Source organism: Gordonia sp. OPL2, from assembly GCF_003797825.1.
In the GTDB taxonomy this organism is placed as follows: domain Bacteria; phylum Actinomycetota; class Actinomycetes; order Mycobacteriales; family Mycobacteriaceae; genus Gordonia.
Genome location: NZ_RKME01000002.1, coordinates 114844 through 171567, shown reverse-complemented (window position 1 = coordinate 171567; position 56724 = coordinate 114844). Strand labels below are relative to the sequence as shown.

The 56724-nt window shown below is 67.1% G+C and carries 56 protein-coding genes, 2 tRNA genes and 1 pseudogene (2 of these 59 cut by a window edge); 42 read left to right on the top strand and 17 right to left on the bottom strand.

Translation table 11 applies throughout. From position 1 onward, the window contains the following. The 3 genes from ilvD to EEB19_RS03860 form a co-directional block, all read right to left on the bottom strand. A protein-coding gene (gene ilvD / locus EEB19_RS03870) for a dihydroxy-acid dehydratase (RefSeq protein WP_187583369.1) crosses the window boundary here: on the bottom strand, positions 1-761 show its 5' portion. Its footprint begins 1084 nt before the window's first position; the window shows 761 of its 1845 coding nt (coding positions 1-761); its start codon is at positions 759-761; the stop codon falls past the left edge of the window. Positions 762-947: 186 nt separating this feature from the next. Next, positions 948-2288 (bottom strand): magnesium transporter, encoded by a 1341-nt coding sequence (gene mgtE / locus EEB19_RS03865; protein WP_187583367.1) that lies wholly within the window; start codon positions 2286-2288, stop codon positions 948-950. A gap of 77 nt (positions 2289-2365) precedes the next feature. Further along, positions 2366-2824, bottom strand: coding sequence for a PH domain-containing protein (locus EEB19_RS03860; protein WP_262365415.1), 459 nt, complete (start codon positions 2822-2824; stop codon positions 2366-2368). Between the two features lie 272 nt (positions 2825-3096). Here EEB19_RS03860 and EEB19_RS03855 point away from each other — a divergent pair, with 272 nt between their 5' ends. The 7 genes from EEB19_RS03855 to EEB19_RS03825 all read left to right on the top strand — a co-directional run bounded on the left by EEB19_RS03855 (position 3097) and on the right by EEB19_RS03825 (position 9660). Next, entirely contained in the window at positions 3097-5040 is a 1944-nt protein-coding gene (locus EEB19_RS03855) for an acetolactate synthase large subunit (RefSeq protein WP_187583365.1), read from the top strand. Then, positions 5037-5540 (top strand): acetolactate synthase small subunit, encoded by a 504-nt coding sequence (gene ilvN / locus EEB19_RS03850; protein WP_187583362.1) that lies wholly within the window; start codon positions 5037-5039, stop codon positions 5538-5540. The genes EEB19_RS03855 and ilvN overlap by 4 nt, the downstream gene beginning before the upstream one ends. A gap of 87 nt (positions 5541-5627) precedes the next feature. Next, positions 5628-6641 (top strand): ketol-acid reductoisomerase, encoded by a 1014-nt coding sequence (gene ilvC, locus EEB19_RS03845; protein WP_187583360.1) that lies wholly within the window; start codon positions 5628-5630, stop codon positions 6639-6641. 302 nt (positions 6642-6943) lie between these two features. Next, positions 6944-7174: a hypothetical protein gene (locus EEB19_RS03840; protein ID WP_187583358.1), complete on the top strand. Its 231-nt coding sequence runs from the start codon at positions 6944-6946 to the stop codon at positions 7172-7174. A 92-nt stretch (positions 7175-7266) separates the two neighbouring features. Further along, positions 7267-8463: a hypothetical protein gene (locus tag EEB19_RS03835; protein ID WP_187583357.1), complete on the top strand. Its 1197-nt coding sequence runs from the start codon at positions 7267-7269 to the stop codon at positions 8461-8463. After that, on the top strand, positions 8460-9278 hold the full coding sequence (locus EEB19_RS03830; protein ID WP_187583355.1) for a hypothetical protein: 819 nt from the start codon (positions 8460-8462) through the stop codon (positions 9276-9278). Before EEB19_RS03835 ends, EEB19_RS03830 begins: the two co-directional genes overlap by 4 nt. A 49-nt stretch (positions 9279-9327) precedes the next feature. Continuing rightward, positions 9328-9660 carry a hypothetical protein gene (locus EEB19_RS03825; protein ID WP_187583353.1) on the top strand — a complete coding sequence of 111 codons (333 nt, stop codon included), beginning with the start codon at positions 9328-9330 and terminating at the stop codon, positions 9658-9660. Between the two features lie 84 nt (positions 9661-9744). Here EEB19_RS03825 and EEB19_RS03820 read toward each other — a convergent pair whose 3' ends face one another. Further along, a complete protein-coding gene (locus EEB19_RS03820; RefSeq protein WP_187583351.1) occupies positions 9745-10410 on the bottom strand; it encodes a serine protease in 666 nt (221 codons plus the stop codon). A gap of 318 nt (positions 10411-10728) precedes the next feature. Here EEB19_RS03820 and serA point away from each other — a divergent pair, with 318 nt between their 5' ends. The 4 genes from serA to EEB19_RS03800 all read left to right on the top strand — a co-directional run bounded on the left by serA (position 10729) and on the right by EEB19_RS03800 (position 14810). Beyond that, entirely contained in the window at positions 10729-12324 is a 1596-nt protein-coding gene (gene serA, locus EEB19_RS03815; protein ID WP_187583349.1) for a phosphoglycerate dehydrogenase, read from the top strand. Beyond that, complete coding sequence (locus tag EEB19_RS03810) at positions 12321-13331, top strand: 3-isopropylmalate dehydrogenase (RefSeq protein ID WP_187583347.1); 1011 nt, start codon at positions 12321-12323, stop codon at positions 13329-13331. The genes serA and EEB19_RS03810 overlap by 4 nt, the downstream gene beginning before the upstream one ends. A 106-nt stretch (positions 13332-13437) precedes the next feature. Next, positions 13438-13791, top strand: a complete 354-nt coding sequence (locus EEB19_RS03805) for a GntR family transcriptional regulator (RefSeq protein ID WP_187583345.1) — start codon at positions 13438-13440, stop codon at positions 13789-13791. Then, the gene (locus EEB19_RS03800; protein ID WP_187583343.1) at positions 13788-14810 is read left to right on the top strand and encodes a hypothetical protein; all 1023 of its coding nucleotides are present in this window, start codon (positions 13788-13790) and stop codon (positions 14808-14810) included. Before EEB19_RS03805 ends, EEB19_RS03800 begins: the two co-directional genes overlap by 4 nt. Here EEB19_RS03800 and EEB19_RS03795 read toward each other — a convergent pair. Then, entirely contained in the window at positions 14767-15951 is a 1185-nt protein-coding gene (locus EEB19_RS03795) for an MFS transporter (protein ID WP_187583596.1), read from the bottom strand. The genes EEB19_RS03800 and EEB19_RS03795 overlap by 44 nt on opposite strands. Positions 15952-16120: 169 nt before the next feature. Here EEB19_RS03795 and EEB19_RS03790 point away from each other — a divergent pair, with 169 nt between their 5' ends. The 5 genes from EEB19_RS03790 (at position 16121) to EEB19_RS03770 (ending at position 19581) form a co-directional block, all read left to right on the top strand. Further along, positions 16121-16894, top strand: coding sequence for a fumarylacetoacetate hydrolase family protein (locus EEB19_RS03790; RefSeq protein WP_187583341.1), 774 nt, complete (start codon positions 16121-16123; stop codon positions 16892-16894). After that, positions 16891-17712, top strand: coding sequence for an alpha/beta fold hydrolase (locus tag EEB19_RS03785; protein ID WP_187583339.1), 822 nt, complete (start codon positions 16891-16893; stop codon positions 17710-17712). Before EEB19_RS03790 ends, EEB19_RS03785 begins: the two co-directional genes overlap by 4 nt. A 60-nt stretch (positions 17713-17772) precedes the next feature. Next, entirely contained in the window at positions 17773-19248 is a 1476-nt protein-coding gene (gltX, locus tag EEB19_RS03780; RefSeq protein WP_187583337.1) for a glutamate--tRNA ligase, read from the top strand. Positions 19249-19368: 120 nt separating this feature from the next. Then, positions 19369-19440 (top strand) — tRNA-Gln (locus EEB19_RS03775). Between the two features lie 68 nt (positions 19441-19508). Further along, positions 19509-19581 (top strand) — tRNA-Glu (locus tag EEB19_RS03770). A 73-nt stretch (positions 19582-19654) separates the two neighbouring features. On the opposite strand, the gene EEB19_RS03765 is transcribed toward EEB19_RS03770, so the two are convergent. Further along, complete coding sequence (locus EEB19_RS03765; protein ID WP_187583335.1) at positions 19655-20152, bottom strand: PPOX class F420-dependent oxidoreductase; 498 nt, start codon at positions 20150-20152, stop codon at positions 19655-19657. 75 nt (positions 20153-20227) lie between these two features. Next, on the bottom strand, positions 20228-20962 hold the full coding sequence (locus tag EEB19_RS03760) for an IclR family transcriptional regulator (RefSeq protein ID WP_187583333.1): 735 nt from the start codon (positions 20960-20962) through the stop codon (positions 20228-20230). Between the two features lie 89 nt (positions 20963-21051). On the opposite strand from EEB19_RS03760, the gene leuC reads away from it, so the two are divergent. From leuC to EEB19_RS03745, 3 genes are all read left to right on the top strand, one after another. Then, positions 21052-22488 carry a 3-isopropylmalate dehydratase large subunit gene (gene leuC, locus EEB19_RS03755; RefSeq protein WP_187583331.1) on the top strand — a complete coding sequence of 479 codons (1437 nt, stop codon included), beginning with the start codon at positions 21052-21054 and terminating at the stop codon, positions 22486-22488. A gap of 40 nt (positions 22489-22528) precedes the next feature. After that, the gene (leuD, locus tag EEB19_RS03750) at positions 22529-23122 is read left to right on the top strand and encodes a 3-isopropylmalate dehydratase small subunit (RefSeq protein WP_187583329.1); all 594 of its coding nucleotides are present in this window, start codon (positions 22529-22531) and stop codon (positions 23120-23122) included. Between the two features lie 177 nt (positions 23123-23299). Then, a complete protein-coding gene (locus EEB19_RS03745) occupies positions 23300-23905 on the top strand; it encodes an HU family DNA-binding protein (RefSeq protein WP_187583327.1) in 606 nt (201 codons plus the stop codon). Positions 23906-24011: 106 nt separating this feature from the next. Here EEB19_RS03745 and EEB19_RS03740 read toward each other — a convergent pair whose 3' ends face one another. Genes EEB19_RS03740 through cofC form a run of 3 tightly spaced genes read right to left on the bottom strand, consistent with a single transcriptional unit; the run spans position 24012 to position 27973 of the window. Then, a complete protein-coding gene (locus EEB19_RS03740) occupies positions 24012-24932 on the bottom strand; it encodes an NUDIX domain-containing protein (RefSeq protein ID WP_187583325.1) in 921 nt (306 codons plus the stop codon). 37 nt (positions 24933-24969) lie between these two features. Continuing rightward, complete coding sequence (locus EEB19_RS03735; RefSeq protein ID WP_187583323.1) at positions 24970-27156, bottom strand: RNA degradosome polyphosphate kinase; 2187 nt, start codon at positions 27154-27156, stop codon at positions 24970-24972. Between the two features lie 7 nt (positions 27157-27163). Then, on the bottom strand, positions 27164-27973 hold the full coding sequence (gene cofC, locus EEB19_RS03730) for a 2-phospho-L-lactate guanylyltransferase (protein ID WP_187583321.1): 810 nt from the start codon (positions 27971-27973) through the stop codon (positions 27164-27166). Between the two features lie 214 nt (positions 27974-28187). Here cofC and EEB19_RS03725 point away from each other — a divergent pair, with 214 nt between their 5' ends. Then, positions 28188-29192, top strand: a complete 1005-nt coding sequence (locus tag EEB19_RS03725) for an NAD(P)H-dependent glycerol-3-phosphate dehydrogenase (protein ID WP_187583594.1) — start codon at positions 28188-28190, stop codon at positions 29190-29192. A gap of 61 nt (positions 29193-29253) precedes the next feature. On the opposite strand, the gene EEB19_RS03720 is transcribed toward EEB19_RS03725, so the two are convergent. Then, positions 29254-29817 carry a DUF3515 domain-containing protein gene (locus EEB19_RS03720; RefSeq protein ID WP_187583319.1) on the bottom strand — a complete coding sequence of 188 codons (564 nt, stop codon included), beginning with the start codon at positions 29815-29817 and terminating at the stop codon, positions 29254-29256. 79 nt (positions 29818-29896) lie between these two features. Beyond that, positions 29897-30142: an Lrp/AsnC ligand binding domain-containing protein gene (locus tag EEB19_RS03715; protein WP_187583317.1), complete on the bottom strand. Its 246-nt coding sequence runs from the start codon at positions 30140-30142 to the stop codon at positions 29897-29899. Positions 30143-30239: 97 nt separating this feature from the next. On the opposite strand from EEB19_RS03715, the gene thiL reads away from it, so the two are divergent. From thiL to EEB19_RS03700, 3 genes are read left to right on the top strand one after another with little or no spacing between them, the layout of a single operon-like run. Next, positions 30240-31271, top strand: a complete 1032-nt coding sequence (gene thiL / locus EEB19_RS03710) for a thiamine-phosphate kinase (RefSeq protein WP_187583315.1) — start codon at positions 30240-30242, stop codon at positions 31269-31271. Between the two features lie 57 nt (positions 31272-31328). Continuing rightward, positions 31329-31850: a gamma carbonic anhydrase family protein gene (locus EEB19_RS03705; protein WP_187583313.1), complete on the top strand. Its 522-nt coding sequence runs from the start codon at positions 31329-31331 to the stop codon at positions 31848-31850. Then, complete coding sequence (locus EEB19_RS03700; protein ID WP_187583311.1) at positions 31847-32557, top strand: uracil-DNA glycosylase; 711 nt, start codon at positions 31847-31849, stop codon at positions 32555-32557. Before EEB19_RS03705 ends, EEB19_RS03700 begins: the two co-directional genes overlap by 4 nt. 37 nt (positions 32558-32594) lie before the next feature. Here the strand turns inward: EEB19_RS03700 and EEB19_RS03695 are convergent, their stop codons facing one another. Together EEB19_RS03695 and rpmB are read right to left on the bottom strand one after the other, a co-directional pair. Beyond that, the gene (locus EEB19_RS03695; RefSeq protein ID WP_187583309.1) at positions 32595-33410 is read right to left on the bottom strand and encodes an enoyl-CoA hydratase/isomerase family protein; all 816 of its coding nucleotides are present in this window, start codon (positions 33408-33410) and stop codon (positions 32595-32597) included. A 127-nt stretch (positions 33411-33537) separates the two neighbouring features. Continuing rightward, entirely contained in the window at positions 33538-33729 is a 192-nt protein-coding gene (gene rpmB, locus EEB19_RS03690; RefSeq protein WP_124706538.1) for a 50S ribosomal protein L28, read from the bottom strand. A 266-nt stretch (positions 33730-33995) separates the two neighbouring features. On the opposite strand from rpmB, the gene EEB19_RS03685 reads away from it, so the two are divergent. The 14 genes and pseudogenes from EEB19_RS03685 to EEB19_RS03620 form a co-directional block, all read left to right on the top strand. Beyond that, entirely contained in the window at positions 33996-35663 is a 1668-nt protein-coding gene (locus EEB19_RS03685) for a DAK2 domain-containing protein (RefSeq protein WP_262365414.1), read from the top strand. Beyond that, entirely contained in the window at positions 35663-37912 is a 2250-nt protein-coding gene (gene recG / locus EEB19_RS03680; RefSeq protein WP_187583307.1) for an ATP-dependent DNA helicase RecG, read from the top strand. The genes EEB19_RS03685 and recG overlap by 1 nt, the downstream gene beginning before the upstream one ends. A gap of 151 nt (positions 37913-38063) precedes the next feature. Then, positions 38064-38714: an HNH endonuclease family protein gene (locus EEB19_RS03675; RefSeq protein ID WP_316245456.1), complete on the top strand. Its 651-nt coding sequence runs from the start codon at positions 38064-38066 to the stop codon at positions 38712-38714. Positions 38715-38807: 93 nt separating this feature from the next. After that, positions 38808-40085 carry a glutamate-5-semialdehyde dehydrogenase gene (locus EEB19_RS03670; protein WP_187583305.1) on the top strand — a complete coding sequence of 426 codons (1278 nt, stop codon included), beginning with the start codon at positions 38808-38810 and terminating at the stop codon, positions 40083-40085. Further along, complete coding sequence (locus EEB19_RS03665; protein ID WP_187583303.1) at positions 40085-41005, top strand: MoxR family ATPase; 921 nt, start codon at positions 40085-40087, stop codon at positions 41003-41005. The genes EEB19_RS03670 and EEB19_RS03665 overlap by 1 nt, the downstream gene beginning before the upstream one ends. Beyond that, positions 41005-42444 carry a VWA domain-containing protein gene (locus EEB19_RS03660; RefSeq protein WP_187583301.1) on the top strand — a complete coding sequence of 480 codons (1440 nt, stop codon included), beginning with the start codon at positions 41005-41007 and terminating at the stop codon, positions 42442-42444. The genes EEB19_RS03665 and EEB19_RS03660 overlap by 1 nt, the downstream gene beginning before the upstream one ends. A 53-nt stretch (positions 42445-42497) precedes the next feature. Continuing rightward, positions 42498-43199: a nicotinate-nucleotide adenylyltransferase gene (gene nadD / locus EEB19_RS03655; RefSeq protein ID WP_187583299.1), complete on the top strand. Its 702-nt coding sequence runs from the start codon at positions 42498-42500 to the stop codon at positions 43197-43199. A gap of 52 nt (positions 43200-43251) precedes the next feature. After that, positions 43252-43614, top strand: coding sequence for a ribosome silencing factor (rsfS, locus tag EEB19_RS03650; protein WP_187583297.1), 363 nt, complete (start codon positions 43252-43254; stop codon positions 43612-43614). Next, positions 43611-44324, top strand: coding sequence for a histidine phosphatase family protein (locus tag EEB19_RS03645; RefSeq protein ID WP_187583295.1), 714 nt, complete (start codon positions 43611-43613; stop codon positions 44322-44324). The genes rsfS and EEB19_RS03645 overlap by 4 nt, the downstream gene beginning before the upstream one ends. Next, entirely contained in the window at positions 44321-45124 is an 804-nt protein-coding gene (gene octT, locus EEB19_RS03640) for a diglucosylglycerate octanoyltransferase (RefSeq protein WP_187583293.1), read from the top strand. The genes EEB19_RS03645 and octT overlap by 4 nt, the downstream gene beginning before the upstream one ends. 9 nt (positions 45125-45133) lie before the next feature. Further along, on the top strand, positions 45134-45982 hold the full coding sequence (locus EEB19_RS03635; protein WP_187583291.1) for a DegV family protein: 849 nt from the start codon (positions 45134-45136) through the stop codon (positions 45980-45982). 92 nt (positions 45983-46074) lie between these two features. Beyond that, on the top strand, positions 46075-47196 hold the full coding sequence (locus EEB19_RS03630; protein ID WP_262365413.1) for a ComEA family DNA-binding protein: 1122 nt from the start codon (positions 46075-46077) through the stop codon (positions 47194-47196). Next, complete coding sequence (locus EEB19_RS03625) at positions 47193-48791, top strand: ComEC/Rec2 family competence protein (protein WP_262365412.1); 1599 nt, start codon at positions 47193-47195, stop codon at positions 48789-48791. Before EEB19_RS03630 ends, EEB19_RS03625 begins: the two co-directional genes overlap by 4 nt. Beyond that, positions 48775-49026 (top strand): annotated as a pseudogene (locus EEB19_RS03620) (DNA polymerase III subunit delta); the annotation flags it as partial. The gene EEB19_RS03625 and the pseudogene EEB19_RS03620, both read left to right, overlap by 17 nt. Positions 49027-49713: 687 nt before the next feature. On the opposite strand, the gene EEB19_RS27155 reads toward EEB19_RS03620, so the two are convergent. Next, positions 49714-50445, bottom strand: a complete 732-nt coding sequence (locus EEB19_RS27155) for a bifunctional 2-polyprenyl-6-hydroxyphenol methylase/3-demethylubiquinol 3-O-methyltransferase UbiG (RefSeq protein ID WP_187583289.1) — start codon at positions 50443-50445, stop codon at positions 49714-49716. Continuing rightward, positions 50442-51074 (bottom strand): hypothetical protein, encoded by a 633-nt coding sequence (locus tag EEB19_RS03610; RefSeq protein WP_187583287.1) that lies wholly within the window; start codon positions 51072-51074, stop codon positions 50442-50444. The genes EEB19_RS27155 and EEB19_RS03610 overlap by 4 nt, the downstream gene beginning before the upstream one ends. A 153-nt stretch (positions 51075-51227) precedes the next feature. Between EEB19_RS03610 and EEB19_RS03605 the strand changes: the two genes are divergently transcribed. Both EEB19_RS03605 and holA read left to right on the top strand, forming a co-directional pair. Beyond that, positions 51228-52043, top strand: a complete 816-nt coding sequence (locus EEB19_RS03605; RefSeq protein WP_316245455.1) for a ComEC/Rec2 family competence protein — start codon at positions 51228-51230, stop codon at positions 52041-52043. Then, complete coding sequence (gene holA / locus EEB19_RS03600; RefSeq protein ID WP_187583284.1) at positions 52027-53010, top strand: DNA polymerase III subunit delta; 984 nt, start codon at positions 52027-52029, stop codon at positions 53008-53010. Before EEB19_RS03605 ends, holA begins: the two co-directional genes overlap by 17 nt. 155 nt (positions 53011-53165) lie before the next feature. Here the strand turns inward: holA and rpsT are convergent, their stop codons facing one another. Further along, on the bottom strand, positions 53166-53426 hold the full coding sequence (rpsT, locus tag EEB19_RS03595; RefSeq protein ID WP_187583282.1) for a 30S ribosomal protein S20: 261 nt from the start codon (positions 53424-53426) through the stop codon (positions 53166-53168). 244 nt (positions 53427-53670) lie between these two features. Between rpsT and EEB19_RS03590 the strand changes: the two genes are divergently transcribed. The 3 genes in view from EEB19_RS03590 to EEB19_RS03580 are tightly spaced (at most 58 nt apart) and all read left to right on the top strand, a layout consistent with a single transcriptional unit that may run on beyond the window. Next, positions 53671-54810: a sulfotransferase family protein gene (locus tag EEB19_RS03590; protein WP_187583280.1), complete on the top strand. Its 1140-nt coding sequence runs from the start codon at positions 53671-53673 to the stop codon at positions 54808-54810. A gap of 58 nt (positions 54811-54868) precedes the next feature. After that, complete coding sequence (locus EEB19_RS03585) at positions 54869-56707, top strand: circularly permuted type 2 ATP-grasp protein (protein WP_187583278.1); 1839 nt, start codon at positions 54869-54871, stop codon at positions 56705-56707. Next, positions 56704-56724: the 5' end (the start) of an alpha-E domain-containing protein gene (locus EEB19_RS03580; protein ID WP_187583276.1), read on the top strand. 963 nt of this gene lie beyond the right edge of the window; only the first 21 of its 984 coding nucleotides appear in the window; the start codon lies at positions 56704-56706; its stop codon lies beyond the right edge, outside the window. Before EEB19_RS03585 ends, EEB19_RS03580 begins: the two co-directional genes overlap by 4 nt.

The window sequence follows — 56724 nt, the reverse complement described above, 5'->3', positions numbered from 1 at the left end:
GCGTCGTCATCGCGATACCAGCGCTGCGCCGCCTCCACGACGACTGTGCCCGCCCGCTCGAACAGCGCGCGTCGCGCCTCGTGGGTGGCGAGGGTGGAGCCGTTGCCCGGCAAGGCGAGCCCGAGGGCCTCGGTGAGGCAGTTCATCGAGTTGGCGGTGAACATCCCGGAGCACGAGCCGCACGTCGGGCAGGCGGATCGCTCCACCTCGGAGAGTCCGTCGTCGTCCACCTCACTGTTGGCCGATGCGGAGATCGCGGTGATCAGATCCGAGGAGGGATGGGTGACGCCGTCGACGACGACCGCTTTGCCGGCCTCCATCGGGCCGCCGGAGACGAACACCGTCGGGACGTTGAGCCGCATCGCAGCGTTGAGCATGCCCGGGGTGATCTTGTCGCAGTTGGAAATGCAGACAAGGGCATCCGCGGTGTGCGCATTGACCATGTATTCGACCGAGTCGGCGATGATCTCGCGGCTGGGCAGCGAGTACAGCATGCCGCCGTGTCCCATCGCGATCCCGTCGTCGACGGCGATCGTGTGGAACTCGCGGGGCACACCGCCGGCCGCTCGGACCGCGTCCGCGACGATCTCACCGACATCCTTCAGGTGCACATGCCCGGGAACGAACTGGGTGTAGGAGTTGGCGATCGCCACGATCGGCTTGCCGAAGTCGTCGTCGGTCATACCGGTCGCCCGCCAGAGCGAGCGGGCTCCGGCGGCTTCGCGTCCGACGGTGGTGGTTCGGGACCTCAGGGCTGGCATCGCGATGTACCTCGATCAGATCAACGGCTCCGCGGGCGGCGGAGCGTGCGGTGGGCTGTGATGTCGGCGTCGCGCGATGCGCGGATTGTGCGCGCGTCGCGGGTCGTCGGAGGGTCGCCGACGACACCGGTCGGGCGCGTCGGCACCGCGCGATCGAGGCTACTCCGCCGACCAGCGTGAACAAACTCAGATACCCAGCACCGCCTTGGCGATCGAGAAGTAGACGATGAGGCCGGTCGCGTCGCAGAACGTCGAGATGAACGGGGTGGAGAACACCGCCGGGTCCACGCCGATGGACTTCGCGACGAGCGGCATGATGCCGCCGACGGTGGCGGCCATGGTGCAGACGGCGAGGATCGTCGTGCCGATCACGGTCCCGATGTCGGTGTCGTACACCGCCGATGCCACGGCGAATCCGGCGAGCCCGAGGACGGCGCCGAGCGTGATGCCGACGCGCATCTCCTTGGCCGCCACCCGGAAGACGTCGCGCGGTGCCACGTCGTCGACGGCGAGCGCACGGGTGACGGTCGTGGCGGCCTGCGAACCGGTGTTGCCGCCGATGCCGGTCAGCAATGGGATGAACAGGGCCAGTGCCACCATCTGGTCGAGGGTGCTCTCGAAGATCTCCAGCACGTTCACGGTCAGGATCGCGGAGACGGCGAGGACGAAGAGCCACACGATGCGCGCACGGGTGATCGCGAGGATCGACGACAGCAGATACGGCTGTTTGAGTGGTTCGCGTGCACCGGCGCGTGCCTCGTCGGTGTCTCGGGCCTGCTCGATCACCTCGACGGCGTCGTCGATCGTGAGGACACCGACCAGACGGCCCTCGCGGTCGGTGACCGGCATCGCCAGGATGCCGCGATCCACGCAGCGCTGTGCCATGGTCTCCGCCTCGTCCTCGGCGTAGGCGAAGATCGGTGTCGTGGTGACGGTCTCGACGGAGGTCGACGGGTCGGCGAGCAGCAGATCGCGGAGGCTGACCACGCCGACCAGGCCGCGGGATCGGTCGATCACGGGAACCGTGTAGATCGTCTCGGCATCGTGACCGCGGGCCTTCACCCGCTCGAGGGCCTCGGTGACGGTCTCCTCCGGATAGGCGTGGACGTACTCCGGACTCATACGGCGCCCCACGGACCGTCGTGGATAGCCGAGGACGACCCCGGTCATCTCGCGCTCGGCCGGCGACAACCGCTGCACCAGGCTCCTCGCCACCGCGGCGGGCAGTTCGTCGAGCAGTTCGGCGCGATCGTCGGGGTCCAGGTTGTCGAACGCCTCGGCCACCTCCGCGGTCCCGAGATCGGCGATGAGCTCACGCTGCGAATGGGCGGAGAGATCATCGAAGACCTCGATGGCGACCTCTTTGGCGAGGAGCCGGAACACGATGCCACGGCGCTCACGCGACAGATGATCGAGGATGTCGGCGATGTCGCCGTGCGGTTGTCCGGCCAGGGCCGACGCCACCGCGGCGAACGAGCCTGCGGCGACGTCGTCGTCGATGTCGTGGACGGATGGAGGCGCGGTCACGGACGAACCCTAGCGGCACACCGTGCCGATGGCTCCGGTCGATCTCGGCGGGCAGTGCGTTCCCGCCGAGATGTTCATCAGCCGTTCGCGTCGTCGTCGGATTCCTGGCTGCGGGCGTGGGATTCGTACGGGTCGGGGATGCGGCCCTGGCTCGCCGCAGACAGACGCGGGAGGTCGGCAAACGTGATGGCGGGCAATCGGACACGCACCCCGTTGACCAGGACGGCGCGAACGGATCCCCACCGCGGGAACTGCACGCCCTCCACCTCGTTCCAGGCGATCTCGCGCGTGGAGAAGGTGTGCACGGCGCGGAGGCCATCCTCGGTCACCACGGTCCGGATGCGGGCTATCCACCAGCCGAGCACGATCGGGAGAATCAGTGTCCATCCCAGCCAGACCAACGAGGCGCCGGCCAGGATCACGGTGACGACGAACATCATCGGCACGGCGAACCAGGCAAGGCGGCCGATGCGGAAGATCTGCGGCAGTTCGACCGCGGGCGCGGCGTCGGGGGAGGCGGGGGATGACGTGGACACGGCTCCATTCTCGCATCTCGCGGATCTCGCAGATCCACCAGGGAATTCTCACGATGTGGGACAGGCGCAGACGTGGTTTGACTCATCGCCTGCGCCGGTCCTACCGTGATGGCGTGATGAAGCACGAGAATCTCGTAGTAATCGGCCGGCGCGTCGTCGCCTGACCGGTCACTTCGTAGACCTCCAGCATCGACGCGCCACCCTCGAACAGCCCAGCTGTCGGGGGTTTTTTCTTGTCAACTGAACGAACACCAAGCATGAAGGACCGTGCAGTGAGCGCACCAACAGCACGTACCGAGAACACGCGGGACACCGCGCGTGACGCGGCGCCACGTCAGCAGTCGCCGGCGGGTGGGAACCTGCGGGCCGTAGCCCGGCACACCGTCGCACCCGAGCGCGTCAGCGGCGCGCAATCTGTCGTCCGATCGCTCGAGGAGCTCGGCGTCGAGGTGGTCTTCGGTATTCCCGGCGGCGCGGTTCTCCCGGTCTACGACCCGCTTCTCGATTCGCAGAAGGTCCGTCACGTCCTGGTCCGTCACGAGCAGGGCGCCGGGCATGCGGCCACCGGGTACGCGCAGGTGGCCGGTCGGGCGGGCGTCATGATGGCGACATCGGGCCCGGGCGCCACCAACCTCGTCACGCCTCTCGCGGATGCACAGATGGATTCGGTTCCGGTCGTTGCGATCACCGGCCAGGTCGGTCGTGCCCTGATCGGTACCGACGCATTCCAAGAGGCCGACATCTCCGGCATCACCATGCCGGTGACCAAGCACAACTTCCTGGTCAGCAATGCTCTCGACATCCCGCGTGTGATCGCCGAGGCGTTCCACATCGCCGAGAGCGGCCGTCCCGGTGCGGTTCTCGTCGACATCCCCAAGGACATCCTGCAGGCGCAGACGACCTTCTCGTGGCCGCCGCAGATCGACCTGCCCGGGTACCGACCGGTGACCAAGCCGCACGGCAAGCAGGTGCGCGAGGCCGCCCGACTCATCGAGGCCGCCAAGGCGCCCGTGCTCTATGTCGGTGGCGGGGTCATCAAGGCCAACGCCTCGGAGGAGTTGCTGGAACTGGCCGAGCTGACCGGGATCCCGGTCGTCACCACCCTGATGGCGCGCGGGGCGTTCCCGGACAGTCATCAACTGCACCTCGGCATGCCCGGCATGCACGGAACGGTCGCGGCGGTCGCGGCGCTGCAGCGCAGCGACCTGCTGATCACCCTCGGCGCCCGCTTCGACGACCGCGTGACCGGACAGCTGTCGTCGTTCGCGCCGGACGCCAAGGTCATCCACGCCGACATCGATCCTGCCGAGATCGGGAAGAACCGGCACGCGGACGTGCCGATCGTCGGCGACTGCAAGGCGGTCATCGGCGACCTGATCGAAACGATCCGCAACGAGCGGGCGACCACCTCGGCGGCACCCGACCTGTCCACCTGGTGGCGCTACCTCGACGGGATCCGCCGGACGTATCCGTTGAGCTACGACCGTCAGGCCGACGGTTCGATGTCCCCGGAGTTCGTCATCTCCGCCATCGGCAAGGCCGCCGGCCCCGACGCGGTGTATTGCGCGGGCGTCGGACAGCACCAGATGTGGGCTGCCCAGTTCATCTCCTACGAGAAGCCGCGGACCTGGCTCAACTCGGGTGGTCTGGGCACGATGGGCTACGCGGTCCCGGCCGCCATGGGGGCCAAGGCCGCTGCACCCGAGACCGAGGTGTGGGCGATCGACGGCGACGGCTGCTTCCAGATGACCAACCAGGAGCTCGCCACCTGCGCGATCGAGGGCATCCCGATCAAGGTCGCGCTCATCAACAACGGCAATCTGGGCATGGTGCGTCAGTGGCAGACACTGTTCTACGAACAGCGCTACTCCAACACCGACCTGGCGACCCACTCACGCCGGATCCCGGACTTCGTCAAGCTGGCAGAAGCCTTGGGCTGCGCGGCATTCCGGGTCGAGCAGGAGTCCGACGTCGACGAGATCATCGCCCAGGCGCGCGAGATCAACGACCGTCCCGTCGTCATCGACTTCATCGTCGGCGCCGACGCGCAGGTCTGGCCGATGGTCGCCGCCGGCACCGGCAACGACGAGATCATGGCGGCACGCGACATCCGGCCGCTGTTCGACGAGGACGAGTCGGCGTCGGACCCGGTCGAGATCCATGACACGATGGCCCGCGCGGAGTCGGCCACGACATCAGCGAAGGACGAGAAGTGAGCACGACCCATACCCTCAGTGTCCTGGTCGAGGACCGTCCGGGCGTGCTCGCCCGCGTCTCGGGCCTGTTCTCTCGCCGCGGCTTCAACATCCAGTCGCTCGCGGTCGGACCGACCGAGCTCAAGGGCATCTCGCGGATGACCATCATGGTCACCGTCGACGACTTCCCGCTCGAGCAGGTCACCAAGCAGCTCAACAAGCTCATCAATGTCATCAAGATCGTCGAGCAGGACCCCGCCAGTTCGGTGTCCCGCGAGCTGATGATGGTCAAGGTGCGGTCCGACTCGTCGGTGCGCAGTGAGGTCATCGAGGTCGTCAATCTGTTCCGCGCCAAGGTCATCGACGTCTCACCCGAGTCGCTGACCGTCGAGGCCACCGGCACGAGCGAGAAACTCGAGGCGCTGCTGCGGATGCTCGATCCGTACGGCATCCGGGAGATCGCGCAGTCGGGAGCGGTGACGCTGGGTCGGGGACCCAAGAGCATGTCGGCCAACCGCTGACACCCACGGCGGGAGCCGCGCAGTAGTACACATGCCCTCGGGTCACACAAGCCTTGAGGGACAACAGAAATCGAAGGGAAACCAACTGTGGCGATCGAACTGTTCTACGACGACGACGCCGATCTGTCGATCATCCAGGGCCGCAAGGTCGCGGTCATCGGCTACGGCAGCCAGGGGCATGCGCATTCGCTGTCGCTGCGTGACTCAGGGGTCGACGTCGCGGTCGGTCTGCGCGAGGGCAGCAAGTCGCGTGAGAAGGCTGCCGAGCAGGGCCTGAAGGTCCTCTCCGCCGCCGAGGCCGCCGAGTGGGCCGACGTCATCATGATCCTGGCGCCGGACACCTCGCAGGCCAAGATCTTCACCGAGGAGATCGAGCCGCATCTCAAGGACGGCGACGCGATCTTCTTCGGTCACGGGCTCAACATCCACTTCGACCTGATCAAGCCGGCCGACAACATCACCGTCGGCATGGTTGCCCCGAAGGGACCGGGACACCTCGTTCGTCGTCAGTTCGTCGACGGCAAGGGCGTGCCGTGCCTGATCGCGATCGACCAGGATCCGAAGGGCGAGGGCCAGGCGCTCGCGCTGAGCTACGCCAGCGCCATCGGTGGTGGCCGCGCGGGAATCATCAAGACCACCTTCAAGGAAGAGACCGAGACCGACCTGTTCGGTGAGCAGGCCGTGCTCTGCGGCGGCACCGAGGAACTGGTCAAGACCGGCTTCGAGGTCATGGTCGAGGCGGGATACGCCCCGGAGATGGCCTACTTCGAGGTGCTGCACGAGCTCAAGCTGATCGTCGACCTGATGTACGAGGGTGGCATCGCCCGCATGAACTACTCGGTCAGCGACACCGCCGAGTTCGGTGGCTACCTGTCGGGACCCCGCGTCATCGATGCCGACACCAAGGAGCGCATGCGCGGCATCCTGAAGGACATCCAGGACGGCACCTTCGTCAAGCGTCTCGTCGCGAACGTCGAGGGTGGCAACAAGGAGCTCGAGGGTCTGCGTAAGCAGAATGCCGAGCATCCCATCGAGGTCACCGGCAAGAAGCTGCGCGACCTGATGAGCTGGGTTGATCGCCCGATCACCGAGACCGCCTGAGCGATCTGATCGTCCTGTGGCCGTTGCCCCCACCAGGGGGTGACGGCCACAGTCGTTGTGCGGGTGGGACAGACGTTGCGATCCGGCCCGGAATCCGGAGCGGATCGCAACGTCTGCGGCTGGAGATGCGCCCCCGGTCATTTGCGCGAACGGCCTCGCAGCGCGATGTGTCACACGGCAGGTATTCTCTGCCGAAGCAGAGCGTTAGAAGCGTGGCAACAGGGGGTCATGTGTCGGGGGTCGAGGTGGATCCGGAGGTTCTCCGGCAGTTCTCGGGGAGTGTGGATCAGGTGTCAGTGGGGGTGTCCGAGTCTCGCGTACCGGGGGCGTTCACCGACCTGGCAGCCTGCTTGCCGGGCTCTTCGACGGCGTTCGCGTCGGTCACGGCGGTGCCGGAGTTCCGACGAGCGCTGAGCACTCTGTCGGCGTTCTATTCAGAGATCGCCGAGGCGGTCACGAACGCAGCAGGCGAGTTCGAGCGCGATGACGAAGAGATCGCGAAGGGGATTCGCGAGGCTGGTCAGCCGAGATGATTCCCAGCAGACCTGTGTTCGAGACATGGGATGTCGACGCGCTCCTTCCCTGTGGGTTGACCATCGAATCCCGGGCGGACGACCTTCACGACATGACCACCGACGTGAGCCATCGGATCTACTCGATGGGTCCCGACGGGGCCTGGCGCGGTCAGTCCCATGACGCAGCCGTCAGTGCGGTGGACCAGGGCGAAGGCTCCGCGAACACAATCAAGAACGTCGCCATCTCCAGCGTTGTCGGGATCGAGAAGTACGCGCCGGCTCTGGTGGAATCGACGAACGCGATCACCGGTCTCGTTCGGATCATCGAGTCCGGTGACCTCTACGTGACCGATGACTGGACCGTGCTGGTCCGCGAGAAGATGATGTCACCGGCGATGGCCAAGCTGATGATGCTCGCCGCCATGGGTTTTCAGGATCAGTTGAATCCGCACCTGATGGCTCTCGGGCACGCAGATCACGACCTCGGCAACTTCATCAGATCTCAGATCAAGGTCATGGCACCGGATTTGCCGGAACTGTGGGATGACCGGGCGGCGCCTCAGGATGTCACAACCGATCCCTACTCGGACGAACGGCGCGGGGAGAACCCCACCACAGGGCGCGAGGAACAGCAGAGGCGACTCGCCGAGCACATGATGGGGACCGTCGTCGACAAGAGCACCACCACCGAGAACGGCAAGACGGTGACCACGTTGCGGATGCTCGACGGCAGCCGCCAAGAATACACCGACGCCCATCGTGGAGGTGTCGGTGACGAGTTCGCGATGTACAGCGACAAGGGAATCCTCGTGTCGACAAGGGTGACCAACGCCGACGGTTCGACGACGACGACCCTGATGCGCGCGGGCAAGTCGCCGGTTGTTGTGACCGAGTACGAGAACGGACGTGCGACGGCGGTCGTGGATGGGGTCTCGGTGCAGGTCCCAGGGAGCCGTGAGGTGGCCCAGGCGCTGGCCGGGGGTGGAATGGCGGCTTTGGAACCCCATGTTGCCGAGGGTCTTCCGTACCTGACCCCAGGACAGGCCGAGACGCTCAAGCTCGGAGCGAAGGCGGCGGGTCCGGCGCTGACGATCCTGGGCACGGCCGTTGCTGTCGCGAGTGCCAAGTCCGGATACGACCAGTGCGTGGCGGGTACAACCGGGGCGGTCAGTCTCGTCGGCGACCTTGGTCTCGCAGCGATCATGCCTGAGTCGTTCGGTCCGATGCGCGCTCTTGGGGCGACCACTCTGGGGACGTTGATGTTCGGAACCATCGGGTCCGCAATCGGGCAGGCGGTCTGCAAGTGAGTGAGCCGACCACATCGGTGTCCGACCCGGACAACTGGCGAGTCGGTTACTCGCGTGGAGACAAGGGCGGATTGGCTGTATACACAGTGCTGTCCTTGCTCAGCGTCTTCTTTGCGGTTGATCGCGTCATGGACGGGGAGATGGCGGGCGGAGTGTGTGGACTGCTGCTTGCGATTGGACTCGCGACATCTGGGGTGCAGCTGGCACATACAGTGCGAAGACGCCTGCACGACAGTCGTGCCACGTACCCTCGCAACAGCGCGCGTCTGCGCAACCGTGAACTGGTGATCGATCGCGACGGGTTCACTCAGGCCGCCGATGTTTTTGCGCATCTGGGCATCGGTGTCGGGTTTCTCATCCTCGCGGGTGGTGTGTGGACAGGTCTTGTCTCGCTTCCCTTCACCGACACGGTGCGTCTGTCTGTCTACCCCTGGGTAGCTGTGATGGTTGGTGTGGGGAGCGTCGTCCACACAGTTCGGACCATGTCTGCGCGATGCGCTGTCTTCACTCTCTCTCCGCAGGGAATTCGCTTCGGCGGCCGCCGCAACAGATTTCGTTCATGGGAGAGTATTTCCGCGGTCGTGCCGGAAGACATCAAGGGTGACAGGCGCGAGGGCGCGTGGTTGTCGTTGGAGCCCAACGAGAGACGTGACCATCTCCGCGTGGACGAAACTGCCATTGGCGCAAAGGCGTCGCTGTGGCTCATCGAGCAATATCATCGCGCACCAGAACTGCGCGATGAACTGTCGTCGTCGGCGGTCTTGATTCGTCTTCGGGCCGCCATGCTCGAGACGGATGGGAGACGTCATGTCTGACGGCCCAGAGCCGAGCCTCCCCCCGGAGTACATCGCCCTCCTCCAGGACATGCCTCTCGATGTCGCTGTGCGGACGGAACTGCGGCAGGTGGCATTCGCGGCAGGGGACGATGCCCTCGCATCAGCACTGTTCCCGATGCCGACATCGTGGCGTACCGATGACTACCGGTTGTTCTGTACCGACCGTCGCGTCCGGACTTCTGAGCTCGCCCGCCGGGTGAGTGAAGCATCAAATGAATCGTTGGAGAACGGGGCATTGGATCCGCTTACGGGAGCGAGCGAAGAGATGGAGCGCGAGATCGAGGAGTGGACTCGCGAGCAGTTCTTCCGCGAGCTCAAGGCATGGAGGCAAGCGAATCCGAACGTGCATTACGAACCTTGACTCGACGAACTCCCACGCGAAGACACGGACAACAGATCGGCCCCGAGGGCGAACCCTCGGGGCCGATCTGCGTGTGGTCGACGGTCAGATGACGCGGAACCCGCCGTACTGCGGGAGCGATCCGACGCGCTTGAGGATGGGAGAGATGTTCGTGCCGGTCTCGGGGCCGATGCACGCCAAGAAGTAGTAGGCGTTCACCATGCCGACGAGACGGTCGCCGACGACGACTGGGCTGCCGGAATCACCTTCGATGACGCACATCTGACTGAAGTGCGCGTTGCCGTCGGAGAACCAGCTGATACCGCAGGTGTTGCCGGTGGTGCGACCCTGCTTGCAGGCGACCGCGGGGAAGGCGAGTGGCTTGGTGTCGATCGAGCGGATCGTCACACCGCGGACGGTGCGCAGGGGCACGACCTTGGCCGGATTGAACTCGATGACGGCGATGTCGAGGTCGCTGGCGGAGTACGTGATGGTGCCGGCCTGGCCACGGTCCTGGAAGGTCTCCGAATAGACCTTCTGGCCGGGGTCGCCGCAGTGGCCCGCGGTGATGCCGATGAGCTTGTTCGTCTTGGACTTGCCGATGGTCGTCAGGGTGCAGGCAGCAGCGGAGTTGCCGCCCTTGAGAACCAGGATCCCCGACCCGCCTCCGAGGTAGATCTTCGCCGGTGCGGCAACCGCAGAGCCAGCCCCCCAGCCGGTCAGCACCGTTGCAGCCAGAACCGCCAACAGTGCTGTCAGCTTCCTCATCATCCAAACTCCGCTCGTTCGACGCACACTCGAGATCCATGACGGCCCCGAGATCACGCGACTCGGGGCCAAGCACACCGTACCGGTAGCCGAGCGCGGCGTGCCGTACACGGAATCGTCCCGGGGTCGGTTTGCAACCTATCCGTAATGCCGCTCACAATCTACCTGCATTTCGTGACGCACCCATCTGACTGGCGCAGACCGGCTGCGAGGCGATGAAGGGGTCACGACTAAGCTGTTCGCGGAAGTCGTCGCGGTCACCCGAGCCGATCGTGGCGGTCTCCGCACTCGTTCACCCGGTCCCCGATCATGGAGAAAATTGTGACCTCAGCTGGCCGTCCGGTCGTTCTGATCGCCGACAAACTGGCACCATCGACCGTCGAAGCGCTGGGAGACGACGTCGAGGTGCGCTGGGTCGATGGGCCCGACCGTCCGAAGTTGCTGGAGGCGGCAGCCGACGCCGACGCGATCCTGGTCCGGTCGGCGACGACCGTCGACGGTGAGGTCCTCGACGCCGCACCGAAGCTGAAGATCATCGCGCGCGCCGGCGTCGGTCTCGACAACGTCGACGTCCCGGCCGCCACCCAGCGCGGTGTCATGGTCGTCAACGCCCCGACGTCGAACATCCACACCGCCGCCGAGCATGCGGTCGCCCTCCTGATGGCCGCCGCCCGCCAGATCCCGGCCGCCGATGCGACCCTGCGTGAACACACCTGGAAGCGGTCGTCGTTCAACGGTGTCGAGATCTTCGACAAGACCGTCGGCGTCGTCGGCCTCGGTCGGATCGGTCAGCTGGTCGCCGCGCGGCTGGCCGCGTTCGAGACGTCGATCATCGCCTACGACCCCTATGTGTCGCCGGCTCGCGCCGCCCAGCTGGGGATCGAGCTCGTCTCCCTCGACGAACTGCTCACCCGCGCCGACTTCATCACCGTGCACCTGCCGAAGACGCCGGAGACGCTGGGTCTGATCGGCAAGGATCAACTCGCGCTCACGAAGAAGGGCGTCGTCATCGTCAACGCCGCCCGCGGTGGACTGATCGACGAGCAGGCACTGGCCGACGCCATCACCTCCGGCCACGTCCGCGGAGCAGGTCTCGACGTCTACGCCACCGAACCGTGCACCGACTCGCCGCTGTTCGAACTCCCGCAGGTCGTCGTCACGCCGCATCTGGGCGCGTCGACCAGTGAGGCGCAGGACCGCGCGGGCACCGACGTCGCCAAGAGCGTACGACTGGCACTGGCAGGGCACTTCGTCCCCGATGCCGTCAACATCACCGGCGGAGCGGTCGACGAGGAGGTCGCACCGTGGCTCGAGGTCGCCCGCAAGCTCGGCGTCCTGGTCGGTGCGATCAGCAAGGAGCCGCCGACGTCACTCGTCGTCGATGTGCGGGGTGAGATCGCTGCCAACAATGTCGACGTCCTCGGCTTGTCGGCCCTGCGCGGGTTGTTCTCGGCCGTCCTCGACGACCCGGTGACCTTCGTCAACGCGCCGGCCGTCGCCGCCGATCGCGGCGTGACGAGCGAGGTCACGACCGCTCCGGACAGCCCCAACCACCGCAGCGTGGTGGACGTGAAGGCCGTGTTCGCCGACGGGTCGGTGCACAACGTGTCGGGCACGCTCACCGAACCGCGACTGGTCGAGAAGATCGTCAACATCAACGGTCGCAACTTCGACCTGCGTGCCGAGGGGCAGAACCTCCTCGTGAGTTACGACGATCAGCCGGGCTCGCTCGGCAAGATCGGCACGTTGCTCGGCAACGCGGGGATCGACATCAAGGCGGCCGGGTTGTCGCAGGACGCCGAGGGCGGTGGCGCCACCGTCATGCTGCGCGTGAGTTCCGCGCTCGACGACGACGTCCTGGCCTCCATCGGCGAGGCAGTGGGCGCAACCCTGATCGAGCAGGTGGACCTCTCATGAAGCTCGCTGTCATCGCCGGCGACGGCATCGGTCCCGAGGTCATCGCCGAGGCGCTGGGCGTCATCGAGGCGGTCGTACCCGACGTCTCGACCACCGAGTACGACCTGGGCGCGCGCCGTTATCACCGTAACGGGGAATTGCTGACCGACGACGACCTGGCGTCCTTGCGCGAACACGACGCGATCCTGCTCGGCGCGATCGGTGACCCGTCGGTGCCGTCGGGCGTGCTCGAGCGCGGACTGCTGCTGAACATGCGGTTCGCCCTCGACCATCACGTCAATCTGCGTCCGTCCCGCAAGCTGCCGGGCGTCACCTCGCCACTCGCCGGCGACCCCGACATCGACTTCGTCGTCGTCCGGGAGGGCACCGAGGGCCCGTACACCGGCAACGGTGGCGCGATCCGGGTGGGCACCCCGCAGGAGGTCGCCACCGAGGTGAGCGTGAACACCCGGTTCGGCATCGAGCGAGTGGTGCGTAACGCCTTCGAGCGTGCGCGTGCCCGGCGTAAGAAGCTGACCCTGGTGCACAAGACCAACGTGCTGACCTTCGCCGGCTCGATGTGGAGTCGGACTGTCGACGAGGTCGGCGCGGAGTATCCCGACGTCGCCACCGACTACTGCCATGTCGATGCCGCGACGATCTACCTGGTCACCGACCCGGGCCGCTTCGATGTGATCGTCACCGACAATCTGTTCGGCGACATCATCACCGACATCGCCGCGGCGGTCACGGGCGGCATCGGCTTGGCCGCGTCCGGCAACATCGACGCCACCGGTACCAATCCGTCGATGTTCGAGCCGGTGCACGGCAGTGCGCCCGACATCGCGGGACAGGGCAAGGCCGACCCCACCGCCGCGATCCTCTCGGCCGCCCTGCTGCTCGACCACCTCGGTGAGACCGATGCCGCCGAACGCGTCGAGAAGGCGGTCGTCGGCGATCTGGCCGAGCGCGGCGCAGAGAGCCTCGGCACATCGGAGATCGGTCGCCGGATCCGCGACCGCGTGTAGCGACCCGTCACCTCGCGAGCCCCGCCCGGCATGTCCGGGCGGGGCTCGCGTCGTTCGGCAGACCGACGATATTGTTCTAATTGAACTAGAACTATATGATTCCGGTGTGTTGATCCGCATCGATCCGACGTCGCGCGCGCCACTGTTCGAACAGGTGGCCGCCTCCGTGCGGGGTGCGATAGCCCGCGGCGAGGTGACGAGCGGCGAGCGGCTGCCCGCGGCACGCGAACTCTCGGCGTCGCTCGACATCAATCTGCACACGGTTCTGCGGGCCTACCAGACGCTGCGAGACGAAGGTGTCGTCGAACTACGTCGAGGGCGGGGTGCGGTCGTCACGGGCGGCGCGGTCGGCCGCGCCGAGCTCGTCGACGCCATCGACCGGCTCATCGGACTCGCACGGCGGCTCGACATCGCGCCTGCTGCGCTGAGCGCGGAGATCACAGAGAGGTGGACGACATGACCGAGGCATCACGACGCGCGGGTGCCGGCGTGGCCGGACCGACGGCACGGGATCGGGGCGTCGTGGTGGCGCTGGCAGTGCTCCCGTCGCTGGTGGCCGGTGTCGCGGGCGCGGCGCTGCTCGCGAGCTGGCGTGACGATCTGCCGAATCCGGTCGCCACGCACTGGTCCTCGGACGGCGCCGACGGATTCACCGACCCAGGGATCGTGATGGCCGCGCCCGTCGTCATCGGAATTCTCGGCGCACTCGTGGGCGGCGTCCTCTGCGCACGACCGACCGATCGGAGCGTCACTCGCTCAGTTGTGGGAATCGTTGCCGGAGTGGTGCTCTCGACGATCGGCGTCGTGGTGCTGACAACGTCGGTGCAGCGCGGTGTCACCGACGCGGCGGACGTTGCGACCCCGCAATGGCAGATCGGCTGCGCCCTCGCCGTCGGTGTGGTGTGCGGGATCGGCCTGGCCGCGGCCGTCCCCGGATGGCGCACGGATATCTCGGATGACGTCGGGGTCCGGCCGGAGCTGATGCTCGGCGCGGGGGAGCGGTTCATGTGGACGCGGGCGGTGTCGATGTCGGCGGGGGCCTCGATGGTGCTCGGTGTGGCGGTCGTGGTGCTGACGACCCTCACCGTCGTCCTGCGTTCGTGGATCGTCCTGGCCGCTCTGTTGGTGGTCGTCCTCGCCTCGCTGATGACGTGGACCGTCCGGGTGACCGTCGATCAGTCGGGTGTGCGGATTCGCGGGCTGCTGGGATGGCCGCGGACGGATGCGCCGATGTCGACGATCGATCACGCGGAGGTCGTGTCCGTCCGGGCACTTCGTGACTTCGGTGGCTATGGATACCGGATCGCCGTGCGGGGAGATCTCAAGGGTGTCAAGGGTTATGTGTTCCGGTCGGGTTCGGCGCTTCTGGTGGCCCGGCGCTCGGGAGCACGCGAGGTGATCGTCGTCGACGACGCCCGGACGGCGGCCGGGTTGATCAATCACGTTGTGCGTCACGGGGGACCAGCGGCACCGCGATGAGTGGTGTGATCGCGGTGAGCGCGAACGCGATGGGGAATCCGGCGGCACCGATGATCGCGCCCAGGACGGGTGTGCTCGCCGCGGTGGCCAGGTATTGCGCGGTGTTCTGGATGGCGAGTCCCCGACCGCTCCAGCCGGGGCCGGCGAACTCCGCGATCGCGGTGAACGCCAGTCCGTTGTCGGCCACCGAGGCCACGGTGGCCAGCACCATCACCACCGGTGCGATCGGACTGTGCAGCCAATCGGTCAACGCCAGCACCGCAGTCGACATGGCCGCGGCCACGGCGATGACCCGGATCGGTCGCATGCGCGAGCCCCAGATGTCCGAGACGCGTCCGGCGACGATCCGTCCGACCGCACCGACGATCTGGGTGATCGTGACCAACGCACCGGCGGCAGCGGGCGCCCAGTGATGGGCGACGATGAGCCAGGTGGGCACGAACGTCCACATCATCGACTGCGGAATCACCAGCAGCACACTGACCCCGTGTACGCGTGCCAGGAAACCGCCTGCACGATAGGGATTGTCGGCTGCCGTCGATCCCGTCGCCGAGGATGACGTCGCGGCAGGCGGATCGACGATGCCGACGACGCAGGCCAGCAGGCCGATTACGGTCACGGCGACCGGCACCAGCAGTGCCGCCGTCACTCCCGAGTGAGCCGCGATCAGCGGCATCGTGAGCGCGCACACCGCGATTCCCAGCGGCTGCGCCATCTGCCGCACGCCCATTGCTGTGCCGCGCTGTCGGGCGGGGAACCAGCCCACCACGATTCGGCCACTGGCACCGTTGGCCGCACCTGCTCCGAGTCCGCCGACGAACAAGGCCGCACCCAGCACCCAGTAGGGGGCGTCGAGGGCGGACACAGTCGCGGCGGCGCACGTCCCGGCCAACGTGATCAGCAGCGAGATGATCAGGACGCGACGCTCACCGAATCGGTCCAGCAGAGCCCCCCACGGGATGATGAGCAGCATGAGTCCGATCGTGGGGATCGTGGCGAGGATCGACGCCTGCGAGAGCGAGACCCCGTGCTGGGTGTGGAGCGCCGGGATGAGGTATGCCACACCGCTCACCGCGCAGGTCGTCGTCATCGCGGCGACCAGTGCGCAGCACAGCATCGTCCACCGACGACGTGGTGTCATCGCCGCGTCGGATGCCGCATCGTCCCGGAACGTAGTGTCATTCCCCACACCCACGGCTACACCTCATCTCATATAGTGAAACAAACTGCCCACATTCTAGAACTCGGCGCGACTCGAACCAACCTGAGTCCCGCGGGTTGAGACGGGGGCGGTGCGATAATGTCGTCCCATGCGTTTAGGACGAGTTGCCAGCCCGGATGGTGTCGCATTTGTCGCCGTCGACGATGCCGATGACGGCCCGCGGGCGCGCGAGATCGCCGAACACCCCTTCGGTACGCCGACGTTCACCGGACGCTCGTGGGCACTGGCCGACGTGCGGCTCCTCGCGCCGATCCTGGCGTCCAAGGTGATCTGCATCGGCAAGAACTACGCCGCACACGCCGCCGAGATGGGCGGGGAGGCGCCGGCGGACCCGGTGATCTTCCTCAAGCCGAACACCTCCATCATCGGGCCGGAGGTCCCGATCGTGCGTCCGCCCAACTCGGAGCGGGTCGATTTCGAGGGTGAGCTGGCCGTGGTGATCGGTCAGCCGTGCAAGAACGTGAAGGCCGCCGACGCGAAGGGCGTGATCCTCGGATACACCGTCGGCAACGACGTCACCGCCCGCGACCATCAACAGGCCGACGGCCAGTGGACCCGGGGCAAGAGCTATGACACCTTCTGCCCGCTGGGGCCGTGGATCGAGACCGAGTTCGATCCCGGCGACGTCGAGCTGATCACCGAACTCGACGGTGAGATCAAACAGCGTTCACGCACGTCGTTGATGGTGCACGACATCGGCGCGATCGTGGAGTGGATCTCGCGGGTGATGACCCTGTTGCCAGGGGACGTGATCCTCACCGGAACCCCGGAGGGCGTGGGTCCGATGCAGGCGGGGCAGCGCGTCTCGGTCACCGTCGAGGGACTCGGCACCCTGAGCAACCCGGTGGTGGACAAGGCATGAGGGGGCCGAAGACCGCGCGCGTCAACGGCATCGAGATCGCCTACGACGAGGCCGGGGACGGTCCGCTCGTGGTGCTGGTGATGGGGACGGGCAGCCCCGGACGGGTCTGGCACGCGCATCAGCAGCCCGCGCTGGTGAAGGCCGGCTACCGGGTCGTGACATTCGACAACCGCGGCATCGTGCCGTCGTCGGAGTGCGTCGAGGGGTTCACGCATGACGACATGGTCGCCGACACCGCCGCGCTCATCGAGCATCTCGGCGGCGGCCCCGCGCTGGTGGCGGGTACGTCCTTGGGTGCGCGGATCACCCAGGAGCTCGCGCTCGCCCGCCCGGACGTGGTCAAGGCGGCCGCGATGATCGCCACCTATGGCCGCAACACGCCTCTGCAGCAAGCGATCTCGGCTGGCGAGCGAGCGCTCTACGACAACAAGATCACCTTGCCCGCGGACTATGAGGCGGCGATCACCGCGCATCTGAACCTCTCACCGCACACCCTCGACGACGATCGGGCCGCCAAGGACTGGCTCGACGTCATCGGATTCTCGCCGCAGACGGTGACCGCGGGGGTACGCGCGCAACTGGGCTTGCACGACCGCGAGGCCGACCGGCTGAGTGCGTATCGCGGCATCTCGAGGCCCGCGCTGGTGATCGGATTCGCCGACGACCGCACGCTGCCGCCGAAACTGGCCAGGGAGGTCGCCGAGGCGATTCCCGGCGCGCGCTACGAGCTCGTCGAGAAGGCCGGACACTTCGGCTATCTCGAGCAGCCTGCCGAGGTGAACCGGCTGCTGCTCGACTTCTTCGCCACGCACCGCTGAGGGACCACCTCGTCGGATGGGCGGTCCGGGCGGGTCGGATGATTCGATACCCTGACCGTCATGAGTGCCTCTGACGTGCGCGTCCGATTCTGCCCGTCGCCGACCGGAACACCCCATGTCGGGCTGGCCCGGACCGCGTTGTTCAACTTCGCCCAGGCCCGCCACGACGAGGGCACCTTCGTGTTCCGCATCGAGGACACCGACGCCGCCCGCGACAGCGAGGAGTCCTACGCGGCGATCCTCGACGCCCTGCGCTGGCTGGGACTCGACTGGGACGAAGGTCCCGAGGTCGGCGGACCGTACGGGCCGTACCGGCAGTCGCAGCGGCGTGACATCCATCTCGACGTCGTCACGCGCCTGGTGGAGGCGGGCGAGGCATACGAGGCCTACTCATCGCCGGAGGAGGTCGAGGCACGTCACCGCGCGGCCGGGCGTGACCCGAAACTCGGCTACGACAACTTCGACCGGGACCTGACCGACGAGCAGCGTGCCGCATTCGCCGCAGAGGGGCGCAAACCCGTTGTGCGACTGCGGATGCCCGACCACGACATCACCTGGGACGATCTCGTGCGCGGCACCACGACGATCAAGGCGGGCACAGTCCCCGACTTCGCGCTCACCCGGGCGAGTGGTGACCCGCTCTACACGCTCGTCAATCCAGTCGACGACGCGTTGATGAAGATCACGCACGTGCTCCGCGGCGAGGATCTCTTCTCCTCCACCCCGCGGCAGATCGCCCTCTACGACGCGCTGATCCGGATCGGCGTGGCCGAGCGGGTCCCGGAGTTCGGGCACCTCCCGTTCGTGATGGGGGAGGGCAACAAGAAGCTGTCCAAACGTGATCCGCAGTCCAATCTCTTCCACCATCGGGATCGCGGGTTCATTCCCGAGGGACTCCTGAACTATCTCGCGTTGCTGGGCTGGGGCTACTCGAGCGAGACCGATGTCTTCTCGCTCGACGAGATGGTCGCGGCTTTCGATGTGCGCCAGGTGAACTCCAATCCGGCGCGCTTCGATCAGAAGAAGGCCGACGCCATCAATGCCGAGCACATCCGCCGGCTCGACGTCGATGACTTCACCACCCGACTCAGGGAATACCTCGTCGGCCAGGGCAAGCTCGCCGAGCCGATCGACGACGCGTCGTTCGCAGTGCTCGCCGAACTCGTCCAGACCCGCATCCAGGTCCTCGGGGACGCGTGGCCGCTGATGTCGTTCCTCTATGTCTCGGACGACGACTTCACCATCGACGAGAAGTCGGCCGCCAAGAACCTCGGTACCGACGCCGGTGAGGTCCTCGACGCCGCGACCGCTGCGCTCGACGGATTGACCGAATGGAGGGCCCCCGTGATCGAGGAGGCCCTCAAGACGGCTCTCGTCGACGGACTGGGGCTCAAACCCCGGAAGGCCTTCGGTCCGGTCCGGGTGGCGGTGACCGGTTCGCAGGTGAGCCCGCCGCTGTACGAGTCGATGGAACTCCTCGGCCGGGGCAAGAGCCTCGCCCGACTGGCGTCGGCGCGGGAGATCGTTCCCATTTAGGGCGTTGACCTGCCGATTTGTGGTTTACCGGTATCCCTTTGGTACTCTTCTCCTCGGTCCTTTTCGGACCGGATGCCAGGAGCGAGAGCCCCCGGCAGGCGGGTCCGAATGGTAAACCCTTGGGGTATGGTGTAATTGGCAACACAGCGGTTTCTGGTACCGCCATTCTAGGTTCGAGTCCTGGTACCCCAGCGAACTGCCGGATGTGCACCTCGAGTCGAGGTACACGCCCGGAGGTTCACAACTGAAGATCGTTCTAGGGCCCCGTCGTCTAGCGGCCTAGGACGCCGCCCTCTCAAGGCGGTAGCGCGGGTTCGAATCCCGTCGGGGCTACAGAAGGCGAACACCCCTCCTCTGCACTGATGCGGAGGAGGGGTGTTCTGCTGTCACGGGCCGTCGACGCGGATCACGAGGCGGGTGCGGTGCTCCCCGAGACGGGCATCTCGGGGAGTCCGAGCTTGCGGTGATCCCAGGAGCGGACACGGTCGGGCACGAGACGGACCGCGACCCGCTTGTTCATCATCTGCTCCACGAACGGCCGGGACTCCTCGGTGTAGGGCGCTGTGTAGCGCTCCCAGACGCTGATGCCGACCTTCAGGCAGGAGTCCGGGTCGTCGAGGATCTCCGCCGTTCCCTCGAACGAGACACCGCGGAGGGTGTCGTAGGTGTCGCCGTCCTCGATCAACACCGTGCACCGGCTGTTGCGCCGCAGATTGACTGCCTTCTGGGACTTGGCCTTGGTCTCGAACCAGATCTCGCCATCGACGACCCCGTACCACATGGCCACGAGGTGGATGCTGCCGTCGGGGCCGGTGGTGGCGAGGGTGGCGGTGCGGCTCGAGGCGACGAAGTCGGTGATCTCCGTCTCGGACATGACGATCTGAGTGCGCTGATTGACTCCCATGTATCGACGCTAGCCGACGGCGCCGGGTGCCTACGTGCCGACCTGCGTGGGGCGCGAGGGACAGTCGTCCGCGGTTCAGGTGCGACTGGGCTGCAGTCGCTTGTGGATCGCGTCCGCGGCGGCCAGCAGGTCGGCGGCCCAACGCGCCCCCGGCCGGCGGCCCATACGGTCGATCGGCCCGGACACCGAGATCGCGGCGACGACCTCACCCGTGCCGTCGCGAACGGGTGCCGACACGCTCGCCACCCCAGCCGCACGTTCGCCTGCGCTCTGCGCCCAGCCACGGCGGCGGATCTCGTGCAGCGCACGTTCGCTGAACACGCTGTCGTGCAACAGTGCTCGTTGTGTCGAGGGCTCGGCCCAGGCCAGCAACACCTTTGCGGCCGAGCCGGCGCTCATCGGGAACCGGGTACCGACCGGCACGGTGTCCCGCAGTCCGGTCGGAGGTTCCACCGCGGCGATGCAGATGCGTTCGGCTCCCTCTCGCCGGTAGACCTGGACGGATTCACCGGTGATCTCGCGCAGCCGGGGCAGGACCATCAAGGCGGACTCACGCACGGGATCGTGGGCGGAGGCGGCGAGTTCGCTGAGCGCCGGTCCCGGATACCACCGTCCGGCGGCGTTGCGGGCGAGTAGTCGATGGGTCTCCAGGCCGACCGCGAGTCGGTGTGCGGTGGCGCGCGGCAGACCTGTGCGGTCGCACAACTCGGTCAGATTGCAGGGGGTGTCCGCGATGGCTCGGAGAACGATCACCGATTTGTCGAGGACACCGATTCCACTGCTGGGTGCCGATGCGCTATCCTGTCCCATAGGACGATACTAGCGTTCCAGATAGTGAGATGCACGTTTCGTCGCCCTGCGAGACGTGCCGTGAATCCGAAACAGATGTGAGTACAGCCATGAGTTACAGCCCCGACACACCGCGTACTCTCGCCGAGAAGGTGTGGGACGACCATGTCGTCGTCCGCGGCGACACAGATGCTTCCGGGAATCGCAATCCCGATCTGATCTACATCGATCTGCACCTCGTGCACGAGGTGACCAGTCCCCAGGCGTTCGACGGACTCCGGCTCGCCGGTCGCCCGGTCCGCCGGCCCGATCTGACGATAGCCACCGAGGACCACAACGTCCCCACGGTCGACATCTTCAAGCCGATCGCCGACGAGGTCTCGCGCACACAGGTCGAGACGCTACGCCGCAATTGCGAGGAGTTCGGTATCCGACTGCACCCCATGGGCGATGCCGAACAGGGCATCGTTCATGTCGTCGGTCCCCAGCTCGGACTGACCCAGCCCGGTATGACGGTCGTGTGTGGCGACAGCCATACCTCGACGCACGGTGCGTTCGGTTCGATCGCCATGGGCATCGGCACCTCCGAGGTCGAACATGTCCTCGCGACACAGACTTTGTCGTTGCGTCCCTTCAAGACCATGGCGATCACCGTCGACGGTGAGCTCGCCCCCGGCGTGACGAGCAAGGACCTGATCCTCGCCGTCATCGCCGAGATCGGCACCGGCGGCGGCCAGGGCTATGTGCTCGAGTATCGCGGTCCGGCGATCGAGAAGATGTCGATGGAAGCGCGAATGACCATCTGCAACATGTCGATCGAAGCAGGTGCCCGGGCCGGGATGATCGCGCCCGACCAGGTCACCTACGACTTCCTCCGCGGGCGACCGCATGCGCCCACCGGTTCCGATTGGGATGCAGCGGTCGAGTATTGGGACAGTCTGCGTACCGACGACGACGCCGAGTTCGACGCCGAGGTGCACATCGACGCGACACAGTTGACGCCGTTCGTGACATGGGGCACGAATCCCGGCCAGGGTGCACCTCTCGGTGCTCGCGTCCCCGACCCGGCGGAGATCGCCGACGAGAACGCCGCCAGCGCAGCGAAACGCGCCCTGGAATACATGGATCTCGCGCCCGGCACCCCGCTGCGGGAGGTGAAGGTCGACACGGTGTTCGTCGGCTCGTGCACCAACGGCCGCATCGAGGATCTGCGCGCGGTGGCCGACATCCTCAGGGGCCGCACGATCGCCGACGGCATGCGGATGCTGGTGGTCCCGGGGTCGATGCGGGTTCGCGCACAGGCCGACGAGGAGGGTCTCGGTGAGATCTTCACGGCGGCCGGAGCCGAATGGCGCCAGGCCGGGTGCTCGATGTGCCTGGGGATGAACCCCGATCAGCTCGCCCCGGGCGAACGCTGCGCGTCGACATCGAACCGCAACTTCGAAGGGCGGCAGGGCAAGGGGGGTCGCACCCACCTGGTGTCGCCTGCGGTCGCGGCGGCGACCGCGGTCCGCGGCACTCTCTCGGCTCCCTCGGATCTGAGCTGATCCGGTTCGGCCTCACACCTACACACGATCGGACATCCTCATGGAACCCTTCATCACCCACACCGGGATCGGTGTGCCGCTGCGTCGCAGCAATGTCGACACCGACCAGATCATCCCGGCCGTCTATCTGAAGCGGGTGACCCGCACGGGCTTTGAGGACGGACTCTTCGCCGCGTGGCGCAATGATCCGGACTTCATCCTCAACAACGAACCGTGGGCCCGGGGCTCGGTCCTGGTCGCCGGACCGGACTTCGGCACCGGGTCGTCCCGGGAGCACGCCGTGTGGGCTCTGTCGGACTTCGGTTTTCGGGTGGTCATCTCGTCTCGCTTCGCCGACATCTTCCGCGGGAACGCGGGCAAGGCGGGCCTCGTGGCGGCCCAGGTCGAGCAATCCGACGTCGAATTGCTGTGGAAGCGCCTCGAAGAGCAGCCGGGGCTGGAACTCACGGTCAGTCTTGCCGATCGGACCGTGACTGCGGCAGACCTCGTGGTGCCGTTGGCAATTGATGACTACACACGCTGGCGTCTGATGGAGGGTCTGGACGACATCGGACTGACGTTACGCCAGGTAGAGGCCATTTCCGACTTCGAGAAGTCGCGCCCGTCATTCACGCCGGTGACCCTCGGCACGTGATCTGAGGCAGCCGCGCGAGCTGATCTGACCCACTCCCAGGAACGTGATTCCTGCTTTCGATTTCGCAACATGCCTGGTTAATTGGCGTGGAAGATGGACGTTTTCGAATTCGGCGTTTACCGTGTGGAGATAGCTGACCATAGAGAAGGGGTCAGATTCAGCTTGCGGAGGTAATCAATGAACAAGGCAGAGCTCATCGATGAGCTGACCAAGAAGCTCGACGCGGATCGCAAGACTGCGACTGCCGCAGTCGAGCTCGTCGTCGACACGATCGTTCGCGCGGTCAACAAGGGTGAGAGCGTCACCATCACCGGCTTCGGCGTCTTCGAGAAGCGCAAGCGGGCACCGCGCGTCGCCCGCAACCCGCGGACCGGCGAGACCGTGAAGGTGCGTGCCACTTCGGTTCCGGCGTTCCGTCCCGGCGCTCAGTTCAAGGCCGTCGTCGCCGGCAAGCAGAAACTGGCATCCACCGGTCCCGCTGTGAAGCGCGGCAGCGGTGCGACGACCACGACCGCAGCCAAGAAGACCGCTGCCAAGAAGGCGCCGGCGAAGAAGACGGCGGCCAAGAAGGCTCCGGCCAAGAAGGCCACGACCGCAGCGAAGAAGGCTCCGGCCAAGAAGGCCACGACCGCAGCGAAGAAGGCTCCGGCCAAGAAGACCACGACCGCAGCGAAGAAGGCTCCGGCCAAGAAGACCGCTGCCAAGAAGGCACCGGCCAAGAAGGCTCCCGCCAAGAAGACCGCTGCCAAGAAGGCACCGGCCAAGAAGGCAACTCGACGCTGAGTCGTCCGACACCGCGCATCAGCCCCGACGTACTTCCCTCGTCGGGGCTGATGTGTGTTCGCGGGATGTCGGTCCGCAGCGGCGCCGGCCCGTGCCTCGACCGGGTTCAGGACTCCGGGTGATCGGTGTCGGGCAGTGCGCTGTCGATGTGGTCGGCGGCGACGAGCCGGCCACCGACGGTGGACAGCACCCACACGCTGCCCTTGCGATTGCGCTTGGCCGGCAAGGCGACCTCGTCACGCTCCGACCACCAGTCCATCATCGGCGGGATGACCTTGCCCTGGCTGCACACCGCGTGGATGGCCGAGGTGTCCTCGGCGATCTCACGGATACGTCGATGGGCCGCCGCGGGATCCGAACGGTAGGCCTCCTCGGTGAGCGTCGGCTCGGCGACGACACCGACGCCGAGATCCTCCGCCAGTGGCGCGAGCGTCTGTTCACACCGCACGCGGTCCGCCGAATGCAGTCGCTCGGCACCGAAGACCGGGAGCAGGTCGGCGAGTGCCCGGGCCTGGTGGCGGCCCAGTCGATCCAGCGGCCGCAGCCGATCGTCTCCCTTGTACTTCGATCGCTGCCCGGCGTGGGCGTGGCGCACCAGCAGCAGGATGTGCGCGTCGGCCGGAAGCCGGCGGAACTCGGCGAGGACCGACCGGTCGAGTCGATGGGTCAGAAGCCCGGGCGCGGCATCGATCTCGACCCACCGCAGTTCGTCGACCTCGTGATCGGGCTCGAAGTCACCGCCGAGGGCACGCGCCGACCAGTAGCGGACGCGCTTCTGGTTGCCGTTGGGCAACCGATATCGGACGTCACGCAGGTGGCGTCCCAGTCGCGCCAGTTGCCCGGTCTCCTCACGGATCTCGCGCGCTGCGGTGGCGACCAGTGTCTCGTCCGGATCGATCTTGCCCTTGGGCAGCGTCCAGTCGTCATAGTCGGGGCGGTGCACCACACCGATCTCGACACCGCTGTCGCGGGTGGGACGCCACAGGACACCGCCCGCAGCCCACACCGTCTTCGTCGTCTTCGACATCGAAGCGAATCCTAGAGCGTCCGGGTTACGCGAACGGTTACGGGTTCGGGTCCGGGCGACGACGATTACGCCGGATCATCTGACGCTGATGATCGCGGACCTCTTCGCCGGCGGCGGGAGAGGCCACCCAGCTGCCGTCCGACTGCAGGACCCAGCACCGCGTCCGCGGATCGAGTGCCGACGCGAACATGTCGGCCAGCTCTGAGGTCAGGCGATCATCGCGCACCTGGGCCATGACCTCCACCCGACGGTCGAGGTTGCGGTGCATCATGTCGGCGCTGCCGATCCAGTATTCGTTCTGCGCCGCGAAATACAGGATTCGGGAGTGTTCGAGGAACTGACCGAGAATCGAGCGGACCACGATGTTCTCGCTGACGCCGGGCATTCCGGGTCGTAACGCGCAGATCCCGCGGACGACGATCTCGACGGGTACGCCGTTCTGCGACGCCCGATAGAGCGCGTCGATCACCTGCTCGTCGACGAGTGCGTTCGCCTTCAACTGGATGCGCGCGGTGCGGTCGCCCTGACGGAATCGCTCGATCTCTTCGTGTATCCGGGCGATGATGCCCGACCGAATCCCGTGTGGCGCCACCAGGATGTTGCGGTACTCCTTTTTTCGGGAGTACCCGGTCAGGGTGTTGAACAGGTCCGTCAGGTCGGCGCCGATGTCGGGCGCCGCGGTGAACAGGCCGACGTCCTCGTAGAGCCGCGCCGTCTTCGGGTTGTAGTTGCCGGTGCCGATGTGGCAGTACCGCCGGATCGACGAGCCCTCGCGTCGGACGACCAGGCAGGTCTTGCAATGTGTCTTGAGCCCGACGAGGCCGTACACGACATGGACGCCGGCCTGCTCGAGTTGTCTGGCCCACTTGATGTTCGCCTGCTCGTCGAACCTGGCTTTGATCTCGACCAGCGCCACGACCTGCTTGCCCGCCTCGGCGGCATCGATGAGCGCGTTGACGATGGGTGAATCGCCCGAGGTCCGGTACAGCGTCTGTTTGATGGCCAGCACCTGCGGATCCGCCGCTGCCTGCTCGATGAAGCGCTGCACGCTCGTCGAGAACGAGTCGTAGGGGTGATGGACGAGGACGTCGCCTTCCCGCAGCGTCGAGAAGACGCTCTTCGGTGTCTCGCGTTCGCCGAACGCCGGATGGGTCGCCGGGACGAACGGACGATCCTTGAGCTGCGGGCGGTCCAGGCCGTAGATCTCGAAGAGACAGGACAGATCCAGCAGACCGGGGACTCCGATGACGTCGGCGGGATTCACGTCGAGTTCGCGGAGGAGGAGTTCGAGCATGTGCTCGCTCATGTCGTCGGCGACCTCGAGGCGGACCGGCGAACCGAAGCGACGGCGGGCGAGTTCGCGCTCGAGTGCCTGCAGCAGATCCTCGTCGCGGTCTTCCTCGACCTCGAAATCCGCGTTCCGGGTGATCCGGAAGACATGGTGCTCAACGATTTCCATGCCGGGGAACAGGTGCTCGAGATTCGCCGCGATCAGCGTCTCCAGGGGCATCAGGACCACTTTGTCGTCGGTGCGCTTCGACTTGTCGCCGCTGTCGCGCATCAGCCGGTCGACGCGCACGAAGCGATTGACATTGTCGGGCACCTTGACACGGGCGAAGTGCTCACCACCCTCGGTGGCGTCCTTCACGGTGACGGCGAGATTCAACGAGAGTCCGCTGATGTACGGGAAGGGATGCGCGGGGTCGACGGCCAGCGGGGTGAGGACCGGGAACACGTCCTCGTGGAAATACTCGACCAGGCGTACCTTCTGCTCCTCGGTCATCTCGGCCCATGTGACGACGTGGATGTCGTTGTCCACCAAGGCAGGACGCACCGAGTCGAGAAAGACGCGGGCGTGGCGGTCGGCAATGGTCTGGGTGCGGCCGGCGATCCGGAGGAGCTGTTCACGCGGCGAGAGTCCGTCGGCGGACCGCACCGACAGGCCCGTCTCGTCGCGACGTTTGAGGCCGGCGACCCGGACCATGAAGAACTCGTCGAGGTTCGAGGAGAAGATGGCGAGGAATTTCGCCCGCTCCAGCAACGGCATCGACGTGTCCTCGGCCAGGGCGAGCACCCGGGAGTTGAAGTCGAGCCAACTCAGTTCGCGGTTGAGGTAACGGTCTTCGGGCAGGTCGGCGGACTCATCGGGGACCAACGTCGCCGCCGGAGGCGCTCCGGGGATGGACGTGATCGGCTGGGTGGCGATGTCGTCGGCTGGGCTCACCGTTCAATCATGACGCATCTTTGGTCACCGGGGCATGCCTGTCCGGTGTCCGGGCGCGGTCGGCTCGCCGACGGTGCCGGCCGACCGGCGGTGCGTCGGTGTCCCGAGGGTGCCTCGACATCGTCGCCGAGGTGTGTCTGCCCACGCCGAGGGCGTCGGCTGCCTCGAGGTCGGTCTCGGTGTCGACGTCGGTGCGCAGGTCCGGCCAGAGCAGGTGGTCCGCATCGAGTTCGACGGCACCGGCGAGCCGGTGGGCGGCGGCCGAATCCGGCCCGAAGCGGGGCGGTTCCGCGATGTGGGCGGCGCGGATCAGCATGGTGGTCCCGGTGCCGGCGCGATCGGTCAGCACCGACTGGACGTGCCCGGCAGCCGCGCCGAGAACATCACGGATGCTCTCGGCGCGGGCGGCGGGCAGGTCCGCCTGTACACAGATGACCCGGGTGATCCTCGGCCACCGGTCTCGGGCGGTCGCAGCGCCCTGGGAGAACGCGAGATTCAGGCTGTCGGCACCGACTGCCGACGATGACATCTCCGGAACGCCGATCGCCCCCACCGACCGCGCCGCATCGAGGACCAGCTCGTCCGGACTGACCACGACGACCCGGTCGATCCCGGCGCCGGTGATCGCGTCGAGGGTGTCCAGCAACATCGCGAGGACCAGAGCGCGATGTGGTCCGGCGTCGGCGCGACGGCGACTCGCGGCGAGCCGTGACTTCGCCTCGGTGAGATGTTTCACCGCGAGAACTGCGACGACATCACCGGAGGTTCCGTCCGCGGCGCGCACGCCGTCCCGGCGAACGGCTGACGTCGAATCCATGGGGACCATGATGCCGATCCACCCGGGGTGCCCGCCAGCGAGGGACCCCGTAGGTCTCGGACCGTGGCGACCACGAGGAGGCGACGAGGGGAGGCGACGAGGGGATGCGACAAGGAGGAGACGGGGGCGATGAGGAGGCGGCGAGGATCCGCGTCGGCACCGGCCGGGACGCACTACTGTGAGTGACGACGAGGTGGTCGGCGAAGGAGTGGTCGTGCGTGCGGTGGTGATGGGTGCCGGTTCCTGGGGGACGGCGATCGCGAAGGTACTGGTCGATGCGGGAACCGAGACCACGTTGTGGGCCCGACGGCCCGATCTCGCCGAGCGGATCAACCTCGACCACACCAACGGGGACTACCTGTCCGGGATCACGCTCCCGGACAGCCTCCGAGCCACCAGTTCGATCGAGGAGGCGCTGTCCGGGGCCGACATCGTGGTCTGTGCGGTGCCGTCGCAGTCGTTGCGCGCCAACCTCACCGACTGGCTCCCGTACACCGGCGCCGACGCCACCTACGTCTCCCTGGCCAAGGGCGTCGAGACGAGCTCGCTCCTCCGCATGACCGAGGTCATCAGCGAGGTCTCGGGCGTCCCGGACGGTCAGATCGCCGCATTGTCGGGACCCAATCTCGCGCGGGAGATCGCCGAGGGCCAGCCCGCCGCGACCGTGATCGCGTGTGCAGACGAACACCGTGCCCGCGACCTGCAGCAGGCGTTCAACACCGGCTATTTCCGGCCGTACACCAACACCGACGTGATCGGCTGCGAGATCGGCGGTGCCGTGAAGAACGTCATCGCACTCGCCTGCGGGATGGCGAGCGGGGTCGGCTTCGGCCAGAACACGCTGGCGACCATCATCACCCGTGGCCTGGCCGAGACCATCAGACTCGGCGTGGCGGTCGGGGCGCAGATCGAGACGCTCGCCGGCCTCGCCGGAATCGGTGATCTCGTGGCCACCTGCTCGTCGCCGCTGTCGAGGAACCGGACGTTCGGCGCTCGCCTCGGTGAGGGCGCGACGATGGAGCAGGCGCAGGAGGCCACCAACGGCCAGGTGGCCGAGGGCGTGAAGTCCTGCACCTCGGTCCGCGCGCTGGCAGACAAGTTCGATGTGGAGATGCCGCTGACGGGCGCGGTCCACCAGGTCTGCCACGGCGGGCTGTCGGTCGGGGACGCGGTGAGCTCACTTCTCGGGCGCAGCACGAAACCCGAGATCTATGACTGAGTCCGAATCGGGGTGACCGGCGCCGAGGCTGTCGGAGATGTCCGACGTGGGCGAGGCGAGGTCAACCGAAGTCGAGCGGTCCCCGGGGGAGGGTGCGCTCGATCACCGCGGACACGTCGGTGATGGGACCGTTCCCGGCGTTCGCGGGGATCCACATCGCCACGTACGGACGGTGATCGACGCACACGTACGCCTGTCCGGCCCCTTCGACGGTGTCGGTGATGAACCACTGCACCGGGTTGATCACCTGCAGGTTGCTCGTCGGGGACAGTTCTGACGGCCGGGAGATGCCGCAGCGCAACGTGACCGGGTCGCCGTCACCGTCGGCCGGCCAGCGGACGGTGGTGCCGTCGACCTGCTTGTCACCGAAACCCTCGAATGTCTCCGGCACTTCCGCGATGAGCCTGCCGCAGTCCGCCGAGGCGGATTCCCCGGAGGTGTACTGCTCGATCGGTGTCGTCGGATCCGGTCGCGAGGCCGCGAACACGATGAAGCCGACGATCACCATCACCGGTATCGCCACCAGGGTGGCGATGAGCGCCGGGCTCAATCGGGGGCCGGAACCGTAGCGCTCGTCGAGGTCGGCGCCGTCATCGCCACCGCCGGGCTGGCTGTCGTCGGTCACACCCTCACCCTAGTGATGGGGTGGGCGCCGTCGACGTCGTGGTTCGTCGCCGGTGGCGAAGGATCAGTCGGGACAGGCGTCAGTGGGCACTGTTGACGACCGGGCAGGTGAGCGTGCGGGTGATCCCGTCCACCTTCTGGATCTGGGGAACCACGTCCTCGGTGAGGTGGGACGCGTCGGCGGCATCCACCCGCACGATGACGTCATAGGGTCCGCTGACCTCTTCGGATGAGGCGACACCGGAGATCTCCGCAATCGTCGCCGCGGCCAGCGCGGCACGTCCGACCTCGGTCTGGATCAGTATGTATGCCTGAACCACGCCCATCCTCTCGTCTGCACCGGCCTCCGACTGTCGACCCGGTGTCAGTATTGTCGCTGACAACCCCGCCCGAGCGCGACACGAGAGAGACCAAGGTGACTTCGTGACCGTCGGAACCATCGGCGACCCGGTCGATCGGTCGCGGACCGTGGGCGAGGTCGGCGAACGCCGGCTCATCGCCGAACTCACCCGGGCGGCAACCGTGCACGACACCCCGCCGGCGATGCACGGTCCGGCCCACGACATCGTCATCGGTTCCGGCGACGACGCGGCGGTGATCGACACCGCAGGACCAGCCGTGATCAGCACCGACACCGCCGTCCAGGACAGGCATTTCCGCTTCGACTGGTCCGATCCCCACACGGTCGGCGCCCGCGCGGTCGTGCAGAGCGCCGCCGACATCGCGGCGATGGGAGGTCGCGTCTCGGGAGTCGTCGTGTCGATCGCGTGTCCACGCGAGACCACCGTCGGAACCGTGCTCGACCTCGACGCCGGCATCGTCGAGGCCACGCACCGTCTGGGTGGCCGCGTTCTGGGCGGGGACCTCGTCGCCGCCGAGCAGGTCGTTCTCACCGTCACCACGGTGGGCATGCTCGACGGTCTGGCGCCGACTGTCGTCGGGGGTGCCCGACCGGGTGACGAGCTCGCGGTCACGGGCCGCACACTCGGGGCCAGTGCCGCCGGGCTCGCGGTGCTGCTCGCCGCCGAATCAGCAGGGTCCGACGAACTGCCGGAACGATATTCGCGTCTGGTCGACGCCCATCGACTGCCCGCACCCGACCTCGGTCAGGGGCCGATCGCGGCGCGCGCGGGTGTACATGCGATGACCGATGTCTCCGACGGCCTGGTCGAGGAGCTGATCACCATGGCAGCAGCCTCTGGTGTCCGGCTCGACGTCGACAGCGGACGCATTCCGGCATCGGACGAGATGCGCTCGGCGGCTGAGGCTCTCGGCGTCGACCTACGCGACTGGACGGTTGCCGGCGGTGAGGACCACGAACTGCTCGGCGCCTTCCCGCCGGGCGCGGTGCCACCGGGCTGGACGACGATCGGTCAGGTGAGCGAGGGCGCCGACGCCTTTGTCGACGGACATCCGGTCGGTGGGCTGCGCGGATGGCAGTCGTTCGAGACGTGACGGACGTTGCGGGCACCGGGCGACCGGCGTCGAGGTGCGGATGTCTAGATTCGGTGCATGGCTATCTATGCTCTCGGCGACCGCGAACCCACGATCGGTGACGACGTCTATATTCACCCCGACGCCGTGGTGATCGGAGACGTGACCCTCGGCGATGGTGTCTCGATCTGGCCCACCGCGGTACTGCGCGGTGATTCCGGCACGATCACGGTCGGGCGGCGCACGAACATCCAGGACGGCACGATCATCCACTGCACACCGATCGATGCGACCGTCATCGGCGACGAATGCGTCGTCGGGCACAACGCCCATATCGAGGGTGCGACCATCGGCGACCACTGCCTGATCGCCTCCGGATCGGTCGTCCTCAACGGATCGACGGTGGGCGCAGGTGCGATCGTCGGCGCCGGCGCGGTGGTGCCGTTCAGATTCACCGTGCCTCCGCGCTCGATGGCGTTGGGCGTTCCCGCGCGGATCCGGGAGGGCTTCGAGGTGCCCGAGGGGCACGTGGACCTGAATGTCGAGATGTACCACGAGAACGGGAAGTACTTTCGCGAGGCACTGCGGAGGATCGGATGAGCGAGGGCCACGACACCGCGCCGCCGGCGCCGAAACCGTTGTCGGAGTTGATCGATCCCGGTTGGGCCGCGGCACTCGCACCGGTCGAGCCGGTCATCGCCTCGATGGGACGGTTTCTCCGGGCGGAGAACGCCGAGGGCCGCGGCTACCTGCCGTCGGGGGCGAACGTCCTGCGCGCCTTCACCCATCCGTTCGACGACGTGCGGGTCCTGATCGTCGGACAGGATCCGTATCCGACCCCGGGGCACGCCGTCGGCCTGAGTTTCTCGGTGGCACCCGAGGTCTCGCCGATCCCGCGTTCGCTGGCCAACATCTACCGCGAGTACTGCGAGGATCTCGGATATCCGCGACCGGCGAACGGTGATCTCACCCCGTGGGCGAGATCCGGTGTGCTGCTGCTGAACCGGGTCCTCACGGTGTCTCCGGGGGAGCCCGCCTCGCACCGTGGCAAAGGCTGGGAACAGGTCACCGAGTGTGCGATCAAGGCCCTCGTGGCCCGCGAGGCCGAACCGCTCGTCGCCATCCTCTGGGGCAAGGACGCGGGCAACCTGACTCAGTGGCTGCCCGACGTCCCGGTGATCGAATCACCGCATCCCTCACCGCTGTCGGCCAGTCGCGGATTCTTCGGTTCTCGTCCGTTCAGCCGCGCCAACGAGGCGCTCGAGGACCTGGGTGCCGATCCGGTCGACTGGCGCCTGCCCTCCTGACCGCACTTTTCGCGATCAGGGCCGGGCGGCCGCGGGCTCAGGACTGTCGTGCCGCCGCGAAATCGGGGGACCGCTTGGCGATGAACGCGTCGACGCCCTCGATGCCCTCCGGTGTGCCGGACAGCGTGGAGATCGAATGTGCCTCCGCGGCGAGGTGTTCGGCCAGCGAATCGGTCGCGGACGAGGTGATCAGTGCGCGGGTGGCAGCGGCGGCTCCGCGGGGACCCGCTGCGATCTGCTCCGCAGCGGTGCGTGCGGCCGAGTCGACGTCGTTGTCGGCGACGACCTCCGACAGCAGACCCCAGGCGAGTGCCTGTTCGGCGTCGATGACCTGGTCGGTCAGGATGATCTGGCGTGCACGGGCCGGACCGACGACGCGCGGGAGGGTCCAGGTCATGCCCCCGTCCGGGGAGAGGCCGATCCCGCGGTAGGCCGGGCGCAGTCGGGTCGAGGAGCCGCCGATCGCGACGTCGGCGTGGAGCACGATGCTCATCCCGGCTCCGGCGGCCCACCCCTTCACCGCGGCGACGACCGGTCGATCGGCGGCGTAGAGCGCGTTGACGAAATCGTGGAAGTCCTCGGCCAGTCCACGCAGATACGTCGGCCGGTGATCGGCAGCCGCGAATGCACGCACGTTGCCGCCGGCGCAGAAGTTGGCGCCGGTGCCGACGAGCAGGACCGCGCCCACCTCGCGCTCCCCGCGGGCCACCTCTTTGAGTGCGGCGGCGCCCTCGATCAGGGCGTCGTCGGCGAGTGACGTGCCGGCCGCCGGGGTGGACACGGCGATGGTGAGCAGCGGACCGTCCTGGGTGACGAGCGGGACGGCGGGTGCGGAGGAAGGCTGTGCGGTCATGCCTGCAGACTTTATCCACGAACGACAACGACCCGATTCCCGGGGCGAGGACATCGCTCGTGGGGGAATCGGGTTCGTCGGTGTGAGCTCGGGTCGATCCGGTCGGACATCGGCGTCCGACAGCAGATCAGACGCGTGCGGTCTTGCCGGCCTTCAGGCAGGAGGTGCACACGTTCTTGCGCTTGCGGTTCCCCGGCGCGACCTCGACGCGCACCGACTGAATGTTCGGGTTCCACCGGCGGTTCGTGCGCCGGTGCGAGTGCGAAACCGACTTGCCGAAGCCCGGTCCCTTGCCGCAGATATCGCAGACGGCAGCCATCGTCGAACTCCCTTTGTAGATGATCGTGGTCGTGTTCGGCCTGCTCGAAGACCGCGACGGGCGTGACGCGCCGACGGGTACAGCTGCAAGGCAACCCTGCAAGAGTAGCGTCACCCGACCATGCGGACCAAATCCGTGCCCGGCACCGGCGCAATGATCCGGCCGCGCCGGGCCGTGTGCGGTGACGGCCGGTGTCGTCGGGGCGTCCGAGTAACCTCTCACACACCGGGCGAGCAGCATCGCCACGATCAACGGTAAGGGGTTCCATGGAGTCGGTGTTCGACGGCGGCCTCTCCACGACGATGAACCCGCAGCTGCTGCGGGACTGGGCGCATGCCGCGGTCGAGGGACTCGAGGGGTTGCGCGGTGAGATCAACGATCTGAACGTCTTCCCGATCCCGGATTCCGACACAGGCAGCAACATGCTGTTCACGATGCAGGCCGCCGAGAATGCTCTGCGAGAGGTGCCCGCGGACGCGGGTGTCTCCGCGGTCGCGCGCGCGATGGCCGACGGTGCGGTCGCGCAGGCACGGGGCAACTCCGGCATCATCCTGTCGCAGATCCTGATGGGAGTGGCCGACGCCGCCGAGCTGGTCCCGGACGAGTCGCAGCTGACGTTCAACCAGTTGTGGTCATCCGGACTGCGCCTGGGTTCGCTCGCCGCCGTCCGCGCCGTCAGCGAGCCCCGCGAGGGCACCGTGCTGACCGTGATCCGGATCGGCGCGGAGACCGCGGCGACCCATGTGTCGGAGTCGGCGGCCGATCTGGCCCGTGCGGTCGCCGACGACTGTGCCGATGCGCTGGAACGGACCCCCGAGCAGCTGCCCGAACTGGCCAGCGCCGGCGTCGTCGACGCCGGTGGGCGCGGTTTCCTCGCACTCGCCGACGCCATGGTCGGTGTGCTCACCGGGGTGTCGCAGCGTCGCCGACGCTATCGCGGCATCCTCACCGGCGGCGGTGAACCCGGACACGGTGAGAACGACACGTGCTCGGGCGGCAGTGACATGGATTTCGAGGTCATGTATCTGCTCGACGGCGCCGCAGGCGAACAGATCGGGTCGCTGCGGGAGACCCTTGATCAGCTGGGTGATTCGGTGGTCATCGTCGGCGACAGCTCGGCCGGCGGCGAGCGCTTCTCGGTGCACGTCCACACCTGCGAGCCGGGCAAGGCGGTCGAGGCCGGGGCCGTGCGCGGGCCGATCTCCGACATCAGGATCAGCTGTTTCGCACTCGACGCCATCCGCGCCCAGGCCGACACAGCCGAGCCGCCGCCCCGTCATCGGCGGGCCGTCGTCGCCGCGGTGACCGGCGAGGGCGCGGCGGCGCTGTTCGCCGAGGCCGGTGCCGCCGTGGTCCGCGCCGACGACGGATTGACCCCGGCTCTGCTGACCGAGGCGATCCGCGCGACCGACAGCGCGCATGTCGTGGTCATGGCGAACGGAAAGCTGTCCTCGCAGGATCTGGTCACGGTCACCGCCGCGACGCGCTCGACCCAGCGATCCGTCGTGTTCCTGCCGACGTCGTCGATGGTGCAGTGCCTGTCCGCGCTCGCCGTCCACGACGGCACCGAGACGCCGGACGCCGACACCTATGCGATGGCCGAGGCCGCGGCCGGGACCCGGTGGGGCGCCCTCATCCGCGCAGAGACCCGGATCATGACGCTCGCGGGCACTTGCGAGGTGGGAGATGTGTTGGGACTCATCGGTTCCGACGTTCTGGTCATCGCCCCGGATCAGACCGGTGCGGCGACGGCCCTGGTGGATCTGATGCTGGCGACCGGCGGTGAGATGGTGACCGTGATGGCGGGTTCCGACGTCGACGACGCCGCCCTCGACGCCGTCACCCAACAGATGCGCCGTAGCTATGCCGGCGTGGAACTCGCCGTGTACCGGACCGGTCAGCCGGATCAGTTGCTCCAGATCGGAGTCGAGTGATGCCCGAGATGGGTGCCCCGCTCGAGAAGATCCTGGAGCCCAAGCTCGCGAGCCGTCTCGAGTCGATCGGGGTCACGACGGTCGGGGAGCTGCTGCGCCATGCGCCGCGACGGTATGTGCGGCAGGGACAGCTGTCGGCCGACGAGATGCCCGCCGACGACGACTGGGTCACCGTTGTCGGACGCATCACCGGCTCGCGGATGATCCCCATGCGCAAACGCAGCGGCAACTTCCTGAAGGTGACGGTCACCGACGACAGCCACACCTACGAGGCCAACTTCTTCAACGCGCGGTTCATCCAGCATCAGCTGAAGGCGGGCGCGCGGGTGATGATGGCGGGCAAGGTCAAGACCTTCCAGGGCAAGATCCAGCTCTCCCACCCGGAATGGGCGGTCCTGCCCGACGGTGAACCGGATGTCGACCATGTGGTCGGGTCCGCGATGCTGTCGGAGATGTACGCCGCCGAGGCGGAGGCCGGCGGAGATGTCGACCCGGCCGGTTTCGACCGCGCGATCGTGCCGATCTACCCCTCGACCAAGGACATCCAGACATGGAACATCTGGAGTGCGGTGCGGCAGGTGCTCACCGCGGTCGACGCGGACGGTCCGATGGACGACGCCCTGACCGCAGAACAACGCGCGGCGCGCGGACTCATCAGCACCGACGAGGCTCTGCATCGGGTGCACCTGCCCGATACCGACGACGACATCGAGACGGCGCGCGCCCGCCTGAAGTTCGACGAGGCCCTGGCCATTCAGACGGTCCTCGCGCAACGGCGGCTGGCCGGACGGGCCGAGAGTGCACCGGCGTGCCCGCACGTGCCCGGCGGACTCGAGGACCGGCTCCTGGAGCGGCTCCCGTTCACGCTCACCGAGGGCCAGCAGGAGGTGGTCGCGGAGATCGCGGCCGAACTCGGCCGGACCAGCCCGATGAGCCGGTTGCTGCAGGGCGAGGTGGGTTCGGGCAAGACGCTCGTGTCGCTGCTGGCGATGCTGCGTGTGGTGGACAACGGCCATCAGTGCGCGATCCTCGCTCCGACCGAGGTGCTCGCGGCGCAGCACCACCGGACCATGCGGACGATGTTGGGTGATCTGGCCGAGGCCGGCGAGCTCTCCGCAGCCGAGGGTGCCACGACGATCGCCCTGCTGACCGGTTCGATGAAGACCGCGGGCAAACGTCGGACACTTCTGGACGTCGTGACAGGCAGCGCCGGGATCGTCATCGGGACACATGCCCTGCTGGAGGAGAACGTCACGTTCTTCGACCTCGGGATGGTCGTCGTCGACGAGCAGCACCGATTCGGCGTGGAGCAGCGAGATGTGTTGCGGGCCAAAGGTAAAGACGGACTCATGCCGCACTTCCTGGTGATGACCGCCACGCCGATCCCGCGCACCGTGGCGATGACGGTGTTCGGCGATCTCGAGACGTCGGTGCTCACCGAGCTGCCGCGGGGGCGCCAGCCCATCAGCACGTCTGTCGTGCCGATGGGCAACTCCTCGTGGGTCGATCGGGTGTGGGCGCGGGCGGCCGAGGAGATCGCCACCGGGCGGCAGGTGTACGTGGTGTGTTCCCGGATCGGCGACGACGTCGACGAGAAGAAGTCGAAGAAGTCTGCGAAGGACGACCGGCAGGCTCCGACCAGTACGTCCGTGCTCGACATGTACTCCGAACTGCTGGATGGACCGCTGGCGGACGTGCGCATCGAGATGCTGCACGGACGACTCCCGGCCGACGAGAAGAACGCGGTGATGGACGCATTCGGTCGCGGTGAGGTCGACCTCGTGGTCTCGACCACGGTCATCGAGGTCGGTGTGGACGTGCCGAACGCGACGATGATGGTCATCGTCGACGCCGAACGCTTCGGCGTCAGTCAGCTGCATCAGCTCCGCGGTCGCGTCGGACGTGGTGGACATCCCGGTCTGTGTCTGTTGATGACCGCAGCACCGCAGATCTCCCAGGCCATGCAGCGGTTACGCGCGGTCGAGGCCTCATCCGACGGATTCGAGCTCGCCCGTGTGGATCTCGAGCAACGTCGAGAAGGCGACGTCCTCGGATCCCTGCAGTCCGGCGGGACGTCTTCGCTCCGGTTCCTGTCGCTGCTGGAGGACGCGGAGGTCATCGCCGATGCACGTGGGTTCGCCGACGAGATCGTCGGTGCCGACCTCGAACTCGCCGAGCACCGGCCGCTCGCCGAACTCGTGCGGGCGATCCTCGTGCCGGACAAGGTCGAATACCTGGACAAGTCCTGACTCCCTGAGCGGGGGTCGACCTGGGTGCCGAGGGTCGGGGTGCCACGTGTGCTCGGACGTCGTGGAACGCGCCGGCGCCCGCGTGCGTCCAATGATCATGGCGTCCACTGGAGAATGGCCCTTGCGCTGGTGGCTCGTGACGCTCGGATGTGTGGGCACAGCCGTGCTCGTCGCGGCGGGCGTGGTGGTGTCGGACGGACCGACGCGCGACCCGGTGAGCTCGGCACGTGCCCAGCGAGCGCAGTCGACTCTCGCGGGGGTGGCCGTCGTCGGTGAGCGGTCGTCGCGGACGGACTATCAGCGCGAGGCGTTCGGGACGGCGTGGACCGACGCCGTGGACGTCGCCGACGGTGCCAACGGCTGTGACACCCGCAACGATGTCCTCGGTCGCGATCTCGGTGACACCCGTCGTGGACCGGTCTCCACATGCCCCCGGGCGGTGGTCGCCGGCGAGTTCCGGAGTCCGTACACCGGCGAGTTCATCGTGTTCCGCCGGGATCGCCGCGCCGGCGCGGTCCAGATCGACCACATCGTGCCGCTGGCCTACGCCTGGGACATGGGCGCCTACGCCTGGCCGCCGACGACGCGTCGGGAGCTGGCCAACGATCCCGCGAACCTGGTCGCCGTCGACGCGGCATCGAACCTGGCGAAGTCCGATCGGGAACCCGCGGTGTGGATGCCGCCCAACGCCGGTTTCCACTGCCAGTACGCGGTGCAGTTCGTGGAGGTCGTCGGGGCCTATCGGCTGCGACTGGACGCACCGTCGAAGCAGGTTCTCGCCGGTGTGCTGGCCCGGTGTTGACGGTGGGTCTCGGACGAGGCGGCATCCGGGTGCCGTCGAAGGCCCGGCTACTCTGGAGGACGACATAATTCCCCAGGCGAAGTCGAGGAATCCATGAGTGCACCCACCGCCGAGCCGGGCGTGGTGACGACCGAGGTCGAACAGGTCGTCACGGGTCTCGCGAAGGCCGCCAAGGTCGCATCCCGCTCCCTGGGCGGGTTGACCACAGCGGCCAAGAACGAGGTCCTGCTGGCCGCGGCCGACGCGATCGAGGCGGAGGCCGAGGCGATCCTCGCCGCCAACGCCGCCGACATCACGCGCGCCGAGAACGACGACACCGAGGCCAACCTGATCGACCGACTCCGGCTGACGCCCGAACGGATCACCGGGATCGCCGATGGCCTGCGCCAGGTGGCGGTGCTGCCCGACCCGATCGGCGTCGTCGTCTCCGGCAAGACGCTGCCCAACGGCCTCGAGCTCCGGCAGATCCGCGTGCCGCTCGGGGTCGTGGGGATGGTCTATGAGGCCCGGCCCAACGTCACGGTCGACGCATTCGGCATCGCCTTCAAATCGGGCAACGCGGTTCTGCTGCGCGGGTCGTCGTCGGCGGCGAACTCGAATGCGGAACTCGTCCGGATTCTGCGGGAGGTGTTGCGCGGCAAGGGCGTCAACGCCGACACCGTCGCCCTGCTGCCGAGTGAGGACCGCTCCAGCGTGACCGCCCTGATCCGTGCCCGCGGTCTGGTGGACGTGGTCATCCCGCGCGGCGGCGCCGGCCTCATCAATGCCGTCGTCGCGAACGCGACGGTGCCGACCATCGAGACCGGTACCGGCAACTGCCACGTCTACGTCCACGCGCTCGCCGACGTCGACGTCGCGACCCGGATCATCCTCAACTCGAAGACCCGGCGGCCGAGCGTCTGCAACACCGCCGAGACGGTCCTTGTCGACAAGGCGGTGGCCGCCGACGCGATGCCGAAGATCATGCAGGCACTTCAGTCGCAGGGGGTGGTGATCCACGGCGACGAACCCGGCATGGAGCCTGCGACGGAACAGGATTGGGCCGAGGAGTACCTGTCGATGGACATCGCGATGAAGATCGTCGACGACCTCGACGCCGCGGTCGCGCACATCGACACGTGGGGGACCGGTCACACCGAGGCGATCGTCACCACGGATCTCGCGGCGGCGCGCGAGTTCACCTCCCGCGTCGACGCCGCCGCCGTCATGGTGAACGCGTCGACCGCATTCACCGACGGCGAGCAGTTCGGTTTCGGCGCCGAGATCGGCATCTCCACCCAGAAGCTGCACGCCCGCGGACCGATGGGACTGCCCGAACTGACCTCGACCAAGTGGACCGTGTGGGGCGACGGCCACATCAGGCCGGCGTGATGGCGGAGACGACCACCCCGCTGTCGGGGCCGACCACGGTTCCGTCGTTCGGCGATGTGCCGGACGTCGTCGCACGACTGCGGTCCACTGGGTACCTCGCCGACGATGCGACCGCGACGTCGACCTATCTCGCCGACCGGCTGGGCAAGCCGCTGCTCGTGGAGGGTCCTGCCGGCGTCGGCAAGACCGAACTGGCGCGGGCGATCGCCCAGGCGACCGACGCGGAACTGATCCGACTCCAGTGCTACGAGGGGATCGACGAGGCCCGCGCACTCTACGAGTGGAACCATGCCAAGCAGATCCTGCACATCCAGGCGACCGGGAATCGCGAATGGGACGACGCCAAGAGCGACATCTTCTCGGACGAGTTCCTGCTCCCGCGGCCTCTGCTCAAGGCGATCTCGCGCTCGGAGCCGACGGTGCTGCTCATCGACGAGGTGGACAAGGCCGATGTCGACATGGAAGGCCTTCTGCTGGAGGTGCTCAGCGATTTCGCCGTCACCATTCCCGAAATGGGAACCGTCGCGGCGACCCGCCGTCCGGTGGTACTGCTGACCTCCAATGCGACCCGCGATCTGTCCGAGGCGCTCAAGCGACGCTGCCTGTACCTGTACATCGACTTCCCGGAAGCATCGCGCGAACGGGAGATCCTGGCCTCCCGGGTGCCCGGCCTGTCGGATGCCCTCGCCGCGGAGCTCGTCCGTGTCGTCGGCGTGCTGCGTACCCTCGACATCCGCAAGAAGCCGTCGGTCGCGGAGACCATCGACTGGGCCAACACGCTTCTGGCACTGGGAGTCGGTGAGCAGACCGGCCGCGCCGCCAGCACTCTCGACGACGGACTGATCGCCCGCACGCTGGGTGTGGTCCTCAAGCATCGGCCGGACCTGAAGACGGCACTCAAAGAACTCAAGCTGGGCTGATGTCGCAGGTCGTGGACAGCGCTGCGGCCGACGAGGTACCGCTCGTCGGGCACCTCACCGGTTTTGTCGACGAGTTGCGGGCCCGCGGGATGGTGGTCGGGCCGTCGTCGCTGATCGACGCCGCACAGGCGATGGAGGTGCTCGACCTCCTGGACCGTCGGAGTCTGCGCGAGGGGCTGGCCGCGACCCTCATCAGCGATCAGATGCACCGCAAGGTGTTCGACGTCGTCTTCGACCTGTGGTTCCCGCTCGGAACCGGAGCGCGGACGTCGGTGACGGAGCTGCCACGCACCGCCGACGGTGACGTCGACGTCGACGCGGTCCGCGAGATGGTGGCCGACCTGCTGGCCGACGACGACGCGTCCGCGGACGGTCGACTCGATCAGATGATCGCCCTCATCGTCGACCAATTGGGTCGGTACGACTCGACCCGCGGGGAGGCCTTCTCCGCGTATCAGGCTCTGTCCCAGGTCAATCCGCAGACCCTCATCGCCCGGATCGCGGCGGCGATGGCGGGCGGCGGAGGCGACGAGGGATCGCTCGGCGACCGGCTGGGCACCGAGCCGATGTATCGGCGGGCGGCCCGGGCGCGCGCGGGTGATCTGCGCGCCGCCATCGAGGCCGAGACGCAACGCCGGATGGCCGGGCGCAACGGGCGCGAGCGGGTCGCCGACTACGCCGTCCCACCGTTGCCGGAGAACATCAACTTCTTGTCGGCCGGGGCCAACGATCTCGCCGAGATCCGGCGCACCATCGCGCCGTTGGCGCGGCTGCTGGCAGCAAAGCTGGAGACCCGCCGGCGCCGGTCCCACCGGGGTGCGGTCGACGTGCGCAAGACATTGCGGGCATCGATGTCGACCGGTGGGGTCCCGATCGAACTCAGCCACCGCCGTCCCCGCCCGGGCCGGCCGGAACTCGTCGTGATCTGCGATGTCTCGGGTTCGGTCGCAGGGTTCTCACAGTTCACTCTCCGTCTGGTCTACGCTCTGCGCCAACAGTTCTCGAAGGTCCGGGTGTTCGCCTTCGTGGACACGGTCGACGAGGTGACCGACTTCTTCGACCGTGGCGCCGACGACGAGGACTTCGGTTCGAGCATGCACCGGATGATCACCACCGCGCGGATCAGCACGCGCGACGGCCATTCCGACTACGGCAACATGCTCAAGGGATTCGTCGAGGAGTACGGCGAATCGCTCACCCATCGCGGCGCCCTGCTGATCCTCGGTGACGCCCGCACCAACTACCACGATCCCCGTCTGGGGGCGCTGCGAGAACTGACCGAACGAGCTCGGCACGCGTACTGGCTCAACCCGGAGGCGCGACGGAACTGGGGGACCGGGGACTCCGCCGCCACCGAGTACGCCGAGGTCATCGAGATGTTCGAATGCCGCAACGCGACGCAGCTGGGCCGGGCGATCGCCGACCTCCTGCCCGTGTGAGGCGCGGGCGCTGACGATCCTCGCGCCGCGTCGACCGCGTAAGCTCACTCCTCATGGCCTCCGACCGGCAGACGTCCCCGCCTCCGCGCGCCCGCCGAATCGGCGTCATGGGTGGCACCTTCGATCCCATCCACAACGGCCATCTCGTCGCGGCCAGCGAGGTCGCGCACCGGTTCAACCTCGACGAGGTCATTTTCGTACCGACCGGCAGGCCCTGGCAGAAACTCGGCGACGAGCCGGAGAGCAAGAAGGACGTGGGTCGATCGGTCAGCCCGGCCGAGGACCGGTACCTCATGACGGTGATCGCCACCGCCTCGAACCCCCGGTTCACGGTGAGCCGCGTCGACATCGAGCGCAACGGCGACACCTACACCGTCGACACGCTGCGAGATCTCCGCAAGGTCCACCCCGAAGCGGAACTGTTCTTCATCACCGGTGCCGACGCGCTGGAGTCGATCCTGTCGTGGCAGCATTTCGAGGAGCTCTTCGAACTCGCTCATTTCATCGGTGTCAGCCGACCCGGATACGAATTGCACGTCCAGCATCTGGCGAAGCATCTCGAGAAGCTGCCGGAGGACACCCTGCAGATGCTGGAGATACCGGCCCTGGCGATCTCGTCGACCGAATGCCGTGCTCGCGCGGCACGTGGTCGCCCCGTCTGGTACCTGGTACCCGACGGCGTCGTCCAGTACATCGCGAAGCGCAAGCTGTACCGTGCACCGAGGGCGTCCTCGCCGGGGGTCTCGGCACCATGACGGCCGCACCAGAGACCGAGCCCGCACCGAATCCACCGATGGAAGGACACCAGTGACTGCCTCAGCCCAAGCGCTGGAGATGGCCACGATCGCGGCACACGCCGCGGCCGACAAACTGGCACACGACGTGACGGTCATCGACGTCTCCGAACAACTCGTCATCACCGACATCTTCGTGATCGCCTCCGCCGACAACGAACGACAGGTCACCTCGATCGTCGACGAGGTGGAGGACAAGCTCCGCGAGGCCGGCCACAAGCCGGTGCGCCGCGAGGGAACCCGTGAGGGCCGCTGGGCCCTCATCGACTACGCCGACATCGTGGTCCACATCCAGCACACCGACGAGCGACAGTTCTACGCGCTGGAAAGCCTGTGGAAGGACTGCCCGGTCATCGAGGTGGACGGCGAGGCATGAGCGGGGGACCCGACAGTCACGACACCGCCGTCGAACGCCTGACGCCGGTGGTGCGTCGCCTGATCCTGTTGCGGCACGGGCAGACCGAGTACAACGCGACCAGCCGGATGCAGGGGCAACTCGACACCGAGTTGTCGGCGCTCGGTGTTCGTCAGGCCGATGCGGCGGCCCTCGCCCTCGCCGATCGCACCCCGATGCTCATCGTCTCCTCCGACCTCACCCGCGCCCGCGAAACGGCGGAAGCGCTGTCGCGGCGCACGGGACTGGAGGTGACCACCGATGTCCGGCTGCGCGAGACCCACCTCGGGGACTGGCAGGGCATGACCCACCTCGAGGTCGACGACGCGATGCCCGGGGCCCGGCGCATCTGGCGTGACGACGCCTCGTGGGCACCGCCGAACGGGGAGAGCCGCATCGACGTCGCACGCCGATCGGTGCCGCTCGTCGACGAGTTGGTCGCCGACCTCGACGGCTGGGGCACCGGCGAACTGCCGGAGGCGCCCGTGGTGCTGGTGGCGCACGGAGGCGTCATCGCGGCCATGACCGCTGCGCTGCTCGGACTGCCGGAGACCTCGTGGCCGGTGTTCGGTGGACTGGCGAACACCAGCTGGGTCCAACTGTCCGGGCACGGTGTGCCGGGAAGTGCGCCCCGCTGGCGGCTCGACGTGTGGAACGCGTCTGCCGAGAGCGCGGACGCCGCGGTCCAATGACCGCACCCGGCCCGGTGACCCGCCGGTCCGCCGGCGCCGGCTCGATCCTGGTGCTCTCGGATTCCCTTGCCTACTACGGCCCGGGGGGCGGCCTTCCCGCCGGCGACCCGCGCATCTGGCCCACCATCGTCGGTGACCGATGCCGGCGCGAGGTCCGGCTGTTCGGGCGGATCGGGTGGACGAGCCGCGACGTGTGGTGGGCCCTCACCCAGGACCCGAACATCTGGGCGGCCGTGCCGTCCGCGGACGTCGTGGTGCTGGCGTTCGGGGGCATGGACAGCCTGCCGTCGCCGCTGCCGACCGCCCTCCGCGAGCAGATCCGCTATGTGCGACCCAACCGTCTCCGACAGGTCGTCCGCGACGGTTATCAGTGGCTGCAGCCTCGCCTGTCCAGGACCGGCTGGCCGACCGCGCTTCCGCCACGAATCACGGTGGAGTACCTGGAGAAGATCCGTGATGCGCTCACACAGCTGCGGCCGGAATTGCCGATCGTGGTGTGTCTGCCGCCGACACACAACAGTCCGTACTACGGGCGCGTGCATTCCGGGCGCATCCCGACGACCGCCGCGATGATGCGCTGGGCCGACGATCACGATCTGCCCACCGCCGACTTCTATCCGGCGACCCGCGATGCGTTCCGCGCTCCGGAGGCGGCCATGAACCCCGACGGGATCCACTGGGGCTGGGACTGTCACCGCGCCGTCGCCGACGTGGTGGTGTCGGCGCTCGAGCCGATGCTGCCTCCGGTGGTGGTACCGGCCGCGGACGGGCATCCGACCACGATCGAGTCGACCCGCTAACGTAGACGCGTGCCTGTCGTCGTCGTCACAGATTCCTCCTCGCGCCTGCCCGCCGCACTGGCAGAGCATGCCGGGATCCGGCAGGTACCGCTGCATCTGACCCTCGACGGCAAGGACTACCTCGAAGGCGTCGACGACATCCCGGTCGACATCATCTCGACGCCCGGGGTCACCACGTCCGGCGCCAACCCGCACGAACTCACCGAGGTGTACGAGCAGGCGCTGGCCGACAGTGACGGCGACGGTGTCGTCGCGGTCCACATGTCGCGTCGGTTGTCCGGCACGTGGGGAGCGGGCCGGCTGGCCGCGGAGAAGTTCCCGGGCCAGGTCCGTATCGTCGACTCACGATCGGTCGGTCTCGCCGTCGGCTTCACCGCGCTCGGCGCCGCGCAGGCCGCCGCCTCCGGCGCCGACCGCGATCGGGTGTACGAGTCGGCCATCCGTCAGGCATCGACCGTCGAGTCGATGCTGTGTGTGCATCAGCTCGACAATCTTCGTCAGAGCGGCCGGATCAGTGCGGCGAGCAAGATGCTCGGCTCCGCCCTGTCCATCAAACCCATCCTGCACATGGTCGACGGCATGCTCACCCTCAAGGAACGTCACCGCACCTTCTCCAAGGCGCTGACCAAGATGGTCGATGCCGCGGTCGATGCGGCTGCCGGAGCGCCGGTCACCGTCGGCGTGCAGCACAGCGGATCGCCGGAGCTCGCAGGCGAACTCGCGGCGCAACTGACCGACCGGCTGCGCGTCGTCACCTCCGAAGTGATCGTCGACCTCGGACCCGTCCTCGGCTGTCATGTCGGTCCCGGCGCGATCGGAGTCGTGCTCGCAACACATCTCGAGCCGCTCGACGTCTGATCGACGTCCACACCCACCGTTTCATCCACAGATCGGGCTCGGGTTCCCGCGGCGTCCGGCGAGGGTGCTGATCCTGCTTACGCTCAGCGGTCATGAGCACCACTGCACGACGACCCGGGACCGACTCGGATGGGGAGCGGCACGGGAGGCGCAGCCCACTGGACCGTCTGACGGTTGCGGACCCGTCGGCTGCCGAGACCCGATCGGCGCGTCAGCACGCGCGCTCGCCGGATGTCGACATGTCCGACGTCTGGGCTCATGACGAGAACTCGAGGGACCGGGAGCTGCCGGACGTCACCGGGACCGCGGTGAAGTACGACCCGGTGGTGTCGGATCCGAGGTCGGTGCCGGAGCCCGACATCGATGACAATGCGGCCCACACGCCCGAGAGTTCCTGGGGCGTGGCGGGAGTGCCGACCTGGTTCACACCCACCGACGACCGTGGTCACGCCCGCATGTCCGTCGCCGAGCGGTTCGGTCTCGACGAGGACGACGAGGACGAGGCGCCCCGTCGACGCTTCCTGGTGGCACCGCCGGCCGCCATCGCCTTGATCCTCATCGGCGTGATCGCCTGCGGCGTGGCGGGATACACGTTGCTGCGCGGCAGTTCGGACACGACGACCCCGGTGGCCTTCCCGGTGTCGGCGGGCCCGACGACACCTGTCACATCCGGCCTCGAATCCCGTACGGCGCAGCCGATCGCGCCACCGGCAGCCGAGATGGTGGTGAGTGTCGTCGGCCTGGTCCATCGTCCGGGACTCGTCCGGCTGCCCGGACAGCCTCGGGTGGCCGACGCCATCGCGCGTGCCGGTGGCGCCCGCAAGGGCGCAGACCTGTTGTCGCTCAATCTGGCCCAGCGTTTGAACGACGGTGACCAGATCCTCGTCGGGTATGCGGGCGACGGAGGTCGCATGGCCCTGCGCAGCGCCGTCGTCGGCACCGCGGGGTCCCCGGGCGGCGGCATTGCCGCGAGCGTGCCGTCCTCGGGTGCTGCCGAGGGCGGTGCGAACACGAGCCCGGCGGGCAAGGTGGATCTCAACTCCGCGACCGAGGCACAACTCGATGCACTGCCGGGAGTCGGTCCCGTCACCGCGAAATCCATCATCGCGTGGCGTGATGAGCACGGACGATTCACCTCCGTCGACCAGCTCGCCGAGGTCGACGGCATCGGGCCGGCGCGGCTCGCCCGGCTGCGCGAGCTGGTGACGGTGTGAGCGAGTCGTCGCCGCCCGCCTCCCGTCGCCCACGTCGTGTGCTCGACGACTGGGTGCCGTCCGGCGACTATCGTCTGGTCCTGCCCGCCGTGACGGTGTGGATCATCACCCTCGCGTGCCTGCTCGGTCCACCTCCGATCGCACGGGTCCTCGTGATGGTGTGCGTTCTCGGGTGTGCGGGCGCCGGGCTCGCGCTGTGGCGGGGCTGGGCGAGGTGGACGACGATCTCGTTCGTGGTGGTCGTCGCCGGCATGGGTGTGGTCACCGCCGGGGCGCTTGCCGTGCGGCTCGAGGCCCGCAGCGGACATCCGTTGTGGCAGGCGGACGGCAAGGCCCGGATCGTCGGGATCATCCGCGACGATGCGGTGTCGGTGGGGCCCGCAGCCGCATCGATGGTCCGGGTCCGCGTGGACGTCACCGGTGTGGCGGGCCGTTCGACGGTGCCGATGGGTGCCGAGCTCACCGGGGCGGCCGCGGACTGGTCCGAGTTGCTTCCCGGACAGCGGTTCTCGGTGCTGGTCCGCGTACGCCCGCCCCGTGACGGCGATCTGCTGGTCGCCCGGCTGAGCGCGTCCGGCGCCCGGCACACACTCGGGCGTCCCCCGCCGCACCAGCGTCTCGCCGGCGCGGTCCGCGCCCGGCTCCAGCTGATCTCGGCGCGCGCCCTGGGTCCGGAGGCCGCCGGACTCTTCCCGGGTCTGGTGCTCGGTGACACGTCGTCGCTCGACACGCGGGTGCGCGACGACTTCCGTGCGGCCGGTCTGTCGCATCTGCTCGCTGTGTCCGGAAGCAATTTCGCGATCGTGACCGGGGCTGTGGTGATGCTGGTGCGAGCGCTGGGTACGTCACCGCGCGTCACAGCCGTCGTGGGCATCCTGATCGTGGTGGTGTTCGTCATCCTTGTCCGACCGTCGCCGAGTGTGCTGCGTGCGGCGATGATGGGCACGGTGGGACTGCTGGCGCTGGCGGGTTCGCGACGGGTGCACGCGTTGCCGGCCCTTGGTGCGGCCACGGTCGTCGGCCTGCTGTGGTGGCCGGATCTCGCGGTGGCGCCGGGTTTCGCATTGTCGGTCCTGGCGACGGCCGGGTTGGTGTTGTGGTCGGCTTCCCTGCGGGATTGGTTGCGCGCGCGACGCATTCCGGCGGGTGTGGCCGAACTGCTGGCGATGTCCCTCGCGGCACAGCTGGTGACCGCTCCGATCATCGCGCTGCTCAGTGGGCGGTTCAGCGTCGTGGCGTTGCTCGCGAACGTTCTCGTGGTGCCGGTCGTCGGACTCGTCGGCATCGTGGGAACCGCGGCCGCGGTGATCGGATCGGTCGGTGGCGCTGATGGTCCGGGTGCCGGCTGCGCCGAGTTGATGGTCCGTGCGCTCGGTCCGGAGCTGTGGTGGATGCTCACCTGCGCCCGGTTTCTCGGCGCACAGACGTGGGCGACGGTGTCCGTCCCGTCGGGTGTCGTCGGCGCGCTCGTCGTCGGCGCGGTGACGTTGATCGTGGTGGTGGCGGTGGGAGCCGGAACACGCTACTTCCCGGAGGGGGTTCGTGGGCTCGGGCGGGCTGTCGGGTCCGTCTGGCACGATGGTCGCCGTGGATGAACGCCTGCACCTGTTGCTCGGAGACGACGACTTCCTCACGGGCCGGGTGATCGCGGGCGTCGTCGCGCGACAGTCGGCGGACACGGGCGCGGACATCCCGGTCACCCGGGTCCGCGCGGGCGACGTGACCGAACCCGAATTGGCCGAACTGCTCAGTCCGTCGTTGTTCGCCGAGGATCGGATCGTCGTTGTCGAATCGGCGGCCGATGCCGGAAAAGAGCCGGCCGCGCTGATCGATCTTGAAAGACGCGATCTCGGCAGCATGTCATCAGCACAGTTGAATGACCTATAGCGACTAACTGTCTGTCGCGCCGCTCGCTACCGTTGCCGAAGTGCTCAATCGCGTCCTCCTTGGGCGTAGCCGCCTGCGACTTCCGCATTGGTCGCAGCTCCGGCGGGCATGCCGCTCGCAGCCTCCTGGGCGATCGGTGCGCTCACGGAGTGGACACACGTTCGGCGCGGACTGGTGTCGGGATCGCGGATGATCTTGTGGGTCGGTAGGGTTTTGCGGTGAGGGGGGGCCGCGGGCGTGTTGCGGCGCGCCGAACGAAGCACACGCTCGTGGAACTGCTCGACCTCCTGCTCGGCGATTAGCGCGTCGGGTGAATCGGTCATCGTCGCGGGCGCGGTCGTAGATACGGCTGCAGCGTAGCCTCATCACTCTGCTCTCGGCGCCCAGATCGCGCAGCTCGACTACGCATTGACGACACGTGGGGCACGCGAGACATCCCACGCAATCAGAACGTCGCCAGGGACAGGTCTGTTCCAGCCGTCGGTATTCGGGGGCGACACTCTCGTTCCTGATGGTCGATAGACTTGCCGCGCTCGCTCGGGCCGGACGAAACGCCTCAGTGGATGATCGCTCGCACGATCGGATACTAAGACCGCTTTACGATAATGGGTCACGCGAACCTGCTGTAGGTTACTCCCCATTCCTAAGCTCAAAAGCAAGGAACCGCGGAAACCTGAAGACCTCCCGACCTTCGGGACCGCGGAGTTCGTCAACGCGAACGATTTCCAACCCACTAGAGCGAAATTCGGAAAGGTAACGAGAAACCGGTCGATGAATATGTGTGCTTACCTTTGAAAATTCGTGGGAACTTGTCCTAAACGGACCTTCGATATAAGTTTCAGACAAGTAGTCAAATCCCGATTCTGATGCATAGCCCCAGTATTCTGGCCAGAATGCTGGGTGCGTTATCGTCGCAAGCACGCGTACTCCGTCACCCATCTTAGCGATCGCCTGGCATAGGCCTTTGAGATCGACAGCATCCATTAATACCATGTTTGCAACGACGAGGTCGAAACTGGCATCGGGGTTGTGTTTAATCCACTCTTCCGCTGTCGAAACTTTATATTCGCTGACTCCGTCATGGCCTCTGGCAATCTTTATGCTCACGGAACTAGGATCAAGCCCCAGTGTAAACTCGGATTGCTCGGCTAAATTGGCAGTGAGCCTACCTGTCCCGCATCCGACGTCGACTATCCGTGCTGCACCCTGGAGTCGCTTCAGAATCCAGGGTTTAAGCACTTTCGTAAAGGAGTCGTCCCTGTTGGTTGTGATGAGTCGGTCGCGCTCTGGTGCAATCGCATCCCACTCAGAAGTGATTGAGTCCAAAGACTTTTGGCTTGTGAGGTGAATGATTGAATTCATGCATTGGGGCCTTGGGTGGGAGAAGTTATATTGGAATTTCGCTTTGCGAGAGCAACGAGATCCTTAGCCATGAAATAGACAGGATCGGAATTCGAGTGAGTCCTGTGTATGAGGTGTGTATTGCCCCGACCGTGACCAATGGCGACCCAGACGTCTGATCGCGAGGCATTGAACACAGTGAACCTACTTTCGAAACGAAAATCGTCGTCCGCTCCGTAGTAGTATGCGCTTGCTCCTCCCTCGGCCAAGCGTCTCGAAAGATTGGTTTCTTGAGGCATCAGGAGCGTGAGTTCTTTTTGTCGAGCCTTCGCGAACAGTTCTTTCTCTTGATCGTCCTGCACCCAACTTAAGTTATTCGACGACATTACACACTGCCCTGATGACTGCTGCAGAAGCTTAGTCATGTATTCACGAATATTGCGGTCTCGGTTCTTACCGGAAAATTTCTTTGGCAGTGTCTTCCTTGCAAGAACGATCTCTATGACGGCGCACGTGATCACGGCCAGCGATGTGATGACGATGAGAATAAGCCTAGGAGGGCTTTCCCACCAATTTGGTTTGGTCGACACGACTAGGGACACTGCGAGTGCTGCAACCGCGGAGATGCTGGTTAGAGCTGACTGGGGCATGCTCGGAGCTTAACCTGCGTGATTGGGCCGCGTCGTCCCCTCGGGCGCGATTCCAACATGCACGTCGATGGACCTCCGTCAACAAGTACACATGGCACCGGCACACGGTCACGAGGGTCGCGTCACTCTTAGTGCCCATACCTCGATTCATCCGTGTCGGGCAGCAATTTCGCGATCGTGACCGGGGCTGTGGTGATGCTGGTGCGAGCGCTGGGGACGTCACCGCTAGTCACAGCCGTCGTGGGCATCCTGATCGTGGTGGTGTTCGTCATCCTTGTCCGACCGTCGCCGAGTGTGCTGCGTGCGGCGATGATGGGCACGGTGGGACTGCTGGCGCTGGCGGGTTCGCGACGGGTGCACGCGTTGCCGGCCCTTGGTGCGGCCACGGTCGTCGGCCTGCTGTGGTGGCCGGATCTCGCGGTGGCGCCGGGTTTCGCGTTGTCGGTCCTGGCGACGGCCGGGTTGGTGTTGTGGTCGGCTTCCCTGCGGGATTGGTTGCGCGCGCGACGCATTCCGGCGGGTGTGGCCGAACTGCTGGCGATGTCCCTCGCGGCACAGCTGGTGACCGCTCCGATCATCGCGCTGCTCAGTGGGCGGTTCAGCGTCGTGGCGTTGCTCGCGAACGTTCTCGTGGTGCCGGTCGTCGGACTCGTCGGCGTCGCGGGAACCGCGGCCGCGGTGATCGGATCGGTCGGTGGCGCTGATGGTCCGGGTGCCGGCTGCGCCGAGTTGATGGTCCGTGCGCTCGGTCCGGAGCTGTGGTGGATGCTCACCTGCGCCCGGTTTCTCGGCGCACAGACGTGGGCGACGGTGTCCGTCCCGTCGGGTGTCGTCGGCGCGCTCGTCGTCGGCGCGGTGACGTTGATCGTGGTGGTGGCGGTGGGAGCGGGAACACGCTACTTCCCGGAGGGGGTTCGTGGGCTCGGGCGGGCTGTCGGGTCCGTCTGGCACGATGGTCGCCGTGGATGAACGCCTGCACCTGTTGCTCGGAGACGACGACTTCCTCACGGGCCGGGTGATCGCGGGCGTCGTCGCGCGACAGTCGGCGGACACGGGCGCGGACATCCCGGTCACCCGGGTCCGCGCGGGCGACGTGACCGAACCCGAATTGGCCGAACTGCTCAGTCCGTCGTTGTTCGCCGAGGATCGGATCGTCGTTGTCGAATCGGCGGCCGATGCCGGAAAAGAGCCGGCCGCGCTGATCGCCCAGGCGGCCACAGAACTTCCCGACGGGATCACCGTGATGGTCGTCCACACCGGGGGCGGCCGCGCGAAATCACTGGTGCCGGCCCTGAAGAAGGCGGGCGCCGTCGAGCACGACTGCGTCGCACCGAAGTGGCCGTCGGAGCGGATGGACTTCGTGCGCAAGGAGTTCCGCGCGTTGAAGGTCAAGGTCGGCAACGACGTCGTCGAACAGCTCGTCGAGGGGGTGGGTTCGGAACTGCGCGAACTGGCCGCGGCCTGCAGCCAACTCGTCGCAGACACCGGCGGCAAGGTGACCGTGGACGCGGTCCGGCTGTACTACCAGGGCCGACCGGAGATCACCGGTTTCGAGGTCGCCGACAAGACGGTCACGGGTGATCGTGCGGGGGCGTTGGAGTCACTGGCGTGGGCAGAGCATCACGGCGTGCCGAGGGTGCTGCTCGCGGACGCGCTCGCGGAGGCAGTCCACGCGATCGCACGAGTGCGCGCCATCGGCTCGATGGACCAGTACGCGGCGGCCTCCGAGTTGGGTATGCCGCCGCGGCGCGTCAAGAAGGTGCAGGCGCAGGCACGGGCCTGGGATTCGGTGTCGATCGCGAAGGCGATACAGGTGGTGGCCCAGCTCAACGGCGATGTGAAGGGCCAGGCGGCCGACGCCGATTTCAGTCTCGAACACGCGGTCACGACGGTGGCCGGACTGCGCCCATCACGCGAGCGGGGCCGACGAGAGTGACCACGGCCGCGCCGACGACGAGGGGCTGCTGAGCACACCGGGCCGCCGAAGCTGAACACATAAGGCCGCCGACGACACAACGCAGCTCACCCCGGTGACCGCGTGGATATCACCGGGGTGAGCTGCGAGAGCTGCGCGCCTTCAGGCGCGGGAGATCAGAGCTTGTTGACCGCGAGAGCCATGGCCGACTTCTTGTTGGCGGCCTGATTCGCGTGGATGACGCCCTTTGATGCAGCCTTGTCGAGCTGGCGACCGGCGGACTGGGCGAGCTCGGCGGCCTTCGGCTTGTCGCCGGCGTCGACTGCTTCGCGGAAGTTGCGGATGGCGGTCCGCAGCGAGGACTTCACCGACTGGTTGCGCTGACGGCGCACCTCGTTGGTGTTGATCCGCTTGATCTGCGACTTGATGTTTGCCACGCGTGTATCCCTCTGGTTCTGGTTGGTTCTCGTCGTTCTCGGTCGGCGGCGAACGGGTCGCGCCGGAGCAGGTCGAATGGCCCTGAATCCCAGGGATCCCGTCGACACTGCGAACAGCGGTCAACATTACCAGCCGCGGCCGAGGTGGCCCAAATCGCCGGACGGGCATCCCGCCGTCGTCGTCAGTGCGACTCACATCGTCGCCGAGGGCGCAAGGTTTGTCACCGATTAGGCTCGAATCATCATGTCAGTCGTCTTCGTGCACATCGGCCTGCCCAAAACCGGGACAACACACCTCCAGGATCGCCTCTGGCGTAACCGTGACCTGGCATTACGGGAGTCCGGTCTGCTGTATCCGGGCAATGTCATCTCCGATCACTTCCACGCGGCGGTGCACCTGCAACCCGAGCGGTACCTGGACTGGGTCGATCCGGCGTTCGCGAAGACGTGGCCGACGCTGGTGTCCCAGATCAAGGCGTGGCCGCAGACCTCGCTGCTGTCGCACGAGCTGTACGCGACCGCCCGTCCCGAGCACATCCGGCGGATGCTGGACGATCTGTCGTTCGCCGACGAAGTGCACGTGATCGCGACCGTCCGCGATCTCGCCCGCCAGTTGCCGTCGGTGTGGCAGGAGAACGTCAAGAACCAGCGGCAGGCGACCTTCGACGAGTTCCTCGCGTCGGTGCACGTCCACGGTCCGGCGCTGACGGGCTTCGTCCCGCCGGTCGATGCCGGCGACGAGGAGCCGTTCTGGGAGTTCCAGGATCACATCCGCATCCTCGGAGACTGGGCCGACGCCGTCGGCCCCGACCGCGTCCACATCGTCACGGTACCCACCCGGCGCGACAACCCGGGGGACTCGCTCTGGGAGCGGTTCCTGCGGGTCCTCGACGTCGACCCGGCCGTCCTGACCGTCCCGGTACCGAGCCTGAACTCGTCACTGTCGGCGCCGCAGGCGGAGTTCCTGCGGCAGCTCAATCGCCGCCTGCAGCCCGACGACGTGGAATGGCGTCGGTACGAGCGCATCATCAAGGGACAGATCATCGGGGAGATCCTGTTCGAGGCGCCGTCCGGTGCGCCGCGGGGCCTGACCGCGGACCAGCGCGCGTGGGTGGCGCAGACGGCGGACGCGATGATCGGGGCGGCCCGCTCGGCCGGATATCGCGTGTCCGGTGATCTCGACGACCTGACGGTGAGTCGGCTGGCCGCCGGCGACGCGTTGCCGCCGACGGTCCAGGACGTCCTCGACGTCGCGCTCGACACGATGGCGGAGATGGTGAAGACGACGCGACTGCCGAAAGTCGGCCCTCGACGACGGACACGCGCGATGAATGTCGTCCGTCGAATTCGGCGGCGTGCACTGGGCCTACGCCGATCTCTCTGACCCCTTCCATCGCCGACCGCCATGCCGAATCGGGGATTTTGTAGCACCATGGCAAGTTATGAGTCCCGCGTCGACGACCTCTGCGTCCACCAAGCGCGCCGCACCCAAGGCCGCGAACTCGAAGTCGAACGCGAACGGAGCGGCCAAGGGCGGTAAGTCCGCCACCGGCCGCGGCGCCGACGCCAAGACGCCGGCCGGCGCCAAGGGGCGATCACGCGAGACGCCGGCGACCAAGCGCGCCAAGACCGTTGTCCGCGAACCGAAGGCGATCGACAACACGATCTTCGCCGGGTACTCGAAGGGCCCGTACGGCAAGGCATTCGACGAGATGTTCGATGCCGAGGGTGAGGTTCGTGCCCCGTATCGGGGCATCTACAAGGCGATGTCGGAATATGATCGCGCCGATCTCGACGTCCGGGTGGATGCGCTCGGCCGCGCGTTCATCGACCAGGGCGTGACGTTCTCGCTCTCCGGCAAGGAACGCCCATTTCCACTCGACGTTGTGCCGCGGGTGATCTCGGCCTCCGAATGGAGCAAGCTCGAGGCGGGGATCACCCAGCGGGTGCAGGCCCTCGAACTCTTCCTCGACGACATCTACGGCGAGCAGGAGATCCTGCGCGACGGCGTGCTGCCGAAGCGACTCGTCCACTCGTGTGAGCATTTCCATCGGCAGGCCGCAAACATCCGACCGCCCAACGGGGTTCGCATCCACGTCGCCGGCATCGACCTCATCCGCGACGAGAACGGCGACTTCCGCGTCCTCGAGGACAACCTGCGATCACCGTCGGGTGTCTCCTATGTCATGGAGAACCGTCGCACGATGGCGCGGGTGTTCCCCGATCTGTTCTCCTCGCATCGGGTCCGTGCGGTCGCCGACTATCCCGGTCATCTGCTGCGCGCGCTGCGGGCGTCGGCGGCGTTCAACGAGGCCGACCCCAACATCGTCGTCCTCACTCCCGGCGTCGCCAACTCCGCCTACTTCGAGCATTCACTGCTCGCCCGTCTGATGGGTGTGGAACTCGTCGAGGGCCGAGACCTGTTCTGCCGCGACAACATCGTCTACATGCGCACCACTGAGGGCGAGCAGCGCGTCGATGTCATCTATCGCCGCATCGACGACGACTTCCTCGACCCGATGCAGTTCCGTCCGGACTCCATGCTCGGGGTGGCGGGTCTGCTGAACGCGGCCCGTGCCGGCAACGTGGTCATCTCCAGCGCCGTCGGCAACGGTGTCGGTGACGACAAGCTGATCTACACCTACGTGCCGGAGATCATCCAGTACTACCTCGGCGAGAAGCCGTCGCTGATGAACGTCGACACGCTGCGCTGCTGGCTCGACGACGAATGCGAGGAGGTCCTGGATCGGATCGACGAACTCGTCGTCAAACCGGTCGAGGGCTCGGGCGGTTACGGCATCGTGTTCGGACCCGATGCGACGAAGGCCGAGCTGGACACGTTGGCGCGCAAGGTGCGCAACGATCCGCGCGGGTGGATCGCACAGCCGGTGGTGCAGTTGTCGACGGTGCCGACCAAGATCGACGGCGACGTACGGCCCCGGCACGTCGATCTGCGGCCGTTCGCGGTCAACGACGGCGAGTCGGTGTGGGTGCTGCCGGGAGGCCTCACCCGCGTGGCGCTGCCCGAGGGGTCGCTCGTGGTGAACTCCAGTCAGGGCGGCGGTTCCAAGGACACCTGGGTGCTGGCGTCGTCGCGGTCGTCCGAGGAGCGTGAGCTCTCCGGCGCCAAGGTGGTCAACGCGAGTGGCGTCGCGGCCGCCCGTCCCGCGGAGAGTGCGCCGGATCCGCTGCACACGCAGAGTCAGCAGCAGCAGCAGGGGCAACAACAGCAGGCGCAGCAACAGCAGGTCGGCAACGCCGATGGTGGTGATGACCGATGATGCTGGCGCGTAACGCG

Excerpts from the sequence above, each read along its gene's own strand:
- rpmB (WP_124706538.1), bottom strand. The coding sequence starts at position 33,729 with ATGGCTGCCGTCTGCGATATCTGCGGCAAGGGACCGGGCTTCGGCAAG.
- holA (WP_187583284.1), top strand. The coding sequence starts at position 52,027 with ATGGTCGCCGTGGATGAACGCCTGCACCTGTTGCTCGGAGACGACGAC.
- EEB19_RS27155 (WP_187583289.1), bottom strand. The coding sequence starts at position 50,445 with ATGAATTCAATCATTCACCTCACAAGCCAAAAGTCTTTGGACTCAATC.
- EEB19_RS03760 (WP_187583333.1), bottom strand. The coding sequence starts at position 20,962 with ATGGGACAGGATAGCGCATCGGCACCCAGCAGTGGAATCGGTGTCCTC.
- EEB19_RS03745 (WP_187583327.1), top strand. The coding sequence starts at position 23,300 with ATGAACAAGGCAGAGCTCATCGATGAGCTGACCAAGAAGCTCGACGCG.
- EEB19_RS03630 (WP_262365413.1), top strand. The coding sequence starts at position 46,075 with ATGAGCACCACTGCACGACGACCCGGGACCGACTCGGATGGGGAGCGG.
- EEB19_RS03660 (WP_187583301.1), top strand. The coding sequence starts at position 41,005 with ATGTCGCAGGTCGTGGACAGCGCTGCGGCCGACGAGGTACCGCTCGTC.
- recG (WP_187583307.1), top strand. The coding sequence starts at position 35,663 with ATGCCCGAGATGGGTGCCCCGCTCGAGAAGATCCTGGAGCCCAAGCTC.
- EEB19_RS03715 (WP_187583317.1), bottom strand. The coding sequence starts at position 30,142 with ATGGGCGTGGTTCAGGCATACATACTGATCCAGACCGAGGTCGGACGT.
- EEB19_RS03670 (WP_187583305.1), top strand. The coding sequence starts at position 38,808 with ATGAGTGCACCCACCGCCGAGCCGGGCGTGGTGACGACCGAGGTCGAA.
- EEB19_RS03705 (WP_187583313.1), top strand. The coding sequence starts at position 31,329 with ATGGCTATCTATGCTCTCGGCGACCGCGAACCCACGATCGGTGACGAC.
- nadD (WP_187583299.1), top strand. The coding sequence starts at position 42,498 with ATGGCCTCCGACCGGCAGACGTCCCCGCCTCCGCGCGCCCGCCGAATC.
- EEB19_RS03645 (WP_187583295.1), top strand. The coding sequence starts at position 43,611 with ATGAGCGGGGGACCCGACAGTCACGACACCGCCGTCGAACGCCTGACG.
- gltX (WP_187583337.1), top strand. The coding sequence starts at position 17,773 with ATGAGTGCCTCTGACGTGCGCGTCCGATTCTGCCCGTCGCCGACCGGA.
- EEB19_RS03685 (WP_262365414.1), top strand. The coding sequence starts at position 33,996 with ATGGAGTCGGTGTTCGACGGCGGCCTCTCCACGACGATGAACCCGCAG.
- EEB19_RS03790 (WP_187583341.1), top strand. The coding sequence starts at position 16,121 with ATGCGTTTAGGACGAGTTGCCAGCCCGGATGGTGTCGCATTTGTCGCC.
- EEB19_RS03610 (WP_187583287.1), bottom strand. The coding sequence starts at position 51,074 with ATGCCCCAGTCAGCTCTAACCAGCATCTCCGCGGTTGCAGCACTCGCA.
- leuD (WP_187583329.1), top strand. The coding sequence starts at position 22,529 with ATGGAACCCTTCATCACCCACACCGGGATCGGTGTGCCGCTGCGTCGC.
- EEB19_RS03585 (WP_187583278.1), top strand. The coding sequence starts at position 54,869 with ATGAGTCCCGCGTCGACGACCTCTGCGTCCACCAAGCGCGCCGCACCC.
- EEB19_RS03795 (WP_187583596.1), bottom strand. The coding sequence starts at position 15,951 with ATGACACCACGTCGTCGGTGGACGATGCTGTGCTGCGCACTGGTCGCC.
- octT (WP_187583293.1), top strand. The coding sequence starts at position 44,321 with ATGACCGCACCCGGCCCGGTGACCCGCCGGTCCGCCGGCGCCGGCTCG.
- EEB19_RS03825 (WP_187583353.1), top strand. The coding sequence starts at position 9,328 with ATGCCTCTCGATGTCGCTGTGCGGACGGAACTGCGGCAGGTGGCATTC.
- EEB19_RS03695 (WP_187583309.1), bottom strand. The coding sequence starts at position 33,410 with ATGACCGCACAGCCTTCCTCCGCACCCGCCGTCCCGCTCGTCACCCAG.
- EEB19_RS03835 (WP_187583357.1), top strand. The coding sequence starts at position 7,267 with ATGACCACCGACGTGAGCCATCGGATCTACTCGATGGGTCCCGACGGG.
- leuC (WP_187583331.1), top strand. The coding sequence starts at position 21,052 with ATGAGTTACAGCCCCGACACACCGCGTACTCTCGCCGAGAAGGTGTGG.
- EEB19_RS03665 (WP_187583303.1), top strand. The coding sequence starts at position 40,085 with ATGGCGGAGACGACCACCCCGCTGTCGGGGCCGACCACGGTTCCGTCG.
- EEB19_RS03810 (WP_187583347.1), top strand. The coding sequence starts at position 12,321 with ATGAAGCTCGCTGTCATCGCCGGCGACGGCATCGGTCCCGAGGTCATC.
- EEB19_RS03785 (WP_187583339.1), top strand. The coding sequence starts at position 16,891 with ATGAGGGGGCCGAAGACCGCGCGCGTCAACGGCATCGAGATCGCCTAC.
- EEB19_RS03700 (WP_187583311.1), top strand. The coding sequence starts at position 31,847 with ATGAGCGAGGGCCACGACACCGCGCCGCCGGCGCCGAAACCGTTGTCG.
- cofC (WP_187583321.1), bottom strand. The coding sequence starts at position 27,973 with ATGGATTCGACGTCAGCCGTTCGCCGGGACGGCGTGCGCGCCGCGGAC.
- EEB19_RS03740 (WP_187583325.1), bottom strand. The coding sequence starts at position 24,932 with ATGTCGAAGACGACGAAGACGGTGTGGGCTGCGGGCGGTGTCCTGTGG.
- EEB19_RS03590 (WP_187583280.1), top strand. The coding sequence starts at position 53,671 with ATGTCAGTCGTCTTCGTGCACATCGGCCTGCCCAAAACCGGGACAACA.
- EEB19_RS03800 (WP_187583343.1), top strand. The coding sequence starts at position 13,788 with ATGACCGAGGCATCACGACGCGCGGGTGCCGGCGTGGCCGGACCGACG.
- EEB19_RS03765 (WP_187583335.1), bottom strand. The coding sequence starts at position 20,152 with ATGGGAGTCAATCAGCGCACTCAGATCGTCATGTCCGAGACGGAGATC.
- EEB19_RS03820 (WP_187583351.1), bottom strand. The coding sequence starts at position 10,410 with ATGATGAGGAAGCTGACAGCACTGTTGGCGGTTCTGGCTGCAACGGTG.